Consider the following 56,001-nt stretch of genomic DNA (forward strand, 5'->3'; position numbering starts at 1 on the left):
AGATATTCAATTTTGAGTAGGTATTACTCAGAGTTAAGTGACGATAGCCTAGGAGATACACCTGTACCCATGCCGAACACAGCAGTTAAGCCCTAGAACGCCGGAAGTAGTTGGGGGTTGCCCCCTGTGAGATATGGAAGTCGCTTAGCTCGAGGGAGTTTAGCTTAGTTGTAATTGAGAGGAAATCGAAATTACAATCGGCGGATGAGAGAAACGAAGTTTCTTACCGTTGGCTGAGCTAGACTCCACCCTTTGGGAGTTTAGCTCAGCTGGGAGAGCATCTGCCTTACAAGCAGAGGGTCAGCGGTTCGATCCCGTTAACTCCCATATAGGTCCCGTAGTGTAGCGGTTATCACGTCGCCCTGTCACGGCGAAGATCGCGGGTTCGATTCCCGTCGGGACCGTTTAAGGTAACGGAAGTTATTTTAGACTCGTTAGCTCAGTTGGTAGAGCAATTGACTTTTAATCAATGGGTCACTGGTTCGAGCCCAGTACGGGTCATATTTGCGGGTTTGGCGGAATTGGCAGACGCACCAGATTTAGGATCTGGCGCTTAACGGCGTGGGGGTTCAAGTCCCTTAACCCGCATAATAGAAAGTAGCCGGCTTAGCTCAGTTGGTAGAGCATCTGATTTGTAATCAGAGGGTCGCGTGTTCAAGTCATGTAGCCGGCATTTTTTTATATAGAATAAGAGGTCGATGCGAACGTAGTTCAGTGGTAGAACACCACCTTGCCAAGGTGGGGGTCGCGGGTTCGAATCCCGTCGTTCGCTTAGAGAGGCCGGGGTGGCGGAACTGGCAGACGCACAGGACTTAAAATCCTGCGATTGGTAACGATCGTACCGGTTCGATTCCGGTCCTCGGCATATAATGATGAGCACCCTTAGCTCAACTGGATAGAGTACCTGACTACGAATCAGGCGGTTAGAGGTTCGACTCCTCTAGGGTGCATTTTTTTATTTAACGCGGGAAGTAGCTCAGCTTGGTAGAGTACTTGGTTTGGGACCAAGGTGTCGCAGGTTCGAATCCTGTCTTCCCGATTGATGGCGGTGTAGCTCAGCTGGCTAGAGCGTCCGGTTCATACCCGGGAGGTCGGGGGTTCGATCCCCTTCGCCGCTATATTGATCTTGTTGGACCTTTAGCTCAGCTGGTTAGAGCTCTCGGCTCATAACCGAGTGGTCGTAGGTTCAAGTCCTACAAGGTCCATTGTAAATAATGGAGGATTACCCAAGTCCGGCTGAAGGGAACGGTCTTGAAAACCGTCAGGCGTGTAAAAGCGTGCGTGGGTTCGAATCCCACATCCTCCTTTTATATTAACGCGGGATGGAGCAGCTCGGTAGCTCGTCGGGCTCATAACCCGAAGGTCGTAGGTTCAAATCCTGCTCCCGCAATTTGGCTCGGTAGCTCAGTTGGTAGAGCAATGGATTGAAGCTCCATGTGTCGGCGGTTCGATTCCGTCTCGCGCCATATCTTATTTTATTAAGCGGGTGTAGTTTAGTGGTAAAACTACAGCCTTCCAAGCTGTTGTCGCGAGTTCGATTCTCGTCACCCGCTTTGAACGAAAGTTCATACCAAGTTTTTAAACTTGGGCGCGTAGCTCAGGTGGTTAGAGCGCACGCCTGATAAGCGTGAGGTCGGTGGTTCGAGTCCACTCGTGCCCATTAATAGGAGAATTACTCAAGAGGCTGAAGAGGACGGTTTGCTAAATCGTTAGGTCGGGTAACCGGCGCGGGGGTTCGAATCCCCCATTCTCCGTACGTTAAGAGCTGCTAGGCTCTTTTTTTTGCTCTTTGTTAACTGTAGTGGGTTGAAGTCAGCTAAGATCTAGAAAGGACAAATTTCGTCCTTTCTTTTTTGATATTTAGGGCGATAAAAATTCGTTTTTTGAAGTTTTCAAAGTTCCGAAAACTAAAGGCGTTGCGCTTGATAAGTTTAATGAGATTATTGGTTGCTTCTAATTTGGCGTTGGAATAAGGTAACTAAAGAGCGTTGACAATTTTTTCTTTGTCCCTGAGGAAGGTTTTAAAGACCGTCTGAAAAAGAGGATGAATCTGCTTTAGTTTCTCCTCTATAAGTCCAAAAATTTCTCAGGCTCCTTGTTCTGAAAGTGAAAAAGCAAGAGCTGATAGAGCTTTATAGTGGTGTCTCAAGTCTTCTGAATAGCTCAAAAGCTTGTCTAGAATCTCTTTGTTGGTTAGATGAATACGAAAAGTAGGGCGATAAAATCGCTTATCGCTCAGTTTACGACTATCCTGCTGTATAAGCTTCCAGTAGCGTTTGATGGCCTTGTATTCATGGGATTTTCGATCGAATTGGTTCATGATTTGAACACGGACACGACTCATAGCACGGCTGAGATGTTGGACAATATAAAAACGATCTAGAACTATTTTAGCGTTTGGGAGTGAAACAATCTGGGAGACTGTTTCAGCCTGAGCCTAGAAATTCGAAAGCGAAGCTGTTTAGACAAGTCCATAGTAGGGACTAGACATATCCATCGTAATGATTTTCACCTGACAACGAACAGCTCGCTCGTAGCGCAGAAAGTAATTTCGGATGATAGTTTGTGTCCTGCCTTCAAGGACAGTGATGATATTGAGCTTTTCAAAATCCTGAGCAATAAAGCTCATCTTTCCCTTAGTGAAGGCATACTCATCCCAAGACATAATCTCGGGAAGACGAGAAAAATCATGTTTAAAACGGAAGTCATTGAGCTTTCGAATGACGGTTGAAGTTGAAATGGCAAGCTGGCGGGCAATGTCGGTCATAGAAGTCTTTTCAATCAACTTTTGAGCAATTTTCGGGTTGATGATACGAGGGATTTGATGATTTTTCTTGACGAGAGAAGTCTCAGAGACCATCATTTTCGAGCACTGATAGCACTTGAAACGGCGTTTTCTAAGGAGAATTCTGGTAGGCATACCAGTTGTTTCGAGGTAAGGAATTTTAGATGATTTTTGAAAGTCATATTTCTTCATTTGATTTCCGCAATCAGGACAAGATGGAGCGTCGTAGTCGAGTTTAGCGATGATTTCCTTGTGGGTATCTTTATTAACAACATCCATAATTTGGATATTAGGGTCTTTGATATCGAGTAGTTTTGTGATAAAATGTAATTGTTCCATATGAATCTTTCTAATGAGTTGTTTAGTCGCTTTTCATTATAGGTCATTGGGACTTTTTTTCTAGGCTACATAATCTCCATAGTGGATTTACCTACTACAAATATTATTGAGCTCTATTATCTAATGCTGTTTCAGTAACTTTCATATTAGAAAAAATCATAAATAGACTAGATTTAGTGGTATACTAAGGTTAGGGACTTTAAGTGGCTGGGGGATAATCGAGATGGAAAATGGAGTAAAATTTCATAGTATTTTTTATAGATTTATACTATTTATCTTTGTAGTATTTCTAACTGTGATTTCAATGATCTTAGATGCAAAAAAAGCGCAAATTCGCTTTTTTAACCTATCCTTGATTATCGGGCAAGGGGAGTTGAAGATTGTTACAGTTGCGGTTTTACTCCTTACTTTTCTTCTATCTTTCTTGTTTAAATGGAAATGTTCGATTTATAAAAAAGGGATTTATCTAAGAAAAATTGATTTATTTGTAGCTTGGGATGAGATTAGAGGTCTTAGCCATGTCTGGATCAATGAATATCATCGTGGACCTCATGGTTTCCTGTTCTATAATCGTAAGACGCTGGTTATTTATAGAGAAAATTATCAACCGATTTGCCTTTATAATATTTCATTATTGGCCTTATATGTGGCTAAATATTATCATCCAAAATTGAAAACCAATATAGTCTTAGCAACGTTGGCAAGTCTCTTCAATATGGCTTTAAATGCATGGTTCTTGTACGAGATGTTGAGTAAAAATTTGGTGAATATAAAAGCTGAAGTATTTATGTTTTGGCTACTTTTGTATGCTGTTAAAGTTTTTGCGTTGCCAGGAATTATACTTGGATACGAAAATCACCACAATGGGGTTTCATTGGCACATAGCACGGCATATAAAAAGAATGCCTCGAAAGCTGTTCACCTGTAAAGTGTTGATGGGAAGCCAGCTATTTATATATCAGTTGCTTTCTACATTCAAAAAGCACTATATGTTGCTAGTTGAGGTTCTAGATACCATATAGTGCTGCTATTAAGTCCAGCTAGTGAGTGAGATTTCACCACTATGGAGCCAGATTTCTGTCTGATCATCAAGCTGGATAAAGAGTTGTCCTTTGTCGGAGATGTCCTTGGCGACTCCTTTTTTTTCAGTCTGATCTTGGATAAAACTGACCTCTCTTCCTAGAACAAGAGAGTGTTCTTTATAAAGATAGAGTAGTTCTTCGGGTGCTGTTTGGTAGAAACAACGCCAAATTTCTGAGATTAGTTCGTTTCGTGTGATAGGAGCTGGTGGTGTAAAGAGACTTCCAGCTTTTTCTTTTAGTTCTTCTGGAAAGTCTTCTATAGAAAAATTTATACCAAGTCCGATAATGATATCTGTAACCAAGCCTGTCTCAACTGATGTCATTGCTTCGGTGAGGATACCTGCTATCTTTTTATTTTTAAAGTAGATGTCATTTACCCATTTGATATCTACTTCTATCATAGTTAGGTTTTTAATGGCTTTGTAGACCGCAGCAGCTACAAGGAGAGTATAGGAAGGGAGTTTTTCATAGGGAAGATTGGGTTGAATATGCAGGGACATATAGATTCCACCCTGAGATGGAGAATAGTAGGGGCGCTGAAAGCGGCCACGACCTGCTGTTTGACAGGTTGAAAGATAGAGTGTATTTCCTTTGTTTCCAGCTTCAATTCCTTCTTTTGCATCTGTTTGGGTTGATTTGGTCTCAGGTTTGTAGTGAACGATTAAGTTGGTTTTCTCTTGAATCAAATCAGGTAATATCAGATCGCCTTGAATAAGCTTGTAGCCTCTATTTTTGATACTGTCAATTTCTAGGCCTTCTTGTTGAAGACGTTGGATTGCTTTCCATATGGACGTGCGGCTTAAATTCAGTTCTTCTCCGATTTTTTCTCCGCTAACATAATCGTTTTCTCTAGCTAATATTTGGTAGACTAGTTGGTGTGATTTCATTGATTTTCCTTTCTAGCTAAGAGGGAGTGAGAGTATTCTTTTCGAGTTTGACTAGGTGTTTTATGAAAAAACTGCTTGTAGGCTTTTGAGAAATGTAATGGATCTGAAAAACCCACAGAATACGCAATGACTTTGATCGTTTCATTTGTGTGTTCTAGTAACTGTTGCGCACGCTTCATTCGAACGAAAAGTAAATACTCTTTTGGAGAGAGTTGGTGAAATTCTTTAAACACACTAGTTAAGTAACTTCTATGAACCGATAGCTCTTTAGCTAAATCTTGAATGGTGAGCGATCGTGGATAGTGACTATCAATTAATTGTTTGCAGTCAAGATAGAGCTGGTGGGTTGATGAAATATTCTCTTTTTTCTGATTTGGAGCAATCGTTCCGAGATGAAACATTAGTTCATGGAGTTGTCCCATGATGTGGAGTTGAGCCAATTCATTTGATTTTGTTGCCTGAGCGAAGCGGACAATATCTGAGATGAGTTTTGCAGTTGTCTGGGTATGACAAGTTTCAGATTGGATTAGATAGGATTGGTCAGAAATTTGAGATAGAGCAAAGTAGTCAGGTGCCCTCCCTCCGGAAATCCCCAACCAGTAGTAAGCCCAAGGATCCTGGCTATCTGCTTGATAGAATGTTAATTCATCTGGTCTTAGTAAAAAGAAATCTCCTGCCTTTAAATCAACAATTTTCCCCTTATAATGGAACAGCCCTTTTCCTTTAGTAATGTAATGGAGTACATAGGTATCTCGAATGGCTGGGCCAAAAGAGTAGTTAGGCGTGCATTCTTCATAACCGTAGAAGCTAAGAGAAAGATCAATTGTTCCAGTCTGGTATTCTGAAAAAACGAGCATGGGCCACCTCCTACCTAACATTTTACCATACTTTGTATACATTTCTCTATTTTAGAAAGCGCTTTTATGTGATAAAATTTTATCAAGAAATGGATGAGGTACAATTTATGGGAGTTCGAATAGAGAATAATCTATTTTACGTTGAGAGTAAAGGTTTAAGTTTGATTATTGAAAATAGGGATGGGTTCTTATTATTAAAACATTTAGGAAAGACTATTAAGAACTATGGAGGTTCTAATAGTGTTTATGAACGCGATCATGCTTTTTCTGGTAATCCAACAGCTACTAATCGAACCTTTAGTTTGGATACGCAACGTCAAATTTTTGGGCAACATGGTTTGGGTGACTTTAGAAAACCAACTTTACAGGTTCAACATGATGCAACTGAAGTAACAGACTTTCGATTTGTAGAAGCAAAGATTTTAAAAGGTCAGAATGGTCCACAGGGCTTACCTTCTCCTCACAGCATGGATGATACAGAGACGCTTGTCTTGATTTTAAAAGATCCTCAAGCTAAACTTAGTCTGACTTTGTATTATACTGCTTTTGATAATGATGCGACAATTGCTAGTTACAGCAAATTGGAGAATAATAGTAATCAGGAAGTTGTCATTCATAAGGACTTTTCTTTTATGGCTGATTTTCCTGCTGCAGCTTACGAAATAGTGACTTTACAGGGAGCTTATGCTCGTGAAAAGACTGTTCGACGTCAACAGGTAGAGCAAGGAATCTTTTCGATTAGTTCGAACCGTGGAGCTTCTGGGCATGCTCAAACACCAGCTCTTCTATTATGTGATCAAGGAGTTACAGAGGATGCTGGGAATGTGTTTGCTCTGCAACTACTGTATAGTGGAAACTTCGAAGCTTTTGTCCAAAAGAATCAACTGAATGAAGTTCGAGTGGCTATTGGCATTAATCCAGAAAACTTTTCTTGGAAGTTAGATCCTGAGGAAGACTTTGAAACACCGGTAGCTTTAGTGACTTATTCAGATAAGGGATTAACTGGTATTAGTCATGAAAGTCAGAATTTTGTACTTAAGCACATTATGCCAAGTAAATTTTCTAAAAAAGAGCGTCCAATTCTAATCAATAACTGGGAAGCTACCTACTTTGACTTTCAGAGAGAAAAACTGTTAGAGTTGGCAGATGAGGCTAAGAAAGTTGGTATTGAACTTTTTGTATTAGATGATGGGTGGTTTGGTAATCGCTTTGATGATAATCGTGCTTTAGGTGATTGGGTTGTGAATGAGAAAAAACTGGGTGGAAGTCTAGAAAGTCTGATTTCAGCGATCCATGAAAGAGGTTTGCAGTTTGGGCTTTGGTTAGAACCGGAGATGATTTCCGTTGATAGCGACTTGTATCGTAAACATCCTGACTGGGCTATTCAGGTTCCAGGATATGAGCATACTTACTCTCGAAATCAATTAGTACTTAATCTTGCCAATCCTCAGGTAGTAGAATATTTGAAAAATATTTTAGATGAACTTATCTCTCATCATAAAATTGACTACATCAAATGGGATATGAACCGCAATATTACTAATCTTGGGAATGGTTCAGTTTATCTGGAAACCCAGATGCAGTCTCATCAGTATATGTTGGGGCTTTACGAACTCGTTTCTTATCTGACAGAGAAACACAGTCATATTCTCTTTGAGTCCTGCTCTGGTGGTGGTGGACGAAATGATCTTGGTATGATGCGCTATTTCCCACAAGTCTGGGCTAGTGATAATACTGATGCCATAGCACGTTTACCTATACAGTATGGATCATCTTATCTCTATCCAACCATTTCTATGGGAGCTCATGTGTCAGCTGTACCGAATCATCAGATGAGACGAATGACATCATTGGAAACTCGCGGTCATGTAGCCATGATGGGGAATCTGGGTTATGAACTTGATTTGACAAGTTTATCAGATGAGGAGAAAGCTGAGATTGCTAATCAGGTGAACTTGTATAAAGAATTAAGGCCAGTAGTCCAGTTGGGAAATCAGTATAGGTTAATCAATCCCGATGCTGAATCCAATGAAGCAGCAGTTCAATTTAACTATGAAGATCAAACGATTGTAACCTATGTCCGAGTCTTATCAGTTGTGGAAATGATGGAAACAACCTTAAAACTAAAAGGCTTAGAGGAAGAAGGACTTTATGAGCTGGAAGGGACAAACATTGTTTATTCGGGTGCAGAGCTCATGTATGCAGGTTTAACTGTTACCTTATCCCAAGGAGATTTTTTGAGTAGACAGTATAAATTCAAAAGACTATACTAAAAGCGTATAAATTTATTAAGGAGGCATTCCAATGAAATGGTATAAGAAAGCAAGTTTTCTTTTAGTAGCTGGGGTAAGTTTACTAGGTCTAGTGGCTTGTGGTCAGAATAATCAATCAACTGATGGCAAGGTAACGATTGAGTTTTTTAACCAGAAGACCGAGATGGCAGATACCTTGCAAAGGATAGTGGATGATTTTGAGAAGGAACACCCTAATATTGATGTGAAGTTGACGACTGTTCCGGCAGCTGGAATTGTTCTGAAGACTCGGATTTTATCAGGAGATGTTCCAGATATTATTAATATCTATCCTCAAAATATGGATTTTCAGGAGTGGGCAAAAGCAGGTTATTTTGCAGATATGACAGGAAAATCCTATCTTGAGAACATCAAGAATGACTATGCCGAAAAGTATGCAATCAATAACAAGGTTTATAGTGTGCCTTTAACGGCTAACCTTTATGGAATTTATTACAATAAAACAAAGTTTAAAGAATTAGGACTTGAGGAACCGAAGACTTTTAAAGAGTTTCAAGAGATTGTTAAAAAGATAAAAGATAGTGGGCATTCTCCGTTCGCAGTTGCAGGCAATGAAGGCTGGACACTAAATGGTTACCACCAACTTTCTCTCATTACTCTTACAGGTAGTGGAGACGCGGCTAATAACTACCTTCGCTTTTCAAAACCAAACGCAATCTCTGCAGATGATGCTATTTTAAAAGCAGATGCAGAACGACTCGATTTATTAGCAGATAATGCTCAAGATGGTTGGCGTGGTGCCTCTTATAATGATGCGGTGGTAGCATTTTCGAGTGAAAAAGCCTTGATGATGCCACAAGGATCATGGGCATTAGCCGCAATTAATCAACAGGATCCAAAATTTGAGGTGGGGATGTTTGCCTTTCCTGGAGAAGAAGTAGGAAAAGAAGTCACTGTTGGTGCAGGGGATATGGCATTATCAACTTCAGCTACTACCAAACACCCTAAGGAAACCGAAGAATTTATCAGCTATATGACTAGTCCAAAAGCTATGCAGTCATACTATGATGTAGATGGATCACCTGTTGCGGTAAAAGGCATACAGGAAAAAGAAGATTCAGCGCTTGCAGCTATTTCTAAACTGGCATTTACGGACAAACATTATGTTTGGTTGGGCCAACGCTGGAATTCTGAAGAAGACTTTTTTAATCTAAGTGCAGGTTACCTGATGGATAAAAATCTGAAAAATATGGCAAACAATCTCAATGCTTTCTTTAATCCAATGAAGGCAGATTTGGACTAGAATAGGAGTTAAGATGATATGGCTATTCGAAAATTTTTAAATAAATACTGGGGTTGGACTTTTTTGCTCATCCCGCTTGCATTACAAGCTATCTTCTTTTACTTTCCAATGGTACAAGGTGCTTTCTATAGTTTGACTAACTGGACTGGATTGACCTATAATTATAAATTTGTTGGTTTGAATAACTACAAATTGCTGATGATTGATGGGAAATTCTTCACAGCCATAGCTTTTACTTTGATTTTAACTCTGGCATTGATTATTGGAGAGATTACGATTGGGATGGTTGTGGCACGAGCCTTGAATTCTAAGATGAAAGGACAGACCTTCTTTAGAGCTTGGTTCTTTTTCCCGGCTGTTTTATCTGGTTTGACAGTTTCCTTGATTTTTAAACAATTCTTCAACTATGGGCTTCCAACGATTGGAAAAATTTTAGGAATTAGCTTTTTACAAGAGAGTCTATTGGGGACACCAGTCGGAGCGGTAGTGGCAACTATTTTTGTTCTTCTATGGCAAGGAGTAGCTATGCCAATCATTCTCTTTCTTGCTGGTCTTCAGAGTATTCCAACTGATATTTTAGAGGCAGCATCAATTGATGGTGCAACCAGTAAACAAACTTTTTGGAAGATTGAATTGCCCTATTTACTGCCAACGATTTCTATGGTTTTTATTCTGGCTCTTAAGTCCGGTTTGACTGCCTTTGACCAAATTTTTGCCTTGACGAGTGGTGGTCCAAATAATGCTACAACGTCTCTTGGACTTTTAGTCTATAACTATGCCTTCAAGAGTAACCAATATGGATATGCGAATGCAATTGCCTTGATTTTATTCTTAATTATTGGAATTGTTTCTATTATCCAAATCAAGCTATCAAAGAAATTTGAAATCTAATAGAGGAGTCCTACACATGAAAAAAGAAGAAAAATTGAATCAGTTTTGGAAATATGTCCTCTTGATAGTCGGTGGTATTCTTATACTTGTTCCTTTGTTGGTAACGGTATTTAGTTCTTTCAAGACAACTAAGGATATCATGAATCATTTCTTTAGTTTGCCCAATCCTTTTACGTTGAGTAATTATGAACGATTGATTTCGGATGGAATTGGAGGCTATTTCTGGAATTCAGCTGTTATTACGGTGTTATCATTGATTGTAGTGGCTTTCTTTATACCAGCTGCAGCTTACTCCATTGCGCGAAATATGTCCAAGAAAAAAGCCTTTGCAATTATGTATTCGCTCTTGATTTTAGGGATATTTGTTCCGTTTCAGGTGATTATGATTCCCATCACAGTTATGATGAGTAAACTCGGTCTAGCAAATATGTGGGGGTTGGTAATACTCTATCTAACTTATGCAATTCCACAGACTCTCTTCTTGTATGTTGGTTATATAAAAATCAGTGTACCAGATAGTTTAGATGAAGCTGCAGAAATTGATGGGGCTGATCGTTTTACAATTTATCGTCGAATCATTTTTCCAATGTTGAAGCCCATGCATGCGACAACTTTGATTATCAATGCCCTCTGGTTCTGGAATGACTTTATGTTGCCACTCTTGATTCTGAATAAGGATTCCAAGTTGTGGACTTTGCCACTCTTCCAGTACAACTACCAAGGTCAGTACTTCAATGACTATGGCCCAAGCTTTGCATCTTATATTGTGGGAATTGTAACGATAACCATTGTCTATCTCATCTTCCAAAAACATATCATTTCAGGAATGAGCAACGGGGCAGTGAAGTAACAAGATACAAAGCCCGTTAAAAGCTCACAGTGAAAATAGGGAATCTGAATAAGAAGCCTTGGCTTCTTGGAAGATTCATCTTTTTCACACAGAGCTTAGGGCGTGTTCAATTAAGATACAAAGGAACAGTTCAGCTTATTGACAATTCAAGAGAAAAATAAAGTAGTACTTAGTTTGTCACAGTCTATATTAGTACGAGTTCAATGTGAACAAAAATCTAAAAATATCTTTCATTTACGAAGCCAGGTCATATAAGACTTGGCTTTCATCAGAAAAAGGAGAACATCTATGATCATTCAAAATAAAACTATGTTGATTACTTATTCAGATAGTCTTGGAAATAATCTTAAAGACTTATATGAGAATTTGGAAGAGCATTTTGGCGATGCTATTGGAGGAGTTCACCTTCTACCATTTTTCCCGTCAACAGGTGATCGTGGATTTGCACCAGTTTACTATGATGAAGTGGATCCAGCGTTTGGTGATTGGGAGGATGTTAAGCGTTTAGGTGAGAAATATTATCTTATGTTTGACTTTATGATTAACCATATTTCTCGTCAATCGAAATATTATAAGGACTATCAAGAAAAACATGAAGCTAGTGAATTTAAAGATCTCTTTTTAAACTGGGATAAGTTTTGGCCGGAAAATCGTCCGACACAGGCTGATGTAGATTTAATCTACAAGCGTAAGGATCGTGCACCAAAGCAAGAGATTGTATTTGCAGACGGTTCAGTAGAACATTTGTGGAATACCTTTGGTGAGGAGCAGATTGATCTTGATGTGACCAAAGAAGTAACGATGGCATTTATCCGTAAGACGATTCAACATCTAGCGAGTAATGGGTGTGATTTGATTCGTCTAGATGCCTTTGCTTATGCAGTGAAGAAATTGGATACCAATGATTTCTTTGTGGAACCAGATATTTGGAATTTATTGGACAAAGTTCGAGATATCGCTGCTGAGTATGGGACAGAGCTCTTACCTGAGATTCATGAACACTATTCGATTCAGTTTAAAATAGCGGACCATGATTACTATGTTTACGATTTTGCCCTTCCAATGGTGACCCTATATACTCTTTACAGTTCCAGAACAGAGCGTTTGGCTAAGTGGTTAAAGATGAGCCCGATGAAGCAATTTACGACACTAGATACCCATGATGGGATTGGAGTGGTAGATGTCAAGGATATCCTGACCGATGAGGAAATTGACTATGCTTCAAATGAGCTCTATAAGGTTGGAGCGAATGTCAAACGTAAGTACTCTAGTGCAGAGTATAACAATCTAGATATCTACCAAATCAATTCAACCTACTATTCTGCGCTTGGAGATGATGATGTCAAGTATTTCCTCTCTCGTTTGATTCAAGCTTTTGCTCCAGGCATTCCTCAGGTTTACTATGTGGGTCTATTAGCAGGAAAAAATGACTTGAAATTGTTAGAAGAAACCAAAGAAGGTCGAAATATTAATCGCCATTACTATAGCAAGGAGGAAATAGCAGAAGAAGTTCAACGTCCTGTGGTGAAGTCTCTTCTCAATCTATTTTCTTTCCGTAATCAATCAGAGGCCTTTGACCTAGAAGGGACTATTGACATTGAAACACCAACAGCTCACAGCATTGTAATCAAACGTCAAAATAAAGACAAGTCCGTAACAGCAGTAGCAGAAATTGATTTGCAAAGTCAGACCTATCAAGTAGTGGAAAACGGCAGAAAAATTCAGTTCTAGTGCTATATTGATGATAGAATTTTTTGTGGTGAAAACGTGTTCATTGTTCCCAAATGACGGAAAAAATGGTAGAATATAAAGATAGTTTAGCATTTATCTTCTGGAGAAATCCAGAACAGAAAGGATCCGTTTTGAAATCAATTGGATTACTGGATAAGATAAGAGGGCTTTCGAAAAAAGATTTCTTTTTATATTTGATGATCATAAGTATCTTTTTACCTTTTTATTTATTCTTAGGGCTCTTTGCTTTATATTTGATAGGTTTACTTGTTACTGGGGAGATGAAGGGAATTATCAAAGGATTGGCCAAACATCCTGTACTTCTCTTTTTTATTGCCTACAGTAGTATCATCTCTATCGTCGCTAAGAATTGGCTTGGATTGGTTGCATCTTTACTGATGTTTCTCTTCCTCATTTTCTTTAGTTTCTACCAGAAACGTCTGACACATGCTTTCTTTCGACTGATACTGCAGACAATCTTGTTTGGTAGTGTGCTCTCTGCGGCTTTTGCTACTTTGGAGCATTTCCAAATTGTAAAGAAATTTAACTATGCCTTTCTTTCGCCCAATATGCAGGTATGGCATCAGAATCGGGCAGAAGTGACCTTTTTTAATCCTAATTACTATGGAATTATTTGTTGTTTCTGTATCATGATTGCCTTCTATCTCTTTACAACGACCAAGTTGAATTGGTTGAAGGTATTCTGTGTGATTGCAGGCTTTGTTAATCTCTTTGGATTGAACTTTACGCAAAATCGAACTGCCTTTCCTGCTATTATCGCTGGAGCCATCATTTATCTCTTTACAACCATTAAAAACTGGAAGGCCTTTTGGCTTAGTATCGGGGTCTTTGCGATTGGCTTGAGTTTCCTTTTTTCTAGTGATTTGGGAGTTCGGATGGGGACTTTAGATTCCTCTATGGAAGAACGCATTTCTATCTGGGATGCTGGGATGGCCTTGTTTAAGCAAAATCCTTTTTGGGGGGAGGGGCCATTGACTTACATGCACTCTTATCCTCGGATAAATGCTCCTTATCATGAACATGCTCACAGCCTTTATATTGATACGATTCTGAGTTACGGAATTGTGGGAACCATTTTATTAGCTTTGTCTTCTGTTGCTCCTGTTCGTTTGATGATGGATATGAGTCAGGAGTCGGGGAAACGTCCAATTATCGGTCTTTATCTATCTTTCCTTACAGTGGTTGCTGTGCATGGAATCTTTGACTTGGCCCTTTTCTGGATTCAGTCAGGCTTCATTTTCTTGTTAGTTATGTGCAGTATTCCATTGGAGCGTCGAACTTTGGTATCAGACATGACGGATTAAGTTTATAAGATTGAAATCTTCTACCTTGAGTAGGAGATTTTTTACTGAGAAAAATTAGTTCTAAATCGAAATAGTTGACAATTGGAATAATAAGTATTATAATGTTTTTTATTCGTATCGATATAGAAATAAATTGGAGGTTTCATGAAATATTGTCATTTGGTAGCCCATCATATTCGTTTGTTGAATGGGCGGATTTTTCAAAAGTTACTGAGACAAGACCCTGACTCTCTTTATCGGAGTGAGCAGGGAAAGATTTTAGCGGTTTTATGGAATAGTAAGACGGGCTGTGCAACTGCGACAGATATTGCGCTTGCGACTGGGCTTGCTAATAATACGTTGACGACTATGATAAAAAAGTTAGAGGAGCAAAATCTTATAACTGTCAGTCCGTGTGGAGAAGATAAGCGTAAGAAGTATTTAGTTTTAACAGAGTTGGGCAAGTCTCAGAAAGAAGTTGGGCAACGTGTCAGTCAAAGATTGGATACTATCTGTTACAAAGGATTTTCAGAGGAAGAGATTCGTCAGTTTGAAGCTTTTCAAGAAAGAATTTTGGCTAATCTGAAAGAGAAGGAAAATGAGGTTTAGAATGGGGTAAATTAGTTATTAAAAGTTTGGTAACTTGACCAACCGAGGAAAATTTTAAATTGAGGACAAAGAATGATTGAATACAAAAATGTGGCGCTACGCTATACAGAAAAAGATGTTTTGAGAGATGTTAATTTACGAATTGAGAATGGAGAGTTCATGGTTTTAGTTGGGCCTTCTGGGTCCGGTAAGACGACCATGATCAAGATGATTAATCGTCTCTTGGAACCAACTGATGGAAATATTTATATGGATGGCAAGCGCATCAAAGACTATGATGAGCGTGAACTTCGTCTTTCTACTGGTTATGTTTTACAGGCCATTGCTCTGTTTCCCAATCTAACGGTTGCGGAAAATATCGCCCTCATTCCTGAGATGAAGGGCTGGACTAAGGAAGAAATTGCTCAGAAAACAGAAGAGCTTTTGGCTAAGGTTGGCTTGCCAGTAGCTGAGTATGGGCATCGACTTCCAAGCGAATTATCTGGTGGAGAACAGCAACGGGTTGGTATTGTTCGTGCCATGATTGGTCAGCCTAAGATTCTCCTCATGGATGAGCCTTTTTCAGCCTTGGATGCTATTTCGAGAAAACAGCTACAGGTTCTGACGAAAGAATTGCATAAAGAATTTGGGATGACAACGATTTTTGTGACCCATGATACGGATGAAGCTTTGAAATTAGGTGACCGTATTGCTGTCTTGCAGGATGGAGAGATTCGTCAGGTGGCGAATCCCGAGACCATTTTAAAGGCCCCTGCAACGGACTTTGTAGCAGACTTGTTTGGAGGTAGTGTTCATGACTAATTTGATATCAACTTTTCAGGATCGTTTTGGTGACTGGGTAACAGCTCTATCTCAACATTTGCAGTTGTCGCTTTTGACTTTATTACTAGCTATTTTTATAGCGATTCCTTTGGCTGTTTATCTTCGCTATCATGAGAAGTTGGCGGACTGGGTCTTGCAGATTGCAGGGATTTTCCAGACCATTCCGTCTCTGGCCTTGTTAGGACTCTTTATTCCCTTGATGGGAATTGGAACCTTGCCTGCTTTGACAGCACTAGTGATTTATGCGATTTTCCCGATTTTGCAAAATACCATCACGGGGTTAAAGGGAATTGATCCAAGTCTGCAAGAGGCTGGGATTGCCTTTGGGATGACCAGATGGGAGCGTCTCAAGAAATTTGAAATTCCACTTGCCATGCCTGTCATAATGTCTGGGATTCGGACGGCAGCGGTCTTGGTTATCGGTACGGCGACCTTGGCAGCCTTGATTGGGGCTGGCGGACTGGGTTCCTTTATCCTTTTGGGAATTGACCGCAATAATACTAGTCTGATTTTGATTGGGGCCCTTTCTTCTGCAGTGCTTGCCATTGCCTTTAACTTCCTGCTAAAAGTGATGGAAAAAGCAAAATTGCGGACGATTTTCTCTGGTTTTGCCTTGGTGACCATATTGCTGGGTCTGTCTTATAGTCCAGCCTTACTAGCTCAAAAAGAGAAAGAAAACTTGGTGATTGCTGGGAAATTGGGGCCTGAACCAGAAATTTTGGCTAATATGTATAAGTTGCTGATTGAAGAAAATACCAGTATGACTGCGACTGTTAAACCGAATTTTGGGAAAACAAGCTTCCTCTATGAAGCTCTGAAAAAAGGGGATATTGATATCTATCCTGAATTTACTGGTACAGTGACTGAAAGTTTGCTTCAACCCTCACCTCAAGTGGGTCATGAGCCAGAGCAGGTTTATCAGGTAGCGCGTGATGGTATTGCCAAACAGGATCATCTAGCTTATCTCAAACCAATGTCTTATCAAAATACCTATGCTGTAGCTGTTCCGAAAAAGATTGCTCAAGAATATGGTTTGAAGACCATTTCGGACTTGAAAAAAGTGGAAGGACAGTTGAAAGCAGGCTTTACTCTTGAGTTTAATGACCGTGAAGATGGCAATAAGGGCTTGCAGTCTCTCTACGGACTCAATCTCAACGTAGCAACCATGGAGCCAGCCCTTCGCTACCAGGCAATTCAGTCAGGCGATATTCAAATTACGGATGCCTATTCTACCGATGCAGAGTTGGCGCGTTATGATTTACAGGTCTTGGAAGATGACAAGCAACTCTTCCCACCTTATCAAGGGGCTCCTCTGATGAAAGAAGCTCTTCTCAAGAAACATCCTGAGTTGGAGACAGTTCTCAATAAACTAGCTGGTAAAATTACTGAAAGCCAGATGAGCCAGCTCAACTATCAAGTCGGTGTTGAAGGCAAGTCAGCAGAACAAGTAGCCAAGGAGTTTCTACAAGAACAAGGCTTGTTGAAGAAATAGATTGAAAATGTCAAACTCAACTTCTTTAAATACCCATACAGAAGAATGCTCAGACAATCTTGTCTGGGCTTTTTTGGTATCAGAATTAATGATTTTCATTTTTAAATGGAAAATAAGAGGAAATTTTCAGGATTTTCTAAAGTTTTACTGTAAATACACTTGACTATTCAGGTAATAGGTGTATAATGTGTTGTGAACTACTTAACAAATGAGGATTTTCAGCTCATGTCGACTAAGGATGGAAATCTTGTGTATAGACAGTTCAGTAGATATATAATAGAGCGTTGCGTCCGAAAGTCTATCCAGACACGGCTCTTTAAAAACAAAAGGAGAAGATTATGAAAACAGAACCGATTCATCGTACCAGTATGTGGAAATTTAAGTTAAGTGCTGCCACCATGACTTTGATTCCCGCTGCCGTGGGGATTAACTATGTTGCCAAAGCCTTGGCGGAGGGGTTAAAGTTGCCCGTTTGGCTGGGGTCTTTGGGAACCTTTCTTACCAGCATGTTGGCTGGGCCGGTTGCCGGTGCCATTAGTGGTTTCATCAACAACGTGATATATGGGCTGACCTTATCGCCAATTTCAACCGTGTATGCGATTACCAGCATCGGAATTGGGATTGCTGTCGGAGTTTTGCACGCCAATGGGTGGTTCTCGTCAGCGCGACGAGTATTTGTTTCTGCTATTATTATTGCCATCGTTTCAGCTGTCATTTCAACGCCACTCAACGTCATCTTTTGGGGTGGTCAGACCGGTATCGCTTGGGGTGACTCATTGTTTGCGGTAATGGTCGCCAATCATGCACCAGTGTGGCTGGCCTCATTTACCGATGAGTTTGTCTTGGATATTTTGGATAAAGTCTGCGTGGCCTACCTGGCATTCTTCATCTATCGTCAGCTGCCGAAGCGGATGGTGCACTTCTTTAGCGATGATAAATGATGACTGATAAAACATTGATTTCTGGAGCGCCACGGGTAAAGCTCAAGTGGTACCAGGTGATCGATCCGATTACTAAGCTCTTGTTCATCTTGGACATGACGTTGTTGAGCTTTGCCAGTATGAATTTATTGCTTCAGGCCGGATTAATTCTTGTCGCAACACTGCTATTGTTATTTTCCAAATTGAGTTCTACCACCTTTAAGGCGCTGGGATTCAGCCTGTTTCTGATTTGCACCATGCTGATCATCCAAGGGTTATTTTACAGTCGGAATCAAACTGTTCTGTTTTCTGTGCTTGGGGCGTCGTTCTACAAAGAAGGCCTGATTTACGCCACCACTCTGGGTTGTCGAGTATTGGTGATTATTTTGACCAGTGGCTTTTTTATGGTGACCACGAGTATTTCAGAAAACGCGGCCTATTTGGAACTGTCCGGATTGTCTTATAAAACCGTCTACGTTCTGATGTCGGTGTGTTATATTTTGCCGGAAATGGTGCGCAATATGCGGAAAATCCAGCAGGCACAAAAAGTTCGCGGAACCAATCCGCAAAAAACGTTGATTCAGAAATTAAAGTCAGTCCTGCCGGTTCTAATTCCATTGGTGATTAAGACCTTGGATCAATCGATGACGCGGTCGATTTCTCTCCAACTGAGAGGTTTTGATAATCTCAACCGGACTGTCAGAACCTCCCAGCGCGTGTATCGCTTGTCGCGGACGCTGCACATTGGTCTGACTGGATTGGCAATTTTATTGATTGGGTGGAAGATATGGACGAAGATAAACGGATTGTAATTGAAAATTTGACCACCCGTTATCCGGGTACTGAGCAACCACAACTGCGTCAGATTAACGCGGAGGTTCATACCGGCCAGGTGGTTGGGATTATCGGGAATAGCCACTCCGGCAAATCGACTTTGTGCCGTGTGCTGGCAGGGGTCATTCCCAAAATTGTGTCTGCTGAGATTGAGGGCGATTGGCACATGTTTGGCCAGCGAGTGTCTGACAATTGGCCCGTTTATAATGCCATGAATGGAGTTGTACTGCAAAATCCAGCTGGCCAACTAAGCGGGTTGGCAGACACGGTTGCCGATGAAATCGCCTTTGACTTGATTAATCAGGGAATGGCTGAAGGACTGATTCAAAAACGGGTTGAAGAAGTTGCCACGCAAATGGGGCTGATTGAACAGCTGAATTTGCGTCCCGAGAGCCTTTCCGGTGGTCAGATCCAGCGGTTAGCAATTGCCACGGCGATTGTGGCTAATCCGGCTGTTTTGATTATGGATGATCCGACCAGTGAGATGGATCCCCTTGGCCGCCGGCAATTTTTCCAATGGCTGGCCCAAGTCAAAGAGACGACTGTCTTCATTGTCACCAGTGAAATTGACGATTTGTGCGAAGTCGCCGACGTTGTGTGGGTGCTGCACGAGGGTCAAATGGTAGCCCAGGGCAGGCCGGGTGAGGTGTTTAATCATTTGGCAGCTGACTGGCAGATTCCAGCCCCGACAATCCAGCAACTTGCTCAAAAAATGGATTGGCACTTGGCTGATGGCCGGTATCCGGTGAATTACGCTGATCTGAAGGAGGTTCGTTATGTCCACAATTGAACTGAGCCACCTGACGTTCACTTATCCGGAACGGTCCTTTAGCTTGGATGTTGAAGACAAACACTTCGCCGATCCGATGGTGGCGATTGTCGGCCAAAATGGTGCCGGCAAATCAACGCTCTTCAAATTGTTGACGGGCTTGCTGACACCACAAACCGGTGTGATTAAGATCGATGGAGAAAATTTTAATGATCTTAAACCAGTCGAAAAGTTACTGAAGGTTGGGATTACTTTTCAGAATCCTGACGATCAGCTTTTCAACCCGACCGTTCAACGAGAGGTGGAGTGGAATGTCGCGCAGGTCATGGATGACCACGACACGATTACGAGGCGGGCTTTAGCGGCTCTAAAAAGAGTTGGCTTGGATGATAAAACAGCTGAAAGTCCATATGACCTGTCATTGTCGGAACGCAAGCTGTTGAGCGTTGCCACAGTTTTGGCAGTGGATCCGGCGATTTATTTATTTGATGAGCCGATGATGTCGCTTGATTGGGAAAGCCGGCGCAAGTTGACCGCAATTTTCCATCAGTTGGCTGATTCGGGCCACCAAGTTGTGACCATCACCCATGACATGGATTGGGTCGCCGCCGAGTTTGAGTCGGTGTATGTTATGGAACACGGGAAGTTTGGCTTCGCCGGCAGTCCACGGGAATTGTTCAGCAATCACGAACTTGTCCAGCGAGTGGGATTACTACCACCGCGGATTATGGACATAGCGGAGTCGCTGGGTGATTCACAGACATATTTATCGGTTAATGATTATTGCCAGAAAAATCGAGATGTATAGAAAAAGTCACCTCTGCGGGTTTTCCAGGTTGAAGGATTAACTTCAGCTTCTGGCAAGAACTCACATGGGTGACTTTTGTGTTTAATAACGTTTCATGATCATCGGGTGCTTCCTCAGATCACTCGGTTTGATTTTACTTTGTTTCATGGTCATAATCATATACCATTTCTTTTGGATTTTTTGTTTGACTAATACAAAATAGGTCTTCATAGGTCTTCGCATTTTTAGCGCCCATTAGGATCATCAGTATAATTTTCTGAATTAGGAGACTGTCCCATCACTATTCGAACTTCGTCTCCCAACTTACGCTGTTCCCATTCATCCGTGAATCCTTTAAATCGCAATTCTGGAACTTTCTTTTTAACTGAATCATCTATTTTCGCCATAGTCCCCACCATTTTATTGGTTTTTCTTGTTCTTCTATCCTTTTTTGATCTTTGATTTGTTCCTGCAAATTTTCCAACTTCTCTTTAAGAGCGTTCACTTCATCTTTATATTGATTGTCTAAGTGTTTGAATTCTGTTTCCTGTGAGGGCATTTTGAGGGCTTTTAAGTTATCATTTTCCGCCTTGTATTCTTCTAGCAACTTTTTATCTTGCAAGGCTAATCGTTGTTACTGGTCTAACAAATTAGTTAGTTTTTCTATTTGTTGGTCTTTGCTACTTATTTGTTGGTCTTTGGTATTTGATTTGCTACTACTTTCTACTTTACCTAAAATTATTTTTTCTGCTTTAGAATTTATTAGATTAGACCCATTGGAACTTTTAAGCTGTAATTCTTTTGGTAACCTTTGGTAGTGATATTGAATATTTTGTTTTGTAACACTCAACTCATCCGCCAGCTCTTTGATCGTTTTTAAGTCTTCACTCATGGTTTAAGTCCTGCCTTTTAACCGTTGGTAGATATTGTTCAATGGCTTTTTGAGGTAGCGTGCGATATTATGCTTAGAATATTCTTCACGTCTGCTGGCAACATAAGACAAGTGGTCTTTAACACTATTTAGCCCTCTTAATTCTTTCAGTTCGTCATAGAGGGGGTAAACATGGACTTGCAATCTTGCCATGATTTTTGTATCTTGCATTTCAAACGGACTTAGCAACATATTTTCTAGCAATAGCGTGGTGTACTTGCTTTTCATTGCTTCAATAGCTAGCTTATCTTCGGTTTCTGCTTTGCGTGCTTTATCTTCTTGATAGGCGGTATCTTCTAACTTATAGCTGTTATCGTCTGCTCGACGTTTCTTTCGTAACCAGATATCCAATGTTAAACCGTCCGCATCAATCGCTCGATAGAGATAATGCCAACGCCCCTTAATTTTGATATAGGTTTCATCCATTTTCCACGAATAGAAGGACTGTTTATTTTTCTTTTTCCAGAGATGATAGAGGATTTTACTGTATTCTTGAACCCACCGATAAATCGTAGTGTGGCAAACATTTATTCCACTGTCATAAAGCAATTCCTGAACTTCACGATAGCTCAGATTGTAACGTAGGTAATAACCAACAGCGACAATGATGACGTCTTGTTGGAATTGTTTGCCTTTAAAATGATTCATCTCTCAAGCCTTACTAACCTTTTTTCTGCTCTTTGAGAAGCTGAAGGTCGTGCTAGTAACTACCTATTTGGTTTAATTAATTCCATCATTTATCTGGTGCTTGCCCTTCAAAAAGGCTTCTATGGTGAGGTTTTAACAACTCTCTATTTTACAATTATGCAGCCAATTGGTCTCTTGGTTTGGATTTATCAAGCCCAGTTTAAGAAAGAACAACAAGAGTTTGTCGCACGTAAACTAGACGGCAAGGGTTGGACAAAGTATCTTTCTATTAGTGTTCTTTGGTGGTTGGCCTTTGGGTTTATTTATCAGTCTATCGGAGCTAATCGTCCCTATCGTGATTCTATCACTGATGCGACCAATGGTGTAGGGCAAATCCTCATGACAGCTGTTTACCGTGAACAGTGGATATTCTGGGCGGCTACTAATGTCTTTTCAATCTATCTCTGGTGGGGAGAAAGCCTGCAAATCCAAGGGAAATACCTGATTTATCTCATTAACAGTCTAGTTGGTTGGTACCAGTGGAGCAAGGCAGCAAAAAGCGCTTAAAAAGTAAAAAAGGATCAGAAGATCCTTTTTTGTGTTAGAGCAAAATGAGTAACACGGTAATAACGATAGCGCTCGTTATACGAATGATGTGGTGCGATATATGTTGACTTTCTTGCTGTTGCCCGTTCCAGTAGGCACCATAGCAGACGATACTCGAACCCACAATCCATAGTAGAATGGTTGCAACTGGAACGAAGTAAAAGATGGCTAGAGCCAGAGATGTGAGGCAACTGCCGACCAAGATGCACATGTTTCCCAGACTGTAGTTCTTTTGTTTCATGGCTGAAAAAGCAGCAGCAAGGTGAAGCAATGAGAAGGCGAGAGCTAGTACAATTGTTAGTATTCCTAGAATCATCGAAGTTAACATAGTTTGTTCCTTTCTGAGTTTCAGGCTTAGTTATCAAGTGGAGTTGTAGAGGTCATCCCTATTACATCAAGGTAAAATCTCACCACTTGGTCTTCGGTATATGATTTTCCTTTTTTTAGCCACCAAGTTAGAGTTTCGATAAAGTTCGTCACAACAAAATGCTGGAGGTAGGAAGCCGGTATGTTCGGATAGGCTTCTTGCAAGTCATCCGCCACCATGGGGTAAACATGGTGTTCGAGCTCCTTGTGTAGTTGGCGGAGGAAGTAGTCGTTTTTGGAAAAAAGGAGACTGGTGACGTGGTCCTGATTTTTTTGAAAATGTAAAAAGATATGAGCGAGGTAGTCCTCGGTAGTAAAGTGTCCTTCCCTTTCAAAGAGATGATGAAAGAGGTAGCGACAGAGTTCATCTAAAAGCAGTTCCTTACTCTCGTAATGACAGTAAAAAGTAGAACGTCCAACATCTGCGAGGTCAATGATATCCTGGACAGTAGTGGCATCATAGCCTTTGTCGTTCAAAAGTTGTAAAAAAGCTTGATAGATGGCTTTTTTAGTCTTGTTGACTCGACGGTCTCTTTTTAGCATATAGACACTTGAGACAAACTGTTCAGAACTGAACATGGCTGACAGTTTGCTTCTATCCTTTCTTTGGATTTTATTAGATAATACAAATGAAAGAAGTATGTATATACCCATTATACCAAAGGAGGGAGAGAAATGAGTTCTAAAACATCAATCTGGTTAGCTTTTTTCTTAAATTTAAGCTATGCTATTGTTGAGTTTATCGCAGGAGGAATCTTTGGTTCGAGTGCTGTTCTTGCTGATTCTGTTCATGACTTAGGAGATGCTATAGCCATTGGCATATCAGCCCTTTTAGAAACAATCTCAAACCGAGAAGAAGATGGGCAGTACACCTTGGGTTACAAGCGTTTCAGCCTTTTAGGGGCTATGCTAACTGCTGTGATTCTTATGATAGGGTCTGTCCTAGTGATTTTGGAAAATGTCACAAAGATCGTTCACCCACAACCCGTTAATGAGGAAGGGATCCTCTGGCTGGGAATCATTGCAGTGGCCATTAATGTGCTAGCTAGTCTAGTAGTCCGTAAAGGAAAGACAAAGAACGAGTCAATTCTTAGCTTGCATTTTTTGGAAGACACCCTTGGTTGGTTGGCTGTCATTCTAATGGCGATTATCCTTCGGTATACAGATTGGTATATCCTCGATCCGCTTTTGTCTCTAGTTATTTCCATCTTTATTCTGTCGAAAGCCATTCCTCGCTTTTGGAGCACGCTGAAAATTTTCCTAGATGCTGTGCCAGAAGGGGTTGAGACAAGTGATTTGGAGAAGGATTTAGAGGCTCTACCAAATGTCAAAAGTGTCAATCAACTTAGCATTTGGTCCATGGACGGTCTGGAGAACAATGCCCTTGTCCACATTTGTATCTGGGATTGGGAACAGATGATGGAGACCAAAGAAGTGGTGCGTCAATTTTTAGAAGAAAGAGGCGTGCAGAATATCACTATTGAAGTGGATAGCAGTCAAAGCAATCATGCGCAACATAAGCGGAGGGTGAGAGAATTAGAGCAGAAGCATGGGCATTATCATTAGAAAAACGACCTCGCTAGAGGTCGTTTTGTTATCCTATTCATTCCTTGTACTTTCCCTCAAAGTCAGTCTAGTTCCCAGCATGGTCAGGCTAGGGATTTTGCGACCGTGGAGAACTTCCTTGTTAAGAATTTCCATACCTGCTCGGCCCATTTCCTCGGTATAGACTGTGATGCTAGATAGGGGAGGATAGACCTGCTTGGTCAGGCTAGTGTCATTAAAAGAAATGAGGCTGACGCGGTCTGGTAGGCTGATTCCAGCTTCTTGAAGGGCACGAAGGGCACCGATGGCTAAACTATCGCTGGCTGCGAAAAATGCTGGTGGGAGTTGTTCTCCTAGCTTGTGAATGGCCTCTTTCATCAAGTCATAGCCAGACTGGGCGGTAAAGCTTCCCTGAAAGACCAGTTCTTCATTGTAGATTCCCTTTGCTTGGGTATAGTCTTTGAAATTTTCAAGTCGCTTATCCTGGATGATTTCTTCCTGGTCGGTTGTTTCCTCAAGACCTGTTAGAATGCCAATCCGATCCAGTCCCTGACTGAGGAAATAGTCTACAACTTGTTTTACAGCAGTGTAAAAGTCAGTGATAATACAGGTATGTCTCAATGAAAGTGTATCACTGTCTATAAAGACCAGGGGCTTTTGGTATTCTTCAAAGGCAGAAATCTGTGATCGACTGAACTTTCCAATACAGAGTATCCCGATTACTTCCTCGCTCAGTGTAAAAGGATGGTCATTAAAATAGCGCAAGATATCATAGTCCAACTCTTGGGCCCTTTTTTCAATACCGAGACGAATCTGATAATAGTAAAGATCATCAAGCTCCCCTTGTTCGCTGACCCATTGGATAATGGCAATCTTTTGCTTGGGTTTGTGGGATTCGCCTGTCTTGAGGTGCTTGGTATAGCCCAGCTCTTCAGCGACGGTTAAAATACGGTGTCTGGTTTCTTCTGTGACAGATAGACTCTGGTCGCGATTGAGGACACGGGATACGGTCGCGATAGAGACAGAGGCTAGCTGTGCAATGTCTTTTAAGGTAGCCATAAATCCTCCTTCTTTTAGGTTAGTATATCATATTTTTATTCTTTTTACCGATTTTTTAGTAAAACTTTAGTAAAAAGGATTGACCTTGGTAAAATCCTTGGATACAATAGAAGAAAACGATTACACGTTAAGGTGACTTAACGGACAGTCAAAGGAGAATTCATATGACACAACATCTTACTGCTGAAGCCCTTCGCAAAGACTTTCTTGCCGTTTTTGGTCAAGAAGCAGACCAAACCTTCTTTTCACCAGGCCGTATCAATTTGATTGGTGAACACACGGACTACAATGGTGGACATGTTTTCCCAGCAGCTATTTCCTTGGGAACTTATGGGGCGGCTCGCAAGCGTGACGACCAAGTCTTGCGTTTCTATTCAGCCAACTTTGAGGACAAAGGTATCATCGAAGTGCCTCTTGCTGACCTCAAGTTTGAAAAAGAGCACAACTGGACCAACTATCCAAAAGGGGTTCTCCATTTCTTGCAAGAAGCTGGGCACGTCATTGACAAAGGTTTTGATTTTTATGTTTATGGGAATATCCCAAATGGTGCTGGCTTGTCTTCATCAGCATCCTTGGAACTCTTGACAGGGGTCGTGGCAGAGCATCTCTTTGATTTAAAACTAGACCGTTTGGATTTGGTTAAAATCGGAAAACAAACAGAAAACAACTTTATCGGAGTCAACTCTGGTATCATGGACCAGTTTGCTATCGGTATGGGAGCTGACCAACGCGCTATTTATCTAGATACCAACACCTTGGAGTACGACTTGGTGCCACTTGATTTGAAGGACAATGTCGTTGTTATTATGAATACCAATAAACGCCGTGAATTGGCGGATTCTAAATATAATGAGCGCCGTGCTGAGTGTGAAAAAGCAGTGGAAGAATTGCAAGTCGCCTTGGATATTCAGACCTTGGGTGAATTGGACGAGTGGGCCTTTGACCAATACAGCTATCTGATCAAAGACGAAAATCGTTTGAAACGTGCTCGTCATGCTGTGCTTGAAAACCAACGTACCCTTAAAGCTCAAGCTGCCCTTCAAGCAGGTGATTTGGAAACATTTGGTCGCTTGATGAATGCGTCACACGTTTCTCTTGAGCATGATTATGAAGTAACTGGCTTGGAATTGGATACCCTTGTCCACACAGCTTGGGATCAAGAAGGTGTTCTCGGTGCTCGTATGACAGGAGCAGGTTTTGGTGGCTGTGCCATTGCCTTGGTGCAAAAAGATACTGTTGAGGCATTTAAAGAAGCTGTAGGCAAACACTACGAGGAAGTAGTTGGATACGCTCCAAGCTTCTATATTGCTGAAGTTGCAGGTGGCACTCGCGTCCTTGACTAGTCAAAAGGAGGCTCTATCGTGACCTTAGTAGATAAATTTGTAACACACGTTATTGCTGAAAGTTCATTTGAGGAAATGGATAGAATCTACCTGACCAATCGTGTCTTGGCACGAGTGGGAGAAAGTGTTTTGGAAATTGAGACGGATCTGGATAAAGTGATTGACCTCAAAGACCAGTTGGTTGAGGAAGCGGTTCGATTAGAGACGATTGAGGATAGCCAGGCTGCGCGTGAAATCCTCGGTGCTGAACTAATGGACTTGGTAACACCTTGTCCAAGTCAGGTCAATCGTGACTTCTGGGCAACCTATGCCCAATCTCCCGAACAGGCAATTGCGGACTTCTACCAACTTAGCCAGAAAAATGACTACATCAAACTCAAGGCCATTGCTAAGAATATTGCTTATCGTGTTCCATCTGACTACGGAGAACTTGAGATTACCATCAACCTCTCTAAGCCTGAAAAGGATCCAAAAGAAATAGCTGCGGCCAAGTTGGTGCAAGCTAGCAATTATCCCCAGTGTCAACTTTGTCTAGAGAACGAAGGCTACCATGGTCGGGTTAACCATCCAGCTCGTAGTAATCACCGGATTATCCGTTTTGAAATGGCGGGTCAGGAGTGGGGTTTCCAGTATTCGCCCTATGCTTATTTTAATGAGCACTGTATTTTCTTAGATGGGAAGCATCGTCCCATGGCGATTAGTCGTCATAGCTTTGAGCGCCTTCTGGCTATCGTAGAGCAGTTTCCAGGCTATTTTGCAGGCTCTAATGCGGACCTGCCGATTGTGGGAGGTTCCATTCTCACTCATGATCACTATCAAGGAGGCCGTCACGTATTTCCTATGGAATTGGCTCCCTTGCAAAAGCCTTTCCGATTTGCTGGATTTGAGCAGGTCAAGGCTGGGATTGTCAAGTGGCCAATGTCAGTGCTACGTTTGAACTCGGATTCTAAAGAGGATTTGATCAACTTGGCTGATAAGATTTTACAGGAATGGCGTCAATATTCAGATCCTGAAGTGCAGATTTTAGCAGAAACAGATGGGACACCGCATCACACCATCACACCCATTGCGCGTAAACTCGATGGACAGTTTGAGTTGGACTTGGTTTTACGGGACAATCAAACTTCAGCAGAGCATCCTGATGGCATCTATCATCCCCACAAGGATGTCCAACATATCAAGAAGGAAAATATCGGCTTGATTGAGGTCATGGGCTTGGCTATTCTTCCACCTCGTTTGAAGGCAGAAGTGGAGCAAGTTGCCAGCTACCTCGTGGGAGAAGGGGTTACAGTTGCCGACTATCATCAGGAATGGGCAGACCAGCTCAAAGCCCAACATCTGGACCTAGCAGATAAAGAAAAAGCCCTTGAAATCGTCAAGGACTCTGTGGGTGACATCTTTGCACGTGTTCTGGAGGACGCGGGGGTTTACAAGCAGACGAAACAAGGACAGGCAGCCTTTATGCGCTTTGTAGAACAGGTCGGAATTTTGCCAGACTAGGAGCTTTCTCCTTGCATAGTCCTATAAAAAGTAGTATCATAGGGTCGTTTGAAATATCAGGAGGAAACGATGAAAGATTTTCATTTTGACGCTATATCTGCCTTTGAAAATTACGAAATTGAACAAATGAGAGATGGTCACGTTGTGGTGACGACGAAAATAGTGGACTCGTCGCTCAACTACTATGGCAATGCCCATGGAGGTTATCTCTTTACACTTTGTGATCAGATTAGTGGTTTGGTGGTTATCTCGCTGGGGCTAGATGGAGTGACGCTTCAGTCCTCTATCAACTACCTCAAGGCAGGAAAACTAGATGATGTACTGACCATTAAAGGAGAATGTGTCCATCATGGACGCACAACCTGTGTGGTAGATGTCGATATCACCAATCAAGAAGGCAGAAATGTCTGCAAAGCAACCTTTACCATGTTTGTCACAGGCCAGCGGTCTGAAAAAAGACAGGTAAGGATATAGAGAAACAAAAAAGAGGTGTGAGCCTCTTTTTCTTATTTCTTTTTCCGATTTAATACGGCATTGAGTACAATGGCAAGTAGGCTGGCTACGACGATTCCGTTTGAGAAGAACATTTGGAAGGCTGTCGGCATGCTGACAAAGAGATTACTGTTATTGAGTCCGACACCTGCAGCGATGGAGACAGCTGCGATAAGGAAGTTATGTTCATTGTTAGCAAAATCAACGCGGGCGAGGATTTGCATCCCTTGAAGGGAAACAAAGCCAAACATCACCAGCATGGCCCCTCCAAGAACAGGGCTCGGAATGATTTGGGCAAGGGCGCCAAACTTAGGTAGGAGTCCAAGGAGGACTAGGAAACCAGCTGCATAATAGATTGGCAGACGAGTCTTGATACCTGACAATTTAACCAACCCAACGTTTTGTGAAAATCCTGTGTAAGGGAAGGTGTTAAAGATTCCTCCGAGAAGTACGGCTAAACCTTCTGCACGATAACCGTTGCGCAGGCGCGTGCTGTCGATTGGGTCTTTCGTGATATCAGACAAGGCTAGGTAAACACCAGTCGACTCAACCATAGACACCGTTGCGATGATACACATCATGACAATAGAAGAGATTTCAAAGGTTGGGATACCAAAGTAGAGGGGAGTTGGGACATGGACAAGCGGTGCTGCCGCAACAGGTGAGAAGTCAACCAAGCCCATGGTAGCAGCAATGGCAGTTCCAACAACCAGACCAATCAAAATGGAGATAGACTTGATAAATCCTTTGGTAAAGATGTTGATCAAGAGGATAATTAGAACAGTGATGGCTGCAAGCAAAAGACTTTGACCAGTTGGCTCTGGGACGTTATTTCCCATATTTCCAATAGCGACAGGAATCAGGGTCAATCCAATCGTGGTAATGACAGAGCCTGTTACGATAGATGGGAAGAGATTGGCAACTTTTGAGAAAATGCCTGAAATCAGAACCACATAAATCCCTGAAACGATAAGGGCACCAAACATAGCTCCGCTACCGTGACTTTGTCCAATCATAATTAAAGGAGCGACGGATTGGAAGGCAACTCCGAGAACGACTGGTAGTCCAATACCAAAGTATTTGTTGAGTTGGAGTTGAAGGAAGGTGGCCACCCCACACATGAAGATATCTGTGGAGATTAGGTAGGTCAACTGCTCAGCTGAATAGCCAAGAGCTGTCGCAATCATGATGGGAACCAGGATAGAACCTGAATACATGGCTAGTAAGTGCTGCAAGCCAAGAACGGCTGCTTGTGAATGTTTTTCTTGTTTTTGCATTAGAGATCTGCCTCCTTAAATACGACCTGACCATTTTCAAAACGATCCAAACGGGCCAGTGATAGGACTGGATAGCCTGCTTTTTCAAGCAAATCACGACCATCTTGGAAGGATTTTTCGATAACAATTCCGATAGCTTCGACTTTTGCTCCAGCTTGTTCGATGATGTGGATCAAGCCTTTGGCAGCTTGGCCATTAGCAAGGAAATCGTCAATAATCAAGACCTTGTCCTCTGGTGAAAGGAATTTTCCAGCGATGGAAACGGTGCTGGTCACCTGCTTGGTAAAGGAGTAGACTTGGGCAGTTAAGATACCTTCGTTCATGGTGATGTTTTTAGCTTTCTTGGCGAAAATCATGGGGACATCTAAGGCTTCGGCAGTAAAAATGGCTGGGGCAATGCCTGAAGCTTCAATGGTTACGACCTTGGTAATGCCAGCAGAAGCGAATTTGTCCGCAAATACCTTACCAATCTCTCGCATCAAGCTAAAGTCAACTTGGTGGGTTAAAAAGGAATCTACCTTGAGGATGTTGTCACCCAAGATATGCCCATCCTCGAGGATGCGCTCTTCTAATAATTTCATAAGACCTCCTAAAGTCTAAAAGCCAGTTTACTTGTTGGTTAACTGTTTCTATAGTGAACCAGTTTGCTAGTACTATATATTTGATAAAACTAGTACGAGCGAAGCGAGTTTTATCAAATATTTCCCGCCGTAGTGGTATCATAGACAATAATCTTGTTATTGTCTATGACGGGATTTTTGAGAGTAAAATAGTTCGGGGAACTATTTTAGCCTAAGCCTAGAAATGAAAGAGCTAGGGGCTCAAAAATTAGGGATGAAATTCCCTGGATTCCTGAAATTACTCACAGGGTAATTTCACCTCCCGTCCGCACTAATTAAGGGAAATATTAAAAATATTAAATTTTACCTTGAAGGCTAGCTTTAGCAAAATACTAAAAAAGAACCTACTTAATCCCCTAAGTAAGTCCCCAAAATAGGTATGGCCAACACCATACCTTCAGCTGACATACTCATTGTTAGGTGTTCCGGCACCTTGTAGAAACGTCGTGCCAATTCACGACATAAACAAGTAAAATGATATTCAATTTTAAACAGGCTACTGCCAATGTTTTTATTTTACACCAATTAGCTTTATAAATCAAATATTTTGTTAATGTTTAGATATAAAAAACGAACAAATTGAAGAAAAAAGAGCAAAAGCTCAATTGTAAGCTAACATTTATACCCAATGAAAATCAAAGAGCAAACTAGGAAGCTAACCGCAGGTTGCTCAAAACACTGTTTTGAGGTTGCAGATGGAAGCTGACGTGGTTTGAAGAGATTTTCGAAGAGTATTAGAAGAATTTTCCATCATAAAAGGCACATTATCAGGATTTTTCAAGACCTAACAATATGCCTTTTTCTGATTTGAAAGATTTTTCCAGTCTCTATTTTTTTACTCGCTGAATCTTATAAAATAACCATCAGGATCCAAGACTGCAAATTCGTGAGGATAGATGTAGTGATCCCCAACACGAAATGTTCTCTTAGTCAAAGGACGATAAATAGGATAGTTGGACTCTATTACTTTTTGATAAAGTTGTGGGACATCCTTTATACCAAAGGATAGGTTGACACCGCGCCCGAAAGGATAGGTTAGTTGGGCTAATTCTTCTGTGCTGCCTTCTTCTAGCATAAGTTGGCAGTCTTCAAGCGAGAGGAAGAGAAATTTCTCCTCTGGACGCTCGTATTCGACAGAAAATCCCAGCAAGTCGCAGTAGAAGTGGCGTGACTTTTCGAGGTCAGATACTACAAATTCAGGAATGACAGCTTGATAGTCCATTAGCTTTCTCCTTAGAGTTCAATTTCCAATACAATCGGCGTATGGTCTTGACGCGCACCCGAGTCAATCATGTCAGACTTGGTCACCTTGTCAGCCACGCGGTTGCTAGTGAGCCAGTAGTCGATTCTCCAGCCTGTATTGTTGATTTTAGAAGTCTTGCTACGTTGGGCCCACCAAGTATAACGCTCTGGGACATCGCCGTGAATATGGCGGAAAGTGTCAGTAAATCCAGTTGCCAAAAGGTTGGTAAAACCAGCACGTTCCTCGTCTGTAAATCCAGGCGAACGGCGGTTGCTGGCAGGATTTGCAAGGTCGATTTCCTTGTGGGCTACGTTGTAGTCTCCGGTCGCAAGGACTGGTTTTTCTTTGTCTAGTTGAGCCAAATACTCAGCATATTTGACATCCCAGACTTGACGCTCTTCCAAGCGTTTCAAACCATCACCAGCGTTTGGTGTGTATACTTGGGTCACGAAAAATGTATCAAATTCCAAGGTAATGATGCGGCCTTCCAAATCCATGGTAGAAGGAGCACCGATTTCTGGGAAGCTAATCGTTGGTGTGAGTTCTTTCTTATAAAGGAACATGGTTCCAGCGTAGCCTTTGCGAGCAGGTTCTTGAGAGGAACGCCAAGTGTTTTCATAACCTGGGAAGAGTTCTTCTAAAATTTCCAAGTGTTTTTTTGTAGGCCCTTTGGCAGAAAGCTTGGTTTCCTGGATAGCGATAATATCAGCATTTTCGGCTACCAAGGTTTGTAGGACTTCCTGTGACAGTTTGGCGCGAGCTGAGTCGCTCGTTAGGGCTGCATTGAGGGAATCGATATTCCATGAGATGAGTTTCATAAAGTTACCTTTTTCATTCAGATTACAGACTATATTATACCAAAAAAAGACGTATTTCCCCAACGTATGGTTTGAAAAATCACCCTCTTTCATTTATAATTAAGAATGATTTTATGAAGGGGAGTGAAAATAGATGGAATTCTACTCTTATGACTATGTACTCAGCCAAATCGGTCAGCAAAATGGTATCATGGTTGGCTTTGGGATTGTTCTATTAGCTGTGACAGGATTTTTAGCTTTCAAGGCTTATCATGATAAAAAGGGGACCAAATTTCGTGAGTTGGTCATGATTTCAGCCTTAACCTTATTAGCTCTCCTTTTGGTCAGCATCACGACTTATCAAAACAATCAAGTTTCTAACAATAAATTTCAAGCTTCACTTCATTTCATCGAGCTTGTTTCCAAAGATTTGGGAGTTGACAAGTCGGAAGTTTATGTCAATACTTCTGCAGACACGGATGGAGCACTCCTCAAGGTGGGAGATCGCTATTATCGTGCCCTAAACGGAAGTGAGCCAGACAAGTATCTCTTAGAGAAAGTCGAATTGTATAAAACAGATGCAATTGAACTGGTGGAGGTGAACAAATGACACTCAATTATATCGAAATTTTAATCAAACTAGCCTTGGGACTCTTTTCTCTGGTTTTCGTGATTAATGTGACAGGAAAGGGCAACCTAGCGCCTAACTCAGCAATAGACCAAATTCAGAACTATGTACTTGGGGGGATTATCGGCGGGGTGATTTACAATAGCGCCATCAGTATCCTTCAGTATGCAGTTATCCTGATTATGTGGACCATTCTGGTCTTGACTCTCAAATGGCTCAACAATAATGTTTACTTTGTGAAACGTTTGATTGATGGGAAGCCAACCCTGCTCATCAAAAATGGGAAGATTGATCCAGAAGCCTGCCGTTCGGTTGGTTTATCAGCAGCGGATGTAGCTCTTAAGCTTCGTAGCCAGGGAATTTTCCAAATGAAACAAGTCAAACGCGCTGTGCAGGAGCAAAATGGCCAACTCATCGTAGTCCAAATGGGAGACGAGAATCCCAAGTATCCTGTTGTCACAGATGGCGTCGTCCAAGTAGAAATTTTGGAGTCCATTGGTCGGAGCGAAGAATGGCTGCTTGATAACCTCAGTAAACAAGGGTATGACAATGTGGCCAATATCTTTATCGCTGAGTATGACAAGGGTGTCGTCTCAGTCGTAACTTATGAATAAGAAAAACCTGGGGTCTTGTACTCTTCAAAAATCAAATTCAAACTGCGTCAACGTCGCCTTGCCGTATGTAGGTTACTGACTTCGTCAGTTCTATCTACAACCTCAAAGCAGTGCTTTGAGCAGCTTGCGGCTAGTTTCCTAGTTTGCTCTTTGATTTTCATTGAGTCTTGGCCTCAGGTTTCCATTTGCAATCAGAAAGGGATTTTATGTCCATTATTCAAAAACTTTGGTGGTTTTTCAGGTTAGAAAAACGCCGTTATCTAGTCGGGATTATGGCCTTGGTCTTGGTTTCCGTCCTCAATCTCATTCCTCCCATGGTTATGGGGCGGGTGATTGATGCCATTACATCGGGGCAATTAACCCATCAGGACCTCCTTCTTAATCTATTTTATCTGCTGCTGGCAGCCTTTGGGATGTACTATCTGCGATATGTTTGGCGCATGTATATCCTTGGAACTTCCTACCGTCTGGGGCAGATTATGCGCTCTCGATTGTTTGAGCATTTCACAAAAATGTCGCCAGCCTTTTATCAGACCTATCGAACGGGAGACCTGATGGCACACGCCACCAATGATATCAATGCCCTAACTCGTCTCGCAGGTGGAGGAGTCATGTCAGCAGTGGATGCTTCCATCACGGCGCTGGTGACTTTGCTGACCATGCTTTTTAGCATTTCTTGGCAGATGACTCTGGTTGCCATTCTTCCCTTGCCTTTCATGGCCTATGCGACCAGTCGTCTAGGGAGAAAGACCCACAAGGCCTTTGGCGAGTCACAGGCGGCATTTTCCGAACTCAATAACAAGGTGCAGGAGTCTGTATCGGGTATCAAAGTGACCAAATCTTTCGGTTATCAGGCGGACGAGTTGAAGTCCTTTCAGGCAGTAAATGAATTGACCTTCCAAAAGAACCTCCAAACCATGAAATACGATAGTCTCTTTGACCCTATGGTTCTCTTGTTTGTTGGTTCATCCTATGTTTTAACCCTTTTGGTCGGTTCCTTGATGGTTCAGGAGGGACAGATTACGGTTGGGAATCTGGTCACCTTTATCAGCTACTTGGATATGCTGGTCTGGCCTCTTATGGCCATTGGTTTCCTCTTTAATATCACTCAGCGAGGCAAGGTTTCTTACCAACGGATTGAGGAACTTTTATCTCAGGAATCACCTGTAAAAGATCCTGAATGTCCTCTGGACGGTATTGAAAATGGACGCTTGGAGTACGATATTGATAGTTTTGCCTTTGAAAATGAGAAAACACTGACGGATATTCACTTTAGTTTGGAAAAAGGGGAAACTCTTGGCTTGGTCGGACAGACAGGCTCTGGGAAAACATCCTTGATTAAGCTCCTCTTGCGTGAATACGATGTGGATAAGGGAGCCATTTACCTAAACAGTCATGATATTCGGGATTATCGTCTGACAGACCTTCGCAGTCTCATGGGCTATGTTCCTCAGGACCAGTTCCTCTTTGCGACCTCTATCTTAGACAATATCCGCTTCGGCAATCCTAATTTGTCCCTTTCGGTGGTCGAGGAAGCGACAAAGCTAGCTCAAGTTTACCAAGATATTGTGGACATGCCTCAGGGATTTGATACGCTGATCGGTGAAAAGGGAGTCAGTCTCTCAGGTGGGCAAAAGCAACGTCTGGCTATGAGTCGGGCTATGATTTTAGATCCTGATATCTTAATTCTAGATGATTCCTTGTCAGCCGTGGATGCCAAGACAGAGTATGCGATCATCGACAATCTCAAGGAGACGCGGAAGGATAAGACAACCATTATTACAGCACATCGTCTCAGTGCGGTTGTCCATGCAGATTTGATTTTAGTTCTGCAAAATGGACAGATTATCGAACGAGGTACGCACGAAGAACTGCTTGCCCTGGATGGCTGGTATGCCCAAACCTACCAGTCTCAGCAGTTGGAAATGAAAGGAGAAGAAGATGCAGAATAAGCAAGAACAATGGGCTGTATTGACGCGCTTGATGTCCTATCTCAAGCCCTATGGCCTCCTGACCTTTTTGGCACTCAGTTTTCTCCTTGCGACTACGGTCATTAAAAGTGTCATTCCCCTTGTGGCTTCCCACTTTATCGACCAGTACCTCAGCAATCTCAATCAGTTTGCTATTACAGTTTTATTAGCCTACTATGGCCTCTATATCCTGCAAACTCTGGTCCAGTATGTTGGCAATCTTCTCTTTGCGCGGGTGTCCTACAGTATTGTCAGAGATATTCGTCGGGATGCCTTTGCCAATATGGAGAAACTGGGCATGTCTTATTTTGATAAGACGCCAGCAGGCTCCATCGTTTCTCGTTTGACAAATGATACCGAGACCATCAGTGATATGTTTTCGGGAATTTTATCCAGCTTTATTTCAGCAGTTTTCATCTTTCTGACAACTCTGTATACCATGTTGGTGCTGGATTTTCGTTTGACAGCTTTAGTCTTGCTCTTTCTCCCCTTGATTTTCCTTTTGGTCAATCTCTATCGGAAAAAATCAGTCAAAATCATCGAAAAAACCAGAAGTCTCTTGTCGGATATCAATAGTAAGCTGGCAGAGAATATCGAGGGAATTAGGATTATCCAGGCCTTTAATCAAGAGAAGCGTCTGCAGGCAGAATTTGATGAGATCAACCAAGAACACTTGGTCTACGCCAACCGTTCTGTAGCCTTGGATGCCCTCTTCTTGCGCCCTGCCATGAGTTTGCTGAAACTCCTAGGATATGCCGTTTTGATGGCCTACTTTGGCTATCGTGGTCTTTCTATCGGGATAACGGCCGGAACTATGTATGCCTTTATCCAGTATATCAATCGTCTTTTTGATCCCTTGATTGAGGTGACGCAAAACTTTTCAACCCTTCAAACTTCCATGGTGTCTGCAGGCCGTGTCTTTGCTTTGATTGATGAGACAACCTATGAGCCTCTTCAAGAAGATGGGAAAGCCAAAGTTCAAGAAGGCAATATCCGTTTTGAACATGTGTGTTTCTCATATGATGGCAAACATCCGATTCTGGATGATATTTCCTTTTCAGTTAAGAAGGGCGAAACCATTGCCTTTGTAGGTCATACAGGTTCCGGGAAATCTTCCATTATCAATGTCCTCATGCGCTTTTATGAATTTCAGTCAGGCCGCGTTCTCTTGGATGATGTGGATATCAGGAACTACAGTCAGGAAGAGCTGAGAAAGAACATCGGTCTAGTCTTACAGGATCCCTTCCTCTATCATGGAACCATCAAGTCCAATATTGCCATGTATCAAGACATTAGTGATGAAGAGGTCCAGGCTGCGGCTGCCTTTGTTGATGCAGATTCCTTTATTCAGGACCTTCCGCAGGGCTATGATGCCCCCGTTTCTGAGCGTGGTTCGAGCTTTTCTACTGGCCAGCGTCAGCTTCTTGCCTTTGCTAGAACAGTTGCTAGTCAGCCTAAAATCTTGATTTTGGATGAAGCGACAGCCAATATTGACTCTGAAACAGAAAGTTTGGTTCAAGATTCCCTAGCTAAGATGAGACAGGGGCGGACAACCATTGCCATCGCTCATCGTCTTTCGACCATCCAGGACGCCAACTGCATTTATGTTTTGGACAAGGGACGCATCATTGAGAGTGGAACCCATGAGGAACTCTTGGCCTTGGGAGGAACCTATCACAAGATGTATAGTTTGCAGGCAGGGGCCATGTCCTAATACTCTTTGAAAATCTCTTCAAACCATGTCAGATTTATCTGCAACCTCAAAGCTGTACTTTGATTTTCATTGAACATCAGAAGGAAATCCTTTAAATTACAGATTTCTTGCACCGCCTTTTCCATTTTGTGGTATAATGAAAAATGTTGACAAATAGTATAATAAAAACAAAGGAGAAACAGCATGCTGAAATGGGAAGACTTGCCCGTGGAAATGCAATCAAGCGAGGTTGAGTCCTACTACCAGCTTGTCTCTAAAAGGAAGGGTTCGCTGATTTTCAAGCGTTGCCTGGACTGGGTTCTGGCCCTGTTTTTGCTAGTTTTGACTTCTCCCATCTTTCTTATCTTGAGCATTTGGATCAAGTTGGATAGCAAGGGACCTGTCATTTACAAGCAAGAGCGCGTGACTCAGTACAACCGTCCGTTCAAGATTTGGAAGTTCCGTACTATGGTAACGGATGCGGATAAAAAAGGAAGCCTGGTGACTTCTGCTAACGATAGTCGCATTACCAAGGTTGGAAATTTCATCCGCCGTGTGCGCTTGGACGAACTGCCTCAGTTGGTCAATGTCCTTAAAGGTGAGATGTCCTTTGTTGGAACAAGACCTGAGGTGCCACGTTACACCGAGCAGTATAGCCCTGAAATGATGGCGACCTTGCTCTTGCCAGCAGGAATCACCTCTCCAGCCAGCATCAACTACAAGGATGAGGATACTATCATCAGTCAAATGACGGAGAAAGGTCTGTCAGTTGACCAGGCTTATGTAGAGCATGTTCTTCCTGAAAAGATGCGCTATAATCTCGCCTATCTCCGAGAGTTTAGTTTCCTTGGAGACATTAAAATCATGTTTCAAACCGTGTTTGAAGTGCTAAAATAAAGTAGTCATGAGAAAATGAGTACAGATAAAAGGAGCAAATCAATGCCAAATTACAATATTCCATTTTCACCACCCGATATTACCGAAGCTGAAATTGCTGAAGTAGCAGATACCCTACGTTCTGGTTGGATCACAACAGGTCCTAAGACAAAAGAACTGGAGCGTCGCTTGTCCCAATACACACAGACCCCTAAGACTGTCTGCCTCAACTCTGCAACCGCCGCTCTTGAGTTGATTTTACGTGTGTTGGAAGTGGGACCTGGTGATGAAGTCATCGTTCCAGCTATGACTTACACAGCTTCATGTAGTGTCATCACACACGTAGGAGCAACACCCGTCATGGTGGATATCCAAGCAGATACGTTTGAGATGGACTATGACCTTCTTGAGCAAGCCATCACTGAGAAAACTAAGGTGATCATCCCAGTAGACCTTGCAGGGATTGTTTGCAACTATGACCGTTTGTTCCAAATTGTGGAGAAGAAACGCGATCTCTTTACTGCTTCAAGTAAGTGGCAAAAGGTCTTTAACCGTATTGTGCTTGTCTCTGATAGTGCCCATGCTTTGGGATCAACTTATAAAGGACACCCTGCGGGCTCTATCGCTGACTTTACTTCCTTCTCATTCCATGCCGTTAAAAACTTTACAACGGCTGAGGGAGGAAGTGCGACTTGGAAGGCCAATCCAGCGATTGACGACGAAGAAATGTACAAGGAATTCCAAATCCTTTCCCTTCATGGTCAGACTAAGGATGCTCTTGCTAAGATGCAATTGGGTTCATGGGAGTACGATATCGTAACACCAGCCTATAAGTGCAACATGACGGATATCATGGCTTCGATAGGTTTGGTACAATTGGATCGTTACCCTGGTTTGCTACAACGTCGTAAGGACATCGTGGATCGCTATAATCGTGGCTTTGCGGGTACTCGTATTCACCCACTGGCACACAAGACTGATACTGTCGAATCTTGTCGTCACCTCTACATCACCCATGTAGAAGGTGCTAGTCTAGAAGAGCGTAATCGTATTATCCAAGAATTGGCCAAAGCAGGAATTGCAAGTAATGTACACTACAAACCGCTTCCTCTCTTGACAGCTTATAAGAATCTTGGCTTTGATATGGCAGATTATCCAAGAGCCTATGCCTTCTTTGAAAATGAAATTACGCTCCCTCTTCATACAAAATTAAGTGATGATGAGGTTGATTATATCGTTCAGACTTTGGTGAGAATTTCCGAAGAAATACTCGGTTCAGGAAAAAAATCATAAAAAAATCTTGACAAAGATAGAACAATAACATATAATATTCTCAATAAATCAGAAAAGTAACTATGTTTGATCTTCAGGGAGCCTGTGGTGATTGTGAACAGGTGGTTGGAAGTAGTGAAAGTGGGCTGATTTTAAAAATGAATTTGAAACAATGAAAATTCGGTGCGCACACCTTATAGTGCAACTTGTTGTTAGACAAGGCAGAGATGTAAAGGGGGATAGTCCCTTTACAATTGAGGTGGCACCGCGTTACCAACGCCCTCACATGGAAGTAGATTCTGTGTGTGGGCTTTTTTCTTTCGGTCATTTTGTTTATCTTTTATTAGGGCGTTAAGTCGCTTTGATGAACTTGAGTTCTATCTGCAGCTCCTTGCCTACTACTAAAAGCAAACAAAACGGCCGGATTAATATGGAAAGAGGAAAAATTTTATGACAACTAAAGGTTATTTTGGACAATTTGGTGGTAGTTTTGTACCGGAGCCGATTCAGGCTTTGTTGGATGAGTTGGAAGTGACATTTGACAAATACAAGGATGATCCAGAATTTTTGGCAGAATTTCGCCATTACTTGAAGGATTATTCAGGTCGCGAAACACCGCTCTATTTTGCGGAAAGTTTAACAGACCACCTAGGTGGAGCTAAGATTTATCTCAAGCGCGAAGACCTTAATCACCTTGGTTCTCACAAGCTCAACAATGTTTTAGGACAAATTCTTCTTGCCAAACGTATGGGCAAAAAACGAGTGATCGCAGAAACAGGAGCTGGTCAGCACGGTGTTGCGACAGCAGCAGCTGCAGCTAAGTTTGGTATGGCCTGTGATGTCTACATGGGGGCAGAAGATGTGGAGCGTCAACGACTCAATGTCTTCCGTATGGAGATGATGGGAGCGACTGTTCACGCAGTTGAAACGGGGACACGAACTCTTAAGGATGCGGTTGATGCAGCCTTTGGAGCATGGATGAATGACCTTGAAGCCTTCTACGTTTTGGGATCTGCTGTAGGACCTCATCCTTATCCTACAATTGTTCATGAATTCCAAAAGGTCATCAGTGAAGAATCTCGTCGTCAAATCTTAGAAAAAGAAGGCCGTTTACCAGACTACGTCATTGCCTGTGTAGGTGGTGGTTCCAATGCCATCGGTGCTTTTTCACAGTATGTGGCTGATGAAGAAGTCAAATTGGTTGGGGTCGAAGCTGCCGGTCACGGACTTGACACAGACAAGCACGCAGCCACTATGACAAAAGGTAGTGTCGGAATTGTCGACGGTATGAAGACTTATGCAGTCTTTAAGGAAGATGGAGAGCTAGCGCCAGTTTACTCTATCTCAGCTGGTTTGGACTATCCAGGGGTTGGCCCAGAACACGCCTACTTTAAAGATTCAGGTCGCGTGGAATACGTAGCAGCGACAGATGAAGAAGCTGTTCAAGCCTTGCTCCTTCTCAGCAAGACTGAAGGGATTATCCCAGCGATCGAAAGTTCGCACGCGATCGCAGAAGCGGTAAAACGTGCACCGAAACTAAGTAAAGATGAGATTATCATCATCAATGTCTCTGGTCGTGGAGACAAGGACGTAGCTGCGATTGCAGACTACCTAGAAGCTAAAAAATAAGAGATGGAAAAATTACAGTCTTTTCTCTCACAGAGAGCTTGTGGTTGCTGGAAACAAGCAGAGAAAGCTGTAAGGTTGGGTCCATCTGAAACGAGAGAAGAAAACATAATTCTCAAGGGAGTGCCCTTTATCGCACAGCCTGTTACAGGAAGGTTCTGAGACAGGAATGAGAGATAGGAGAAATCCTATAATTGAGGTGGCACCGCGAATTTCGTCCTCACGCAAGTTATTTTGCGTGGGGATTTTTATATATGTATTATAGGTGTGGCTATTCAGTTTTAAATTATGCTTCATCAATAGGTAGATTTCTATAAAATATTTGCGAACGAAGTGAGCATTGAACCGCTATTTCCCGCCATAGTGGTATTCTAGAGAAGCAAAGATGCTTATCTAGAACGGAATTTTTGAGACCTAAGGCTCGAAAATTAGGGATGAAATTTCGGAGAAAGTTGCTCCCGTACGCACTATTTAAGGGAAATAGAAAAAAGACAAAAAATTAAAAATAAGAAACTGAAAGGGAAATTACAATGGAACGAATCATTTATGGAGATGTCTTATCACCAATCTTGGCTTATATGCACTTAAAAGGGCAACACAAGGTTATCCTAGAGAGTATTCCGAGAGACAAGGAAACCGCTCGTTTTTCTATCCTAGCCTATAATCCAGTTTTTGAGATTCAGTTTGAAAATGGAGTCCTCTATCAAAATGGTCAAGTGATTGATCGGGATCCCTTGGATTTCCTTTATGAAGTGACTCATAAGAGCCAGCACCATTCAGACTCAGACCTACCTTTTGGTGGGGGAGCCATTGGCTTTGTTGGTTACGATATGATTTCGCTCTATGAAGAAATCGGTCAAATCCCTGAGGATACCATTGGGACGCCAGACATGCATTTCTTTGTCTATGAGAGTTATATGGTCTTTGACCATAAGAAGGAAAAAATTCATGTCATCGAGGATGCTCTTTACAGCGAGCGTAGTCAAGAAGATTTGCAAGAATCCTTGAACCAAGTGCTTGAGGAATTACGCATTCCTGCTCCAAATGAATTTGAAGATTTGGATCTATCTCCGCTGAACTTCAAACCGCATATCGCTCCTCAGAAGTTTGAGGAAATGGTGGAAACAGCTCGCGACTTGATTCGTAATGGTGATATGTTCCAATGCGTACTCAGCCAGCGTTTCTCAGCAGAAGTTACTGGAAATCCATTTGATTTCTATAGGAATCTTCGAGTGACCAATCCTTCTAATTACCTCTATTTCTATGATTTTGGGGATTATCAAATCATCGGTGCCAGTCCAGAAAGTTTAGTTTCAGTCAAAAATGGCATCGTGACAACTAATCCGATTGCCGGTACACGGCCAAGAGGAGCTACGGATGAAGAGGACAAGGCCTTGGCGACAGACCTCCTGTCTGATGAGAAGGAAACAGCAGAACATCGAATGTTAGTAGACTTGGGACGTAATGATATTGGTCGCATCTCTGAAACGGCAAGTGTTCAAGTCACCAAGTATATGGAAGTGGAGCTCTTCCGCTATGTCATGCATTTGACCAGCGTGGTCAAGGGACGTTTGCTTCCAGACCTCACTGCCATGGATGCTTTGAAAGCTACACTTCCAGCTGGAACAGTTTCAGGAGCACCAAAGATTCGGGCCATGAGACGTATCTATGAACTGGAGACGGAAAAACGAGGCGTATACGCAGGAGCAATCGGCTACTTGTCTGCGACGGGTGATATGGATTTCGCTATCGCCATCCGAACCATGATTCTCAAAAATCAAACAGCCTATGTGCAGGCTGGGGCAGGGATTGTCTATGATTCTATCGCCCAAAATGAATACCAAGAAACCATTAACAAGGCTAAATCTATGACTAGAATTGGAGAACTAAGACCATGATTTTATTGATTGACAACTATGATTCTTTTACCTATAACTTGGCGCAGTACATTGGGAATTTTGCAGAAGTGCAGGTCTTGAGAAATGATGATCCCAAGCTGTATGAAGAAGCTGAAAAAGCAGATGGTCTGGTTTTTTCTCCCGGTCCTGGTTGGCCAGTTGATGCTGGAAAGATGGAAGACATGATTCGTGACTTTGCAGGCAAGAAACCGATTCTAGGGATTTGTTTGGGTCATCAAGCTATCGCAGAAGTCTTTGGTGGGAAGCTAGGCTTGGCTCCAAAAGTCATGCATGGGAAACAGAGCCATATCAACTTTGAAGCGCCATCTGTTCTCTATCAAGGCATTGAGGATGGTCGTCCAGTCATGCGTTATCACAGTATTTTGATTGAAGAAATGCCTGAAGACTTTGAAGTGACAGCTCGTTCAACTGATGACCAAGCTATTATGGGAATTCAACACAAAAGCCTACCGATTTATGGCTTCCAGTACCATCCAGAGAGTATCGGAACGCCAGATGGCTTGTCTTCTATTCGGAATTTTATCGAGAAGGTTGTAAAGTGAGGAAACTAGGATGAAAGAGATTATTGAAAAACTAGCAAAATTTGAAAATTTATCAGGTGTGGAAATGACGGATGTCATTGAGCGTATCGTAACTGGGCGTGTAACCGAAGCGCAGATTGCTTCTCTCCTTTTGGCCCTTAAGATGAAGGGGGAAACACCGGAAGAACGCACAGCCATTGCACAAGTCATGAGAGGCCATGCCCAACACATTCCAACTGAAATTCATGATGCCATGGACAACTGCGGTACAGGTGGAGACAAGTCCTTCAGCTTTAACATTTCGACAACTGCAGCCTTTGTATTGGCTGGTGGCGGCATTCATATGGCTAAGCACGGTAACCGTTCGATTTCTTCTAAATCAGGTTCGGCAGATGTCCTTCAAGCCTTGGGAATCAATCTTGACCTCAAACCAGCTGAACTAGGTAAGGTTTTTGATAAAACTGGCATCGTCTTTCTCTTTGCTAAAAATATGCACCCAGCTATGAAATACATCATGCCAGCTCGTTTGGAACTAGGAATTCCAACGATTATGAACTTGACTGGTCCACTGATTCACCCAATGGCCTTGGAAACACAGCTTCTTGGAATTAGTCGTCCAGAACTGCTAGAAAGTACAGCTCAGGTTTTGAAAAATATGGGTCGTAAACGTGCCATCGTGGTTGCTGGACCAGAAGGGCTGGATGAAGCTGGCTTGAACGGAACAACCAAGATTGCTCTTCTTGAAAATGGCGAAATCACCTTGTCAAGCTTCACTCCAGAGGATTTGGGGATGGAAGGCTACGCTATCGAAGATATTCGTGGAGGGAATGCTCAGGAAAATGCAGAAATTTTGCTCAGCGTTCTTCAAAACCAACCAAGTCCATTCTTGGAAACGACAGTTTTAAATGCTGGTCTTGGTTTCTATGCCAATGGTAAGGTAGATAGTATCAAGGAAGGAGTTGCCTTGGCTCGTCAAGTGATTGCTAGTGGCAAGGCCTTTGAAAAACTCAGACTGTTACAGGAGTACCAAAAATGAGTCAGGAATTTTTAGCACGAATTTTAGAGCAGAAGGCGAGTGAGGCCGAGCAAATGGAGCTGGAGCAAATCCAGCCTTTGCGCCAGACCTATCGCTTAGCAGAATTTTTGAAGAATCACCGGGACCGTTTGCAGGTAATCGCTGAGGTCAAGAAGGCTAGCCCTAGTCTGGGAGATATCAATCTAGATGTGGATATTGTGCAACAGGCCCAGACTTATGAAGCGAATGGCGCAGTGATGATTTCGGTTTTGACAGATGAAGTTTTCTTTAAAGGGCATTTGGATTATTTACGTGAGATCTCCAGTCAGGTAAACATTCCAACGCTCAACAAGGACTTTATCATCGATGAAAAGCAAATCATCCGTGCTCGCAATGCCGGCGCGACAGTTATCTTGCTCATCGTCGCGGCCTTGTCAGAAGAACGCCTCAAGGAACTGTATGACTACGCGACAGAGCTTGGTCTGGAAGTCTTGGTGGAAACTCACAATCTAGCTGAACTAGAAGTAGCCCACAGACTTGGTGCTGAGATTATTGGGGTTAATAACCGCAATTTGACCACCTTTGAAGTCGACTTGCAGACCAGTGTAGACTTGGCTAAACACTTCAAAGATGATTGCTTGTACATATCTGAATCTGCTATTTTCACAAGGCAGGATGCGGAACGTGTAGCACCATACTTTAACGGAGTTTTGGTGGGAACAGCTCTCATGCAGGCAGAAGATGTAGCCCAGAGAATCAAGGAGTTGCAGATTGACAAAGGTTAAGATTTGTGGACTATCGACCAAAGAAGCGGTGGAAACAGCCGTTTCAGCAGGGGTGGATTACATCGGTTTTGTCTTCGCCCCTAGTAAAAGACAGGTGACCTTGGAAGAGGCTACTGAGCTGGCAAAGCTCATTCCTGTCAACGTTAAAAAGGTTGGTGTATTTGTTTTACCAAGTCGAGCTCAACTGTTAGAAGCGATTGAAAAAGTTGGCTTGGACTTGATTCAAGTTCATGGTCAGGTAGGGGATGATTTGTTTGAGGATTTACCTTGTGCCAGCATTCAGGCTGTGCAAGTGGATGGAAATGGACATGTGCCCAATTCTCAGGCAGATTATCTACTCTTTGATGCCCCTGTTGCTGGGAGTGGCCAGACCTTTGACTGGGGTCAACTGAATACGACAGGACTAGTTCAGCCCATCTTTATCGCAGGTGGGCTTAATGAAGATAATGTAGTAAAAGCAATTCAACACTTTACTCCCTATGCAGTAGATGTATCTAGCGGAGTGGAGACAGATGGACAAAAAGATCATGAAAAGATTAGAAGATTTATAGAGAGGGCAAAGAATGGCATATCAAGAACCAAATAAAGATGGATTTTACGGAAAATTCGGCGGACGTTTTGTCCCAGAAACATTGATGACAGCAGTTTTGGAGTTGGAAAAAGCCTACCTTGAAAGTCAGGAAGATCCCAGTTTCCAAGAGGAATTGACCCAACTTTTGCGCCAGTATGTAGGGCGTGAAACTCCCCTTTACTATGCAAAAAACTTGACCCAGCATATCGGCGGAGCCAAGATTTACCTCAAACGGGAAGATCTCAATCATACAGGTGCCCACAAGATTAACAATGCCTTGGGACAAGTTTTGCTTGCTAAACGCATGGGTAAAAAGAAAATTATCGCTGAAACAGGCGCTGGTCAGCACGGTGTGGCAACTGCAACAGCTGCGGCCCTCTTTAACATGGAATGTACCATCTACATGGGTGAGGAAGATGTCAAGCGCCAAGCCCTTAATGTCTTCCGCATGGAGCTTTTGGGAGCCAAGGTCGAGGCCGTGACAGATGGTTCGCGCGTGCTCAAGGATGCGGTCAATGCAGCCCTTCGTTCATGGGTGGCTAATATCGACGATACCCACTATATCCTTGGTTCTGCCTTGGGACCTCATCCATTCCCAGAAATCGTTCGTGATTTCCAAAGTGTCATTGGTCGAGAAGCCAAACAACAGTACCGTGACTTGACAGGTCAAGATTTGCCAGATGCCCTGGTAGCCTGTGTTGGTGGTGGTTCTAATGCTATTGGTCTCTTCCATCCATTTGTAGAAGATGAGTCAGTAGCCATGTATGGGGCTGAAGCGGCAGGACTAGGTGTGGATACAGAGCACCACGCAGCGACTTTGACCAAGGGTCGTCCGGGTGTCCTCCACGGTTCTCTTATGGATGTGCTTCAAGATGCTCATGGTCAAATTCTTGAAGCTTTCTCTATCTCAGCCGGTTTGGACTATCCTGGTATCGGTCCAGAACATTCTCACTACCACGATATCAAACGTGCCAGCTATGTTCCTGTGACAGATGAGGAAGCCTTGGAAGGATTTCAACTCTTGTCTCGTGTGGAAGGGATTATCCCAGCCTTGGAATCTAGCCATGCTATCGCTTTTGCAGTGAAATTGGCCAAAGAACTTGGTCCAGACAAGTCAATGATTGTCTGCCTATCCGGTCGTGGGGACAAGGATGTAGTTCAAGTCAAAGACCGCTTGGAAGTAGATGCAGCAAAGAAGGGAGAAGCCCATGCCTAAGACTTTAACAGAAAAATTGAACGCTATCAAAGCAGCTGGAAAAGGAATTTTTGTTCCCTATATCATGGCTGGAGACCATGAGAAAGGTTTGGATGGTCTTGCTGAAACAATCCACTTTTTAGAAGATTTGGGTGTTTCAGCTATTGAAGTGGGTATTCCCTTTTCAGACCCTGTTGCAGATGGACCTGTGATCGAAGAAGCAGGCTTGCGTAGTCTAGCTCATGGGACTTCTACCCAGGCTTTGGTTGAAACTTTGAAAACCATTCAGACAGAAATTCCACTTGTCATCATGACCTACTTTAACCCCCTCTTTCAGTACGGTGTTGAGAACTTTGTTAAAGATTTGGCAGATACAGCGGTCAAGGGCTTGATTATTCCAGACCTGCCTCATGAGCATGCCAACTTTGTAGAGCCCTTTTTGGCAGATACAGACATTGCCTTGATTCCCCTAGTTAGTTTGACCACAGGACTTGAGCGCCAAAAAGAGTTGATCAAGGGAGCTGAAGGATTCGTCTATGCCGTTGCTGTCAATGGGGTGACAGGGAAATCAGGAAATTACCGTGCAGACTTGGACAAGCACTTGGCGCAATTGCATCAAGTAGCTGACATCCCAGTCTTGACAGGTTTTGGTGTGTCTAGCCAGGCTGATGTAGAACGCTTCAATGCGGTATCAGATGGCGTTATCGTCGGTTCAAAAATTGTAAAAGCTCTCCACCAAGGAGAGCCGATTGAGGACTTTATCAAACAAGCAGTAGCTTACCAAAAATAATCACACAAGCAGCAAGTAAGAGGAAAGGCACGAAAGGAAGTCTTTCCTTTTTCTTTTGCAGTAGAAAGGCCAGAATGCCCGTCGCAGAAGCGAACTGAATCAAGATGAGTAATTCGGTCGGACTAAAGACGAGAGCACAAGAAGCCAGAAATAGAAAATCCCCTGCTCCCATGCGGATATCGATAAAATGGGCCATGATTCCAAGGGCAAGGAAAAAGAACATAATCAGATTCCAACCAGAGCAGGCCATGAGGATTAGGTGGAAAGTCATCCAGACCAGTAAGGGATACTCCTGATGGCGAAAGTCATAGATTCCCAAGGTCAAGCCAGCAGTTATTAGAATGACTTGGCCCAAGGAAAGGAAGCCCCATGACCAAGCCAGAAAGAGGGCACCCAAGCCCAATTCAAAAAGGGCATACCAGACAGGATAGTGAGCCTTACAATAGCGACAGCGAAAGCGATTGAAGAGCTGAGAGAGGATAGGAATCAAATCTAACGGACGCAAGCGAGTCTGACAGGAATCGCAGTGACTAGCCGGTCGGATAATGGATTGCTCAGGAAAACGGTCAATGACCAAACCCAGAAAGGAAGCGAGAATGCTCCCTACAAGAAAAAAATAAAGATCAATCATACTTATCTATTCGTAAAAAATAGGAGAAGTAGTATAATGGAGAAACATAGATAAGATGGTGAGGTCAAGATGACAATTCGTTTTGAAGAAAATATGAGCACAGAAAATGCTCAGCACGTATGCCAATGGTCCAACTCCCTTGGCAAATCCTTTCAAGAACAATGAATGGGACCAAAGATTCCTTTCCCCTTAACAATTCAAGCCTTGCAAGATTTGGAAGGAATCTTTTCTATCTTTGATGGACAAGAGTTTGTGGGGCTTATCCAGAAAATCAGGCTAGAAGACAGGAATCTTCATATCGGGAGATTTTTTATCAACCCCCAGAAACAGGGGCAGGGCTTAGGTAGCCAGGCTTTAAGGAAATTTGTTAGTTTGGCCTTTGAAAATGAAGACATAGACACTATTTCTCTAAATGTCTACGAGGCAAATCAAACAGCTTACAATCTTTACCAAAAAGAAGGATTTGAAATCGTTCAAATGGTTGAAGTACCTATACGAAAATACATCATGAAAAAGGGGAGATAGCAGATTAACTTTGTAGTAAAAACTCCTTTTTCGCTGTGAAGAAGGCTATACTATTTTAAAGGTAGAAGGAACGGCTCGTATGAAAAAAACAGATATTTTTAAAGACATTGTTTGGATTATGACACATGATTCATCTACAGTAAAAGATCGCAAAGGGTGCAACCCTCAGCCTTTTCTAGAAAAGATTACAGATGATATGACTGAGCAAGAATTTCTCTATCAAGTCAGGACTTATCTTGCTAGTTTTGGGATTATTGGGCATGTTTCTTTTCATGATAAAAAATCAGGTCCGAAAGGTTTTCTTTTGAGGATAAGTGAGCAGGAAATGTTTGTCGAGGAAGCAAACCAAGATACAGGCCTCCGAGTGGGGGATCGAATCCTCGGTATGGACGGGATGAGTTTGGAGCAAGTAGCTTTGCAACACCCAAAGTACTTTATTAGTCTGACTCCAGAAAGACGATACCGAGAATGGGCAGATTTGCTACTGATAGCAGAGCGAGTGACCGTCTTGCGAGATGGGCAGGAGATGTCTATTACAGTTCGTGCTAGCCAGCAAGCTCAAAAAGCTCAGATCTTTTGGAAAGAGTTGGAGTCAGATATCCTCTATCTACGCTTAGATAATTTTATGGATGAAGAAGCGATTAGCCGTTTATACCAAGAGTGCTTGCAGAGGATTACTGAGACAGAAACTCTTATTATAGATGTCCGTTACAACAATGGGGGCACGGATTCTTTGTATTTTCCGCTCTTACATCTTGGCTTGGAGGAAGGGAAAGGCTATGACACTCTTGATTTACAGGATGATGGAATGGAAATTCTCTATACAGAAGGAAATGTCGAACAACGCTTAAAAGACTTTGAAACATGGCTTCAACAAGAAAATATCAGTCCTGATACGGTGAAACTGCTTGAAGATTTTCGTAATAACTTACTCCAAAATCGAGGGAAAGGCTATGTTCGGTATCAGGATGATCAGGACGAGCTTTTTCCAGGTGTTAAGGGTGGTCACTATCCAGAGCAAATTTTTGTTTTGTCGGATATTTATTGTGCATCATCAGGAGATAATTTTGTCAAGATGATGAAGAATTTTAAGAAAGTAACAGTTATCGGCCGTCCAACGCTTGGTATTTTAGACTACTCAAATTGTTGCAAGGTAGATTATGATGATTACTTTTTGATGTTCCCAACTTCTCGCTGGTTGGCTATAGATAAAGGCAAAGGGATGACGGACAAAGGTGTTCTTCCTGATATAGAAATCCCTTGGACTCCTGCACATTTTGAACGAGATGTAGATCTAGATAAATGTCTGAAGTTGATTGAGATGAAGAGGAAACATTAGATTGTTTAAATAAAAGACTTAGTTCTGTATGAAATAGAGCTAAGTCTTTTGCTTTCGATCTGCTTGTAATTGAGTAAAATGATTGTATCACTGAGGGGTAAAAGAACTTTTTTACACACCAAATACATCTTGAGTATCCGTTGATGGAATAAAAGTAGGGAGGACACAAAAAAAGCCTTGCAATCAAGGCTTTTCCTGTTGTTTTTAGATGCCCCCTGCATGAATTTGTAAGAACTTTTCATATTGAAAATAAACAAAAATGTTGAAATATAGCTGATTTTAGGGAAATACTTTTAGGTATTTTCAATGTCAGGATTTAAAAATGGGGCAAAAGTGGGGCAAAAACGAATGACTCGTATTTGGTTTGAAAACCTATAATACCTAATGATTATGCTATTCTAGATATATAGTTTTGTTATAAATAAATGTCAGTGCGAGTTCAAATCGGAGGATAAAATGGAAAAACAAATTAATGAAAAAAAGCCTTGGTTCCCAAAGCTTTTTAATGTTATAAACTCATTAAAATAACTCCCAGTTAGATTTGGAATATTTTTTATTCTGTGTCATATAAAAATAAATAAAATGAATGGCTATAGCTAGAGCTAAAATGGTTGTTATACTCACTACTATTATAGGATTAGAAGCAAAGATTAAAGAGAGAATAAAGGCAGCCAGATAGAGTGTCGCTTGGACACAGTAGTAACTTTTCGAATAGCGAAGATAGTGTTTGTTATAGGGCCCATTTACTAGGACAGCAGCTTGAAAGAGGCCAAATCCGATATAAGAGAAGCTGGTTGCAAAGAGACGATTAGCTTCAGGATTCTGAAGAAAACTCATCGATACAGTCATCATCATAAGTCCAATGAAAATAGGATAGTGACTGTAAATTAGAAATAGTCCCTTTTGATTAGATTTTTCATCAATAGCATGGTCGAATTGACCAAAATAAAACAAGAACAGAGAGATCATAATAATGAGATAAAGAACCGAATAAATCGAGAAATTCTCGATTGTAAAGAAGTTAGCTAGATTCGTAATCATCTCTCCAAACGTAATAATGACAAGAAGGGAGATGCGCTCGATTAAATGGGGGAGATTTACCTGGTAATGCTTATCTTTATTAAGCAAGATACTTGGCATAATAAAGATAAACAGAATACTAGCAAAGAAGATATAGACTCTAACGTAAATAGGAAGAAGAGCTGCTAGATAGACTCCTAAACTTCCTAGACCTGTTATCCATAGAAAACCTTTGATACTTTCCCGTTCAACATCATCGGTTGATTTTCTAAAAAATTCAACCAAATATTGAAAAAATAAGGTAAGGGTTAATGTACCAATAGCCCAACAGAGATAATGAAAATATTGTTGCCAATCAGGTCCAATCATATTGGCTATAAAGAGTAAAAGTCCCATTTTGATAAACATGATTACCATGTTAAATAAAGAGTTCTTTCCATAGCGATTGGTATAATCGGTTTGAATCATCCAGGAATCGATGAGAACCAAAATAGCAATGAAAAAATCAAGGAAAGAATTCCAAGTCAAAATACCGTTATGAAGATGGTCGATTAAAGTAGTTACTTTTGAAATTGCAAAAACAAAAACTAAGTCATAAAAAAGTTCTGAAAATTCTACACGTTTATGTTTAATAAGAGTTGTCATCTTAAGACCTTTCTATTTAGAAGTACAATTTATTATAACAGAAAATGGTAATGAGAGAAAAGGAGATGCTTAAATAACTTTATGTGGCGCGAATGAACTGCGCCACAAAAGTTAGGTTTTTTCTGTCCAACTTTTGGGGTCAGTACAGAAGGGCCGCTTTTTCTATCGTTTTTAGTGCTAAGACTACACAAAAAAGCCTTGAATTTCAAGGTTTTTCCTGTTGTATGTAGATGCCCCCTACAGGGATTTGGAAAGGACTTTCATATTGAGAGCAATTAAAAATATTGAAATATAAGTGATTTTAGGTATTTTCAATGTCATGATTTAAAAATGGGACAAAAGTGGGGCAAAAACCATACAGATTCTAAACTGTATGGTTCTTTTTTTATCTAACCAAGAAAGGTTAAAACTTATTAAAACAAATGCAATCAACTGTTGAAAACTTTTTAGTCCGTGTAATATAAAAACAAGTAAAAAGTTGAACTATAGGGAATATTGTGTCATAATAGGCAATAGATGAATAATTAATAGATTGGAAATAATGCTTTCTTACCTTAACAAGTTGAATTGGTTATACATTTTTTCGTCGCAATTGTGTCTATCTCTCGAGTTTAGCTAGTTTTTATAAGCTCTGGTTTCTAATCAATATAACAAATTTTAGAAGTGCATAAGACAAGATGGTGACATTACTACAGTCATTTCTAGTCACCATATGTTGCTGGCACAGGCTGTTTGTAGTGTTGGCTATTTACTAGTCAGTTTAATCGGAGTGTTTAATTTTTATTGTTGAAAGGTTTTTATATGGCGAAAATTCTATCTTTAGGTCTGACAGGTAAGAAATTACTTGCTCAGGGGTTCTTGTTTGTTCTGCTAGGTCTCATCTTGATGGTCACGGGGACTTGGTTGCCAGTAAAGGTTATTCGACTGGTTCTGTTTTTAGCTTGGATAGCAACGGTCTTAGATTTAGTATTACGTATTTTCAAAAAAAGTCAGTCAACGGACACCTTGGGAGTTGCACTGGTTAAATTGTTAGTGCTGGGATATTTGCTTGGCTCCAATCTTGCGACGGATGTGCCGATTTATATTTTGGCTCTTGTGATTGGAGTTTATCAGATTTTTCATGCTAGTATTAACCTTGTCACCTATGTTCTCTACCGCAAAAACAAAATTCGACCTCGTTTTCGTCTCTTACTAGATGGACTCGTACTAGTTTTTCTTGGTGGGACTAGTCTTTTGTCCTCTACAGGAAATTCTGTCTTTCAACTCTTTGTATTAGGGGCTTATTTTTTCCTTTATGGTGTGTCCAATATCCGTGATGGTTTCTTGTTTGAGGAGGAAATTGGGAAAAACCATCTCAAACGTCGTGTAAGAATGAGCTTACCTATTGTCCTAGCCGCTCTCATCCCTGCAAGAACTTTAGCAAAAATCAACAAATTCATGCAGGAAAATGCTGATGAGAGAGAGGATATCCATCTTGGAATAGTGAAGTCTGGTAAGACAGCGGAGCTTGAAATTTTTATTCATACAGCTGAGACCTCTCTGTTTTCGGCAATTGGTCATGTGGATATCTGCTATCAAGGCCGTGTTATTTCTTATGGTAACTATGATCCGTCTTCTGAGACCTTATTTGGCATGGTAGGAGATGGTGTCTTATATTTCTGTGATCGTGACAAGTACATTGACCTATGTAAACGTGAGAGTCAAAAAACGCTTTTTGGTTATGGGATAGATTTGACGCCTGAAATGGAAAAAGCAGTTCAGAAAAAGTTGGCTGAATTGAAACAACTGACGATTCCATGGGAGCCAAGTGCAGATAAAATCATGACAGGTGATGGTAAGGAAGACTACACCTACGCTTATAAAATCAGACATGAGACAGATGGGGAACTTTATAAATTTATCAAATCTAAGTTTAAATCCTACTTTGTCTTATCTACAAACTGTGTGCTCTTGGCTGATACCATAGTCGGTCAGGCTGGCACCGATATCCTCTCACCCAAAGGATTTATCGCTCCAGGAACTTACCAAGCCTACCTTAATCGAGAGTTTGAAAAACCAAATAGTATAGTCGTATCTAAACATGTTTATTAAGGAGAATTTATGAACTTAGTAAAAAAATACACCCCGTTAATACTTTTTATAGGGCTGGTTGCTCTTGTAATTCTGAATGCATCGAGCTTTATATCAGGAGCAATCTCTCTCTTTGATGTAATATCAACCTTGATTTATGGTGCTGTTATTGCTTTTGTGCTTAATGTTCCTATGAAAAAAATTGAACAGTACTTAGTTAAATTGAAGGTAAAGGCAGAGTTGCGTCGTCCGATTGCCATGGTACTTGTTTTCCTAGCTCTTATCTTAATCGTGATTGCTCTTTTGGTTTTGGTGCTGCCAACCCTAGCCCAGACTATTAGTCAGCTGGGAACAGTCCTTTCAACAGTCCTTACTCAACTTGGGAAATTGCTAGGCAGCTCGGAATTTGTAACCAAAGACATGTTGTCAACTATCGTATCAGGCATACAGGGACAATCTAGTTCTATTAGCCAAGCTTTGATAGGTTTTTTATCAGGTCTGACTAGTAATATCGGCAATATTTTTTCAAGTTTGATGAATGCCTTTTTGATTATAGTCTTCACCTTTTTATTTTTATCCAGTAAGGAACATTTGGCAGCGATGACGAGTCGACTTCTAAAAGTTTTTCTTCCAGAGAAGGTGGTGATAAAGTTGACTTACATTGGACAAGTAGCACTAGAGACTTATGACCAATTTTTGATGAGTCAGCTGATTGAAGCAGTTATCATAGGAGTTATGATAGCGGTTGGTTACAGCGTGTTTGGGATACCCTATGGAGTAATGACAGGTATCTTTGCAGGAGTGCTATCGTTCATTCCTTATGTAGGGCCTATGATTGCTTGTGTTGTGGGAGCGATTTTTATCTTCACAGTGAGTCCTACTCAAGCCTTACTTTCTCTTCTTCTATATCAAGTTATACAGCTGATTGAAGGAAACCTTATTTATCCTAGAGTTGTAGGTCAGTCTATTGGTTTGCCAGCTATTTTCACGCTTGCGGCTGCTAGTATTGGAGGGAATCTTTTCGGACTACTTGGAATGATATTCTTTACCCCCGTATTTGCTGTTATCTATCGACTGGTTAAAGAATTTGTCGTTGCAAAGGAAAATCAGCTAGATTAAGAAAAACTAAATTTAATAAGATATACTGAGAAGAGAGTGAGAGATTCTCTTCTCTTTTATTTTTAAATACTTTTCTACAAAAAGCTATTAGACGTTAAAAAAAGCCTTGGTTTCAAGGCTTATTTCTGTTGATTTAGATGTGCCCCCTGCAGGGCTCGAACCTGCGCCCCATAGCTTAAGAGTCTACTGCTCTACCAACTGAGCTAAGGAGGCAAATAAAAAGCTGAGAATGTAACTTCCCAGCTTTTTTAATATGC

50 protein-coding genes, 18 tRNA genes, 1 rRNA gene, 4 pseudogenes, 1 riboswitch and 2 other annotated features are annotated in these 56,001 nt (G+C 41.7%); of the genes and pseudogenes, 55 read left to right on the top strand and 18 right to left on the bottom strand.

Annotation, left to right across the window (positions count from 1 at the left end; genetic code table 11):
- Window positions 1-33 precede the first annotated feature (33 nt).
- The 18 genes from rrf to EKB01_RS00090 all read left to right on the top strand — a co-directional run bounded on the left by rrf (window position 34) and on the right by EKB01_RS00090 (window position 1,754).
- Window positions 34-149 (top strand): 5S ribosomal RNA (gene rrf / locus EKB01_RS00005).
- A gap of 105 nt (window positions 150-254) precedes the next feature.
- Window positions 255-327 (top strand) — tRNA-Val (locus EKB01_RS00010).
- 4 nt (window positions 328-331) lie between these two features.
- Window positions 332-404 (top strand) — tRNA-Asp (locus tag EKB01_RS00015).
- Window positions 405-428: 24 nt separating this feature from the next.
- Window positions 429-501, top strand: a tRNA-Lys gene (locus EKB01_RS00020).
- Between the two features lie 5 nt (window positions 502-506).
- Window positions 507-588, top strand: a tRNA-Leu gene (locus EKB01_RS00025).
- A gap of 12 nt (window positions 589-600) precedes the next feature.
- Window positions 601-673 (top strand) — tRNA-Thr (locus EKB01_RS00030).
- A 27-nt stretch (window positions 674-700) separates the two neighbouring features.
- Window positions 701-772: transfer RNA gene (locus tag EKB01_RS00035), tRNA-Gly, on the top strand.
- Window positions 773-779: 7 nt separating this feature from the next.
- Window positions 780-865 (top strand) — tRNA-Leu (locus tag EKB01_RS00040).
- Window positions 866-876: 11 nt separating this feature from the next.
- Window positions 877-950 (top strand) — tRNA-Arg (locus EKB01_RS00045).
- 15 nt (window positions 951-965) lie between these two features.
- A tRNA-Pro gene (locus tag EKB01_RS00050) sits at window positions 966-1,039 on the top strand.
- Between the two features lie 5 nt (window positions 1,040-1,044).
- Window positions 1,045-1,118: transfer RNA gene (locus EKB01_RS00055), tRNA-Met, on the top strand.
- Window positions 1,119-1,131: 13 nt separating this feature from the next.
- Window positions 1,132-1,205, top strand: a tRNA-Ile gene (locus tag EKB01_RS00060).
- 11 nt (window positions 1,206-1,216) lie between these two features.
- Window positions 1,217-1,306 (top strand) — tRNA-Ser (locus EKB01_RS00065).
- 10 nt (window positions 1,307-1,316) lie between these two features.
- Window positions 1,317-1,390: transfer RNA gene (locus tag EKB01_RS00070), tRNA-Met, on the top strand.
- Between the two features lie 3 nt (window positions 1,391-1,393).
- Window positions 1,394-1,466, top strand: a tRNA-Phe gene (locus tag EKB01_RS00075).
- Between the two features lie 16 nt (window positions 1,467-1,482).
- Window positions 1,483-1,553: transfer RNA gene (locus tag EKB01_RS00080), tRNA-Gly, on the top strand.
- A gap of 33 nt (window positions 1,554-1,586) precedes the next feature.
- A tRNA-Ile gene (locus tag EKB01_RS00085) sits at window positions 1,587-1,660 on the top strand.
- Window positions 1,661-1,666: 6 nt separating this feature from the next.
- Window positions 1,667-1,754: transfer RNA gene (locus EKB01_RS00090), tRNA-Ser, on the top strand.
- A gap of 62 nt (window positions 1,755-1,816) precedes the next feature.
- On the opposite strand, the pseudogene EKB01_RS00095 reads toward EKB01_RS00090, so the two are convergent.
- Window positions 1,817-3,124, bottom strand: a pseudogene (locus EKB01_RS00095) (transposase).
- 223 nt (window positions 3,125-3,347) lie between these two features.
- Here EKB01_RS00095 and EKB01_RS00100 point away from each other — a divergent pair.
- A complete protein-coding gene (locus tag EKB01_RS00100) occupies window positions 3,348-4,052 on the top strand; it encodes a hypothetical protein (RefSeq protein WP_167265176.1) in 705 nt (234 codons plus the stop codon).
- A 102-nt stretch (window positions 4,053-4,154) separates the two neighbouring features.
- Here EKB01_RS00100 and birA read toward each other — a convergent pair whose 3' ends face one another.
- Entirely contained in the window at window positions 4,155-5,093 is a 939-nt protein-coding gene (birA, locus tag EKB01_RS00105; protein WP_167265178.1) for a bifunctional biotin--[acetyl-CoA-carboxylase] ligase/biotin operon repressor BirA, read from the bottom strand.
- Window positions 5,090-5,950 (bottom strand): AraC family transcriptional regulator, encoded by an 861-nt coding sequence (locus EKB01_RS00110; RefSeq protein ID WP_167265180.1) that lies wholly within the window; start codon window positions 5,948-5,950, stop codon window positions 5,090-5,092. The genes birA and EKB01_RS00110 overlap by 4 nt, the downstream gene beginning before the upstream one ends.
- A gap of 107 nt (window positions 5,951-6,057) precedes the next feature.
- On the opposite strand from EKB01_RS00110, the gene EKB01_RS00115 reads away from it, so the two are divergent.
- The 13 genes from EKB01_RS00115 (at window position 6,058) to EKB01_RS00175 (ending at window position 20,535) form a co-directional block, all read left to right on the top strand.
- The gene (locus tag EKB01_RS00115; RefSeq protein ID WP_167265182.1) at window positions 6,058-8,223 is read left to right on the top strand and encodes an alpha-galactosidase; all 2,166 of its coding nucleotides are present in this window, start codon (window positions 6,058-6,060) and stop codon (window positions 8,221-8,223) included.
- A 31-nt stretch (window positions 8,224-8,254) separates the two neighbouring features.
- Complete coding sequence (locus EKB01_RS00120) at window positions 8,255-9,505, top strand: extracellular solute-binding protein (protein ID WP_167265184.1); 1,251 nt, start codon at window positions 8,255-8,257, stop codon at window positions 9,503-9,505.
- Window positions 9,506-9,523: 18 nt separating this feature from the next.
- Window positions 9,524-10,396, top strand: coding sequence for a sugar ABC transporter permease (locus EKB01_RS00125; RefSeq protein WP_167265186.1), 873 nt, complete (start codon window positions 9,524-9,526; stop codon window positions 10,394-10,396).
- Window positions 10,397-10,412: 16 nt separating this feature from the next.
- Window positions 10,413-11,246, top strand: a complete 834-nt coding sequence (locus EKB01_RS00130) for a carbohydrate ABC transporter permease (protein ID WP_167265188.1) — start codon at window positions 10,413-10,415, stop codon at window positions 11,244-11,246.
- A gap of 288 nt (window positions 11,247-11,534) precedes the next feature.
- A complete protein-coding gene (gene gtfA, locus EKB01_RS00135) occupies window positions 11,535-12,977 on the top strand; it encodes a sucrose phosphorylase (protein ID WP_167265190.1) in 1,443 nt (480 codons plus the stop codon).
- A 131-nt stretch (window positions 12,978-13,108) separates the two neighbouring features.
- Window positions 13,109-14,302, top strand: coding sequence for an O-antigen ligase (locus EKB01_RS00140; protein WP_008293041.1), 1,194 nt, complete (start codon window positions 13,109-13,111; stop codon window positions 14,300-14,302).
- A gap of 144 nt (window positions 14,303-14,446) precedes the next feature.
- Window positions 14,447-14,890, top strand: coding sequence for a MarR family transcriptional regulator (locus tag EKB01_RS00145; protein ID WP_000872568.1), 444 nt, complete (start codon window positions 14,447-14,449; stop codon window positions 14,888-14,890).
- Window positions 14,891-14,962: 72 nt separating this feature from the next.
- Window positions 14,963-15,691, top strand: coding sequence for an ABC transporter ATP-binding protein (locus EKB01_RS00150; RefSeq protein ID WP_084945018.1), 729 nt, complete (start codon window positions 14,963-14,965; stop codon window positions 15,689-15,691).
- Window positions 15,684-17,204 carry an ABC transporter permease/substrate-binding protein gene (locus tag EKB01_RS00155; protein ID WP_167265192.1) on the top strand — a complete coding sequence of 507 codons (1,521 nt, stop codon included), beginning with the start codon at window positions 15,684-15,686 and terminating at the stop codon, window positions 17,202-17,204. The genes EKB01_RS00150 and EKB01_RS00155 overlap by 8 nt, the downstream gene beginning before the upstream one ends.
- A 338-nt stretch (window positions 17,205-17,542) precedes the next feature.
- Window positions 17,543-18,145, top strand: coding sequence for a hypothetical protein (locus EKB01_RS00160; RefSeq protein WP_000846130.1), 603 nt, complete (start codon window positions 17,543-17,545; stop codon window positions 18,143-18,145).
- Window positions 18,145-18,936 (top strand): energy-coupling factor transporter transmembrane component T, encoded by a 792-nt coding sequence (locus EKB01_RS00165; protein ID WP_208288041.1) that lies wholly within the window; start codon window positions 18,145-18,147, stop codon window positions 18,934-18,936. The genes EKB01_RS00160 and EKB01_RS00165 overlap by 1 nt, the downstream gene beginning before the upstream one ends.
- On the top strand, window positions 18,912-19,748 hold the full coding sequence (locus tag EKB01_RS00170; RefSeq protein WP_000343048.1) for an ABC transporter ATP-binding protein: 837 nt from the start codon (window positions 18,912-18,914) through the stop codon (window positions 19,746-19,748). The genes EKB01_RS00165 and EKB01_RS00170 overlap by 25 nt, the downstream gene beginning before the upstream one ends.
- Window positions 19,735-20,535, top strand: coding sequence for an ABC transporter ATP-binding protein (locus EKB01_RS00175; protein ID WP_000103848.1), 801 nt, complete (start codon window positions 19,735-19,737; stop codon window positions 20,533-20,535). The genes EKB01_RS00170 and EKB01_RS00175 overlap by 14 nt, the downstream gene beginning before the upstream one ends.
- 224 nt (window positions 20,536-20,759) lie before the next feature.
- Here the strand turns inward: EKB01_RS00175 and EKB01_RS00180 are convergent, their stop codons facing one another.
- From EKB01_RS00180 to EKB01_RS09280, 5 genes and pseudogenes are all read right to left on the bottom strand, one after another.
- On the bottom strand, window positions 20,760-20,921 hold the full coding sequence (locus tag EKB01_RS00180; protein ID WP_001062367.1) for a hypothetical protein: 162 nt from the start codon (window positions 20,919-20,921) through the stop codon (window positions 20,760-20,762).
- Window positions 20,909-21,136, bottom strand: a complete 228-nt coding sequence (locus EKB01_RS00185) for a hypothetical protein (protein ID WP_001152920.1) — start codon at window positions 21,134-21,136, stop codon at window positions 20,909-20,911. The genes EKB01_RS00180 and EKB01_RS00185 overlap by 13 nt, the downstream gene beginning before the upstream one ends.
- A 12-nt stretch (window positions 21,137-21,148) precedes the next feature.
- Window positions 21,149-21,406: a plasmid replication protein gene (locus EKB01_RS00190; RefSeq protein ID WP_001287840.1), complete on the bottom strand. Its 258-nt coding sequence runs from the start codon at window positions 21,404-21,406 to the stop codon at window positions 21,149-21,151.
- Between the two features lie 3 nt (window positions 21,407-21,409).
- Complete coding sequence (locus EKB01_RS00195) at window positions 21,410-21,796, bottom strand: DNA replication protein (RefSeq protein WP_243830646.1); 387 nt, start codon at window positions 21,794-21,796, stop codon at window positions 21,410-21,412.
- Window positions 21,770-22,093 (bottom strand): annotated as a pseudogene (locus tag EKB01_RS09280) (IS6 family transposase); the annotation flags it as partial. The gene EKB01_RS00195 and the pseudogene EKB01_RS09280, both read right to left, overlap by 27 nt.
- A gap of 39 nt (window positions 22,094-22,132) precedes the next feature.
- Here EKB01_RS09280 and pnuC point away from each other — a divergent pair.
- Window positions 22,133-22,639, top strand: a pseudogene (pnuC, locus tag EKB01_RS00200) (nicotinamide riboside transporter PnuC); the annotation flags it as partial.
- A 34-nt stretch (window positions 22,640-22,673) separates the two neighbouring features.
- Here the strand turns inward: pnuC and EKB01_RS00205 are convergent.
- A complete protein-coding gene (locus EKB01_RS00205; protein ID WP_167265197.1) occupies window positions 22,674-23,006 on the bottom strand; it encodes a glucuronide permease in 333 nt (110 codons plus the stop codon).
- A gap of 26 nt (window positions 23,007-23,032) precedes the next feature.
- The gene (locus EKB01_RS00210) at window positions 23,033-23,587 is read right to left on the bottom strand and encodes a TetR/AcrR family transcriptional regulator (protein ID WP_167265687.1); all 555 of its coding nucleotides are present in this window, start codon (window positions 23,585-23,587) and stop codon (window positions 23,033-23,035) included.
- A gap of 132 nt (window positions 23,588-23,719) precedes the next feature.
- On the opposite strand from EKB01_RS00210, the gene EKB01_RS00215 reads away from it, so the two are divergent.
- Entirely contained in the window at window positions 23,720-24,610 is an 891-nt protein-coding gene (locus EKB01_RS00215) for a cation diffusion facilitator family transporter (RefSeq protein WP_167265199.1), read from the top strand.
- A 33-nt stretch (window positions 24,611-24,643) separates the two neighbouring features.
- Here EKB01_RS00215 and galR read toward each other — a convergent pair whose 3' ends face one another.
- A complete protein-coding gene (gene galR, locus EKB01_RS00220; RefSeq protein WP_167265201.1) occupies window positions 24,644-25,648 on the bottom strand; it encodes a DNA-binding transcriptional regulator GalR in 1,005 nt (334 codons plus the stop codon).
- Window positions 25,649-25,812: 164 nt separating this feature from the next.
- On the opposite strand from galR, the gene EKB01_RS00225 reads away from it, so the two are divergent.
- From EKB01_RS00225 to EKB01_RS00235, 3 genes are all read left to right on the top strand, one after another.
- Window positions 25,813-26,991 (top strand): galactokinase, encoded by a 1,179-nt coding sequence (locus tag EKB01_RS00225; RefSeq protein WP_167265203.1) that lies wholly within the window; start codon window positions 25,813-25,815, stop codon window positions 26,989-26,991.
- 18 nt (window positions 26,992-27,009) lie between these two features.
- Window positions 27,010-28,491, top strand: coding sequence for a UDP-glucose--hexose-1-phosphate uridylyltransferase (locus EKB01_RS00230; protein WP_167265206.1), 1,482 nt, complete (start codon window positions 27,010-27,012; stop codon window positions 28,489-28,491).
- Between the two features lie 69 nt (window positions 28,492-28,560).
- Window positions 28,561-28,965 carry a PaaI family thioesterase gene (locus EKB01_RS00235; protein ID WP_049538104.1) on the top strand — a complete coding sequence of 135 codons (405 nt, stop codon included), beginning with the start codon at window positions 28,561-28,563 and terminating at the stop codon, window positions 28,963-28,965.
- A gap of 32 nt (window positions 28,966-28,997) precedes the next feature.
- Here the strand turns inward: EKB01_RS00235 and EKB01_RS00240 are convergent, their stop codons facing one another.
- The 4 genes from EKB01_RS00240 to EKB01_RS00255 all read right to left on the bottom strand — a co-directional run bounded on the left by EKB01_RS00240 (window position 28,998) and on the right by EKB01_RS00255 (window position 32,941).
- Window positions 28,998-30,260, bottom strand: a complete 1,263-nt coding sequence (locus tag EKB01_RS00240; RefSeq protein WP_167265208.1) for a nucleobase:cation symporter-2 family protein — start codon at window positions 30,258-30,260, stop codon at window positions 28,998-29,000.
- Window positions 30,260-30,841 carry a xanthine phosphoribosyltransferase gene (locus tag EKB01_RS00245; RefSeq protein WP_167265210.1) on the bottom strand — a complete coding sequence of 194 codons (582 nt, stop codon included), beginning with the start codon at window positions 30,839-30,841 and terminating at the stop codon, window positions 30,260-30,262. Before EKB01_RS00245 ends, EKB01_RS00240 begins: the two co-directional genes overlap by 1 nt.
- Window positions 30,842-31,273: 432 nt before the next feature.
- A riboswitch (purine riboswitch) is annotated at window positions 31,274-31,369 on the bottom strand.
- Window positions 31,370-31,715: 346 nt separating this feature from the next.
- Window positions 31,716-32,102, bottom strand: coding sequence for a VOC family protein (locus EKB01_RS00250; protein ID WP_167265212.1), 387 nt, complete (start codon window positions 32,100-32,102; stop codon window positions 31,716-31,718).
- 11 nt (window positions 32,103-32,113) lie between these two features.
- Window positions 32,114-32,941 carry an exodeoxyribonuclease III gene (locus EKB01_RS00255; protein WP_125328204.1) on the bottom strand — a complete coding sequence of 276 codons (828 nt, stop codon included), beginning with the start codon at window positions 32,939-32,941 and terminating at the stop codon, window positions 32,114-32,116.
- 133 nt (window positions 32,942-33,074) lie between these two features.
- Between EKB01_RS00255 and EKB01_RS00260 the strand changes: the two genes are divergently transcribed.
- The 14 genes from EKB01_RS00260 to trpA all read left to right on the top strand — a co-directional run bounded on the left by EKB01_RS00260 (window position 33,075) and on the right by trpA (window position 48,395).
- Window positions 33,075-33,530, top strand: a complete 456-nt coding sequence (locus EKB01_RS00260) for a DUF3290 family protein (protein WP_167265214.1) — start codon at window positions 33,075-33,077, stop codon at window positions 33,528-33,530.
- Window positions 33,527-34,162, top strand: a complete 636-nt coding sequence (locus EKB01_RS00265) for a DUF421 domain-containing protein (RefSeq protein WP_096406186.1) — start codon at window positions 33,527-33,529, stop codon at window positions 34,160-34,162. The genes EKB01_RS00260 and EKB01_RS00265 overlap by 4 nt, the downstream gene beginning before the upstream one ends.
- A 206-nt stretch (window positions 34,163-34,368) precedes the next feature.
- Window positions 34,369-36,114 (top strand): ABC transporter transmembrane domain-containing protein, encoded by a 1,746-nt coding sequence (locus EKB01_RS00270; RefSeq protein ID WP_167265216.1) that lies wholly within the window; start codon window positions 34,369-34,371, stop codon window positions 36,112-36,114.
- On the top strand, window positions 36,104-37,846 hold the full coding sequence (locus EKB01_RS00275) for an ABC transporter ATP-binding protein (protein WP_167265218.1): 1,743 nt from the start codon (window positions 36,104-36,106) through the stop codon (window positions 37,844-37,846). Before EKB01_RS00270 ends, EKB01_RS00275 begins: the two co-directional genes overlap by 11 nt.
- A 183-nt stretch (window positions 37,847-38,029) precedes the next feature.
- Window positions 38,030-38,722, top strand: a complete 693-nt coding sequence (locus EKB01_RS00280) for a sugar transferase (protein WP_000922225.1) — start codon at window positions 38,030-38,032, stop codon at window positions 38,720-38,722.
- Between the two features lie 42 nt (window positions 38,723-38,764).
- Window positions 38,765-39,994, top strand: coding sequence for a DegT/DnrJ/EryC1/StrS aminotransferase family protein (locus EKB01_RS00285; protein ID WP_009730496.1), 1,230 nt, complete (start codon window positions 38,765-38,767; stop codon window positions 39,992-39,994).
- Window positions 39,995-40,028: 34 nt separating this feature from the next.
- Window positions 40,029-40,260: a binding site (T-box leader), on the top strand.
- Window positions 40,261-40,423: 163 nt separating this feature from the next.
- Window positions 40,424-41,602, top strand: coding sequence for a tryptophan synthase subunit beta (gene trpB, locus EKB01_RS00290; protein ID WP_045592556.1), 1,179 nt, complete (start codon window positions 40,424-40,426; stop codon window positions 41,600-41,602).
- Window positions 41,593-41,824: a binding site (T-box leader), on the top strand. Its footprint overlaps the gene before it by 10 nt.
- 305 nt (window positions 41,825-42,129) lie before the next feature.
- Window positions 42,130-43,497: an anthranilate synthase component I gene (trpE, locus tag EKB01_RS00295; RefSeq protein WP_167265220.1), complete on the top strand. Its 1,368-nt coding sequence runs from the start codon at window positions 42,130-42,132 to the stop codon at window positions 43,495-43,497.
- Window positions 43,494-44,060 carry an aminodeoxychorismate/anthranilate synthase component II gene (locus EKB01_RS00300; protein ID WP_000601894.1) on the top strand — a complete coding sequence of 189 codons (567 nt, stop codon included), beginning with the start codon at window positions 43,494-43,496 and terminating at the stop codon, window positions 44,058-44,060. Before trpE ends, EKB01_RS00300 begins: the two co-directional genes overlap by 4 nt.
- A gap of 10 nt (window positions 44,061-44,070) precedes the next feature.
- On the top strand, window positions 44,071-45,075 hold the full coding sequence (gene trpD, locus EKB01_RS00305; protein WP_167265221.1) for an anthranilate phosphoribosyltransferase: 1,005 nt from the start codon (window positions 44,071-44,073) through the stop codon (window positions 45,073-45,075).
- Complete coding sequence (trpC, locus tag EKB01_RS00310) at window positions 45,072-45,839, top strand: indole-3-glycerol phosphate synthase TrpC (protein ID WP_000076563.1); 768 nt, start codon at window positions 45,072-45,074, stop codon at window positions 45,837-45,839. Before trpD ends, trpC begins: the two co-directional genes overlap by 4 nt.
- Window positions 45,826-46,425, top strand: coding sequence for a phosphoribosylanthranilate isomerase (locus tag EKB01_RS00315; RefSeq protein WP_000169925.1), 600 nt, complete (start codon window positions 45,826-45,828; stop codon window positions 46,423-46,425). Before trpC ends, EKB01_RS00315 begins: the two co-directional genes overlap by 14 nt.
- Window positions 46,403-47,626, top strand: a complete 1,224-nt coding sequence (gene trpB, locus EKB01_RS00320; RefSeq protein WP_000331254.1) for a tryptophan synthase subunit beta — start codon at window positions 46,403-46,405, stop codon at window positions 47,624-47,626. Before EKB01_RS00315 ends, trpB (EKB01_RS00320) begins: the two co-directional genes overlap by 23 nt.
- Window positions 47,619-48,395, top strand: coding sequence for a tryptophan synthase subunit alpha (gene trpA, locus EKB01_RS00325; RefSeq protein WP_001127003.1), 777 nt, complete (start codon window positions 47,619-47,621; stop codon window positions 48,393-48,395). The genes trpB (EKB01_RS00320) and trpA overlap by 8 nt, the downstream gene beginning before the upstream one ends.
- Here trpA and EKB01_RS00330 read toward each other — a convergent pair.
- Window positions 48,367-49,026, bottom strand: a complete 660-nt coding sequence (locus EKB01_RS00330) for an A24 family peptidase (RefSeq protein WP_057489308.1) — start codon at window positions 49,024-49,026, stop codon at window positions 48,367-48,369. The two genes, trpA and EKB01_RS00330, sit on opposite strands and share 29 nt — an antisense overlap.
- A gap of 69 nt (window positions 49,027-49,095) precedes the next feature.
- Here EKB01_RS00330 and EKB01_RS00335 point away from each other — a divergent pair.
- Window positions 49,096-49,551, top strand: a pseudogene (locus EKB01_RS00335) (GNAT family N-acetyltransferase).
- Window positions 49,552-49,630: 79 nt separating this feature from the next.
- Window positions 49,631-50,890 carry a S41 family peptidase gene (locus tag EKB01_RS00340; RefSeq protein WP_000750496.1) on the top strand — a complete coding sequence of 420 codons (1,260 nt, stop codon included), beginning with the start codon at window positions 49,631-49,633 and terminating at the stop codon, window positions 50,888-50,890.
- A 519-nt stretch (window positions 50,891-51,409) separates the two neighbouring features.
- On the opposite strand, the gene EKB01_RS00345 is transcribed toward EKB01_RS00340, so the two are convergent.
- A complete protein-coding gene (locus tag EKB01_RS00345; protein WP_084927219.1) occupies window positions 51,410-52,555 on the bottom strand; it encodes a low temperature requirement protein A in 1,146 nt (381 codons plus the stop codon).
- Between the two features lie 801 nt (window positions 52,556-53,356).
- Between EKB01_RS00345 and EKB01_RS00350 the strand changes: the two genes are divergently transcribed.
- The gene (locus tag EKB01_RS00350) at window positions 53,357-54,646 is read left to right on the top strand and encodes a DUF308 domain-containing protein (protein WP_167265223.1); all 1,290 of its coding nucleotides are present in this window, start codon (window positions 53,357-53,359) and stop codon (window positions 54,644-54,646) included.
- A 9-nt stretch (window positions 54,647-54,655) separates the two neighbouring features.
- Entirely contained in the window at window positions 54,656-55,744 is a 1,089-nt protein-coding gene (locus EKB01_RS00355; protein WP_044020350.1) for an AI-2E family transporter, read from the top strand.
- 140 nt (window positions 55,745-55,884) lie between these two features.
- Here EKB01_RS00355 and EKB01_RS00360 read toward each other — a convergent pair.
- Window positions 55,885-55,957 (bottom strand) — tRNA-Lys (locus tag EKB01_RS00360).
- Between the last annotated feature and the right edge of the window lie 44 nt (window positions 55,958-56,001).

Origin of the sequence: Streptococcus sp. CCUG 71758, from assembly GCF_011714815.1 — a bacterium.
GTDB lineage: Bacteria > Bacillota > Bacilli > Lactobacillales > Streptococcaceae > Streptococcus > Streptococcus halitosis.

What these genes read in the sequence shown, in the direction of transcription:
- trpE (WP_167265220.1), top strand. Translation starts at nt 42,130, where the DNA reads ATGGAACGAATCATTTATGGAGATGTCTTATCACCAATCTTGGCTTAT.
- EKB01_RS00180 (WP_001062367.1), bottom strand. Translation starts at nt 20,921, where the DNA reads ATGGCGAAAATAGATGATTCAGTTAAAAAGAAAGTTCCAGAATTGCGA.
- EKB01_RS00215 (WP_167265199.1), top strand. Translation starts at nt 23,720, where the DNA reads ATGAGTTCTAAAACATCAATCTGGTTAGCTTTTTTCTTAAATTTAAGC.
- EKB01_RS00255 (WP_125328204.1), bottom strand. Translation starts at nt 32,941, where the DNA reads ATGAAACTCATCTCATGGAATATCGATTCCCTCAATGCAGCCCTAACG.
- trpB (WP_045592556.1), top strand. Translation starts at nt 40,424, where the DNA reads ATGACAACTAAAGGTTATTTTGGACAATTTGGTGGTAGTTTTGTACCG.
- EKB01_RS00120 (WP_167265184.1), top strand. Translation starts at nt 8,255, where the DNA reads ATGAAATGGTATAAGAAAGCAAGTTTTCTTTTAGTAGCTGGGGTAAGT.
- EKB01_RS00205 (WP_167265197.1), bottom strand. Translation starts at nt 23,006, where the DNA reads ATGTTAACTTCGATGATTCTAGGAATACTAACAATTGTACTAGCTCTC.
- EKB01_RS00340 (WP_000750496.1), top strand. Translation starts at nt 49,631, where the DNA reads ATGAAAAAAACAGATATTTTTAAAGACATTGTTTGGATTATGACACAT.
- EKB01_RS00260 (WP_167265214.1), top strand. Translation starts at nt 33,075, where the DNA reads ATGGAATTCTACTCTTATGACTATGTACTCAGCCAAATCGGTCAGCAA.
- EKB01_RS00345 (WP_084927219.1), bottom strand. Translation starts at nt 52,555, where the DNA reads ATGACAACTCTTATTAAACATAAACGTGTAGAATTTTCAGAACTTTTT.
- gtfA (WP_167265190.1), top strand. Translation starts at nt 11,535, where the DNA reads ATGATCATTCAAAATAAAACTATGTTGATTACTTATTCAGATAGTCTT.
- EKB01_RS00250 (WP_167265212.1), bottom strand. Translation starts at nt 32,102, where the DNA reads ATGGACTATCAAGCTGTCATTCCTGAATTTGTAGTATCTGACCTCGAA.
- EKB01_RS00150 (WP_084945018.1), top strand. Translation starts at nt 14,963, where the DNA reads ATGATTGAATACAAAAATGTGGCGCTACGCTATACAGAAAAAGATGTT.
- EKB01_RS00210 (WP_167265687.1), bottom strand. Translation starts at nt 23,587, where the DNA reads ATGCTAAAAAGAGACCGTCGAGTCAACAAGACTAAAAAAGCCATCTAT.
- trpC (WP_000076563.1), top strand. Translation starts at nt 45,072, where the DNA reads ATGAGTCAGGAATTTTTAGCACGAATTTTAGAGCAGAAGGCGAGTGAG.
- EKB01_RS00350 (WP_167265223.1), top strand. Translation starts at nt 53,357, where the DNA reads ATGGCGAAAATTCTATCTTTAGGTCTGACAGGTAAGAAATTACTTGCT.
- EKB01_RS00115 (WP_167265182.1), top strand. Translation starts at nt 6,058, where the DNA reads ATGGGAGTTCGAATAGAGAATAATCTATTTTACGTTGAGAGTAAAGGT.
- EKB01_RS00330 (WP_057489308.1), bottom strand. Translation starts at nt 49,026, where the DNA reads ATGATTGATCTTTATTTTTTTCTTGTAGGGAGCATTCTCGCTTCCTTT.
- EKB01_RS00270 (WP_167265216.1), top strand. Translation starts at nt 34,369, where the DNA reads ATGTCCATTATTCAAAAACTTTGGTGGTTTTTCAGGTTAGAAAAACGC.
- trpD (WP_167265221.1), top strand. Translation starts at nt 44,071, where the DNA reads ATGAAAGAGATTATTGAAAAACTAGCAAAATTTGAAAATTTATCAGGT.
- EKB01_RS00355 (WP_044020350.1), top strand. Translation starts at nt 54,656, where the DNA reads ATGAACTTAGTAAAAAAATACACCCCGTTAATACTTTTTATAGGGCTG.
- EKB01_RS00245 (WP_167265210.1), bottom strand. Translation starts at nt 30,841, where the DNA reads ATGAAATTATTAGAAGAGCGCATCCTCGAGGATGGGCATATCTTGGGT.
- EKB01_RS00280 (WP_000922225.1), top strand. Translation starts at nt 38,030, where the DNA reads ATGCTGAAATGGGAAGACTTGCCCGTGGAAATGCAATCAAGCGAGGTT.
- birA (WP_167265178.1), bottom strand. Translation starts at nt 5,093, where the DNA reads ATGAAATCACACCAACTAGTCTACCAAATATTAGCTAGAGAAAACGAT.
- trpA (WP_001127003.1), top strand. Translation starts at nt 47,619, where the DNA reads ATGCCTAAGACTTTAACAGAAAAATTGAACGCTATCAAAGCAGCTGGA.
- EKB01_RS00175 (WP_000103848.1), top strand. Translation starts at nt 19,735, where the DNA reads ATGTCCACAATTGAACTGAGCCACCTGACGTTCACTTATCCGGAACGG.
- EKB01_RS00235 (WP_049538104.1), top strand. Translation starts at nt 28,561, where the DNA reads ATGAAAGATTTTCATTTTGACGCTATATCTGCCTTTGAAAATTACGAA.
- trpB (WP_000331254.1), top strand. Translation starts at nt 46,403, where the DNA reads ATGGCATATCAAGAACCAAATAAAGATGGATTTTACGGAAAATTCGGC.
- EKB01_RS00145 (WP_000872568.1), top strand. Translation starts at nt 14,447, where the DNA reads ATGAAATATTGTCATTTGGTAGCCCATCATATTCGTTTGTTGAATGGG.
- EKB01_RS00170 (WP_000343048.1), top strand. Translation starts at nt 18,912, where the DNA reads ATGGACGAAGATAAACGGATTGTAATTGAAAATTTGACCACCCGTTAT.
- EKB01_RS00285 (WP_009730496.1), top strand. Translation starts at nt 38,765, where the DNA reads ATGCCAAATTACAATATTCCATTTTCACCACCCGATATTACCGAAGCT.
- EKB01_RS00100 (WP_167265176.1), top strand. Translation starts at nt 3,348, where the DNA reads ATGGAAAATGGAGTAAAATTTCATAGTATTTTTTATAGATTTATACTA.
- EKB01_RS00155 (WP_167265192.1), top strand. Translation starts at nt 15,684, where the DNA reads ATGACTAATTTGATATCAACTTTTCAGGATCGTTTTGGTGACTGGGTA.
- EKB01_RS00165 (WP_208288041.1), top strand. Translation starts at nt 18,145, where the DNA reads ATGACTGATAAAACATTGATTTCTGGAGCGCCACGGGTAAAGCTCAAG.
- galR (WP_167265201.1), bottom strand. Translation starts at nt 25,648, where the DNA reads ATGGCTACCTTAAAAGACATTGCACAGCTAGCCTCTGTCTCTATCGCG.
- EKB01_RS00275 (WP_167265218.1), top strand. Translation starts at nt 36,104, where the DNA reads ATGCAGAATAAGCAAGAACAATGGGCTGTATTGACGCGCTTGATGTCC.
- EKB01_RS00300 (WP_000601894.1), top strand. Translation starts at nt 43,494, where the DNA reads ATGATTTTATTGATTGACAACTATGATTCTTTTACCTATAACTTGGCG.
- EKB01_RS00160 (WP_000846130.1), top strand. Translation starts at nt 17,543, where the DNA reads ATGAAAACAGAACCGATTCATCGTACCAGTATGTGGAAATTTAAGTTA.
- EKB01_RS00125 (WP_167265186.1), top strand. Translation starts at nt 9,524, where the DNA reads ATGGCTATTCGAAAATTTTTAAATAAATACTGGGGTTGGACTTTTTTG.
- EKB01_RS00240 (WP_167265208.1), bottom strand. Translation starts at nt 30,260, where the DNA reads ATGCAAAAACAAGAAAAACATTCACAAGCAGCCGTTCTTGGCTTGCAG.
- EKB01_RS00190 (WP_001287840.1), bottom strand. Translation starts at nt 21,406, where the DNA reads ATGAGTGAAGACTTAAAAACGATCAAAGAGCTGGCGGATGAGTTGAGT.
- EKB01_RS00225 (WP_167265203.1), top strand. Translation starts at nt 25,813, where the DNA reads ATGACACAACATCTTACTGCTGAAGCCCTTCGCAAAGACTTTCTTGCC.
- EKB01_RS00110 (WP_167265180.1), bottom strand. Translation starts at nt 5,950, where the DNA reads ATGCTCGTTTTTTCAGAATACCAGACTGGAACAATTGATCTTTCTCTT.
- EKB01_RS00265 (WP_096406186.1), top strand. Translation starts at nt 33,527, where the DNA reads ATGACACTCAATTATATCGAAATTTTAATCAAACTAGCCTTGGGACTC.
- EKB01_RS00130 (WP_167265188.1), top strand. Translation starts at nt 10,413, where the DNA reads ATGAAAAAAGAAGAAAAATTGAATCAGTTTTGGAAATATGTCCTCTTG.